Annotated in this window: 54 protein-coding genes (2 of these 54 cut by a window edge); 33 read left to right on the plus strand and 21 right to left on the minus strand. The window is 48.8% G+C overall.

Annotation, left to right across the window (positions count from 1 at the left end; all coding sequences use genetic code 11):
* A protein-coding gene (gene ispG, locus MKQ68_RS23145; protein WP_264281137.1) for a (E)-4-hydroxy-3-methylbut-2-enyl-diphosphate synthase crosses the window boundary here: on the minus strand, window positions 1–1,053 show its 5' portion. 903 nt of this gene lie to the left of the window's left edge; only the first 1,053 of its 1,956 coding nucleotides appear in the window; its start codon is at window positions 1,051–1,053; its stop codon lies beyond the left edge, outside the window.
* 126 nt (window positions 1,054–1,179) lie between these two features.
* Here ispG and MKQ68_RS23150 point away from each other — a divergent pair, with 126 nt between their 5' ends.
* A complete protein-coding gene (locus MKQ68_RS23150) occupies window positions 1,180–2,055 on the plus strand; it encodes an AraC family transcriptional regulator (protein WP_264281138.1) in 876 nt (291 codons plus the stop codon).
* 287 nt (window positions 2,056–2,342) lie between these two features.
* Here the strand turns inward: MKQ68_RS23150 and MKQ68_RS23155 are convergent, their stop codons facing one another.
* The 4 genes from MKQ68_RS23155 to kbl all read right to left on the minus strand — a co-directional run bounded on the left by MKQ68_RS23155 (window position 2,343) and on the right by kbl (window position 6,835).
* Window positions 2,343–3,110, minus strand: a complete 768-nt coding sequence (locus MKQ68_RS23155; protein WP_264281139.1) for a tetratricopeptide repeat protein — start codon at window positions 3,108–3,110, stop codon at window positions 2,343–2,345.
* Window positions 3,111–3,122: 12 nt separating this feature from the next.
* On the minus strand, window positions 3,123–4,127 hold the full coding sequence (locus MKQ68_RS23160; protein WP_264281140.1) for a VWA domain-containing protein: 1,005 nt from the start codon (window positions 4,125–4,127) through the stop codon (window positions 3,123–3,125).
* A 191-nt stretch (window positions 4,128–4,318) separates the two neighbouring features.
* The gene (gene blaOXA, locus MKQ68_RS23165; RefSeq protein WP_264281141.1) at window positions 4,319–5,116 is read right to left on the minus strand and encodes a class D beta-lactamase; all 798 of its coding nucleotides are present in this window, start codon (window positions 5,114–5,116) and stop codon (window positions 4,319–4,321) included.
* A gap of 516 nt (window positions 5,117–5,632) precedes the next feature.
* Window positions 5,633–6,835 (minus strand): glycine C-acetyltransferase, encoded by a 1,203-nt coding sequence (gene kbl / locus MKQ68_RS23170; RefSeq protein ID WP_264281142.1) that lies wholly within the window; start codon window positions 6,833–6,835, stop codon window positions 5,633–5,635.
* Between the two features lie 284 nt (window positions 6,836–7,119).
* On the opposite strand from kbl, the gene MKQ68_RS23175 reads away from it, so the two are divergent.
* The 8 genes from MKQ68_RS23175 to MKQ68_RS23210 all read left to right on the plus strand — a co-directional run bounded on the left by MKQ68_RS23175 (window position 7,120) and on the right by MKQ68_RS23210 (window position 13,973).
* On the plus strand, window positions 7,120–7,605 hold the full coding sequence (locus tag MKQ68_RS23175) for an RNA polymerase sigma factor (protein ID WP_264281143.1): 486 nt from the start codon (window positions 7,120–7,122) through the stop codon (window positions 7,603–7,605).
* 24 nt (window positions 7,606–7,629) lie between these two features.
* Complete coding sequence (locus MKQ68_RS23180; protein ID WP_244836651.1) at window positions 7,630–8,430, plus strand: anti-sigma factor family protein; 801 nt, start codon at window positions 7,630–7,632, stop codon at window positions 8,428–8,430.
* 29 nt (window positions 8,431–8,459) lie between these two features.
* Window positions 8,460–8,639, plus strand: coding sequence for a hypothetical protein (locus tag MKQ68_RS23185; protein WP_244836652.1), 180 nt, complete (start codon window positions 8,460–8,462; stop codon window positions 8,637–8,639).
* 22 nt (window positions 8,640–8,661) lie between these two features.
* Window positions 8,662–9,588, plus strand: a complete 927-nt coding sequence (locus tag MKQ68_RS23190) for a PorT family protein (RefSeq protein ID WP_264281144.1) — start codon at window positions 8,662–8,664, stop codon at window positions 9,586–9,588.
* Window positions 9,589–9,748: 160 nt separating this feature from the next.
* On the plus strand, window positions 9,749–10,219 hold the full coding sequence (locus MKQ68_RS23195) for an insulinase family protein (RefSeq protein ID WP_264281145.1): 471 nt from the start codon (window positions 9,749–9,751) through the stop codon (window positions 10,217–10,219).
* Window positions 10,168–12,681 (plus strand): M16 family metallopeptidase, encoded by a 2,514-nt coding sequence (locus MKQ68_RS23200; protein ID WP_264281146.1) that lies wholly within the window; start codon window positions 10,168–10,170, stop codon window positions 12,679–12,681. Before MKQ68_RS23195 ends, MKQ68_RS23200 begins: the two co-directional genes overlap by 52 nt.
* Window positions 12,682–12,794: 113 nt before the next feature.
* Window positions 12,795–13,343, plus strand: a complete 549-nt coding sequence (locus tag MKQ68_RS23205) for a L,D-transpeptidase family protein (RefSeq protein WP_244836660.1) — start codon at window positions 12,795–12,797, stop codon at window positions 13,341–13,343.
* A gap of 129 nt (window positions 13,344–13,472) precedes the next feature.
* Window positions 13,473–13,973 carry a hypothetical protein gene (locus tag MKQ68_RS23210; protein WP_264281147.1) on the plus strand — a complete coding sequence of 167 codons (501 nt, stop codon included), beginning with the start codon at window positions 13,473–13,475 and terminating at the stop codon, window positions 13,971–13,973.
* Window positions 13,974–14,209: 236 nt separating this feature from the next.
* Here MKQ68_RS23210 and acs read toward each other — a convergent pair whose 3' ends face one another.
* Window positions 14,210–16,123: an acetate--CoA ligase gene (gene acs / locus MKQ68_RS23215; protein WP_264281148.1), complete on the minus strand. Its 1,914-nt coding sequence runs from the start codon at window positions 16,121–16,123 to the stop codon at window positions 14,210–14,212.
* 84 nt (window positions 16,124–16,207) lie between these two features.
* The gene (locus MKQ68_RS23220; RefSeq protein ID WP_264281149.1) at window positions 16,208–17,359 is read right to left on the minus strand and encodes a tetratricopeptide repeat protein; all 1,152 of its coding nucleotides are present in this window, start codon (window positions 17,357–17,359) and stop codon (window positions 16,208–16,210) included.
* A gap of 84 nt (window positions 17,360–17,443) precedes the next feature.
* Here MKQ68_RS23220 and MKQ68_RS23225 point away from each other — a divergent pair, with 84 nt between their 5' ends.
* Window positions 17,444–17,794: a DnaJ domain-containing protein gene (locus tag MKQ68_RS23225; RefSeq protein WP_264281150.1), complete on the plus strand. Its 351-nt coding sequence runs from the start codon at window positions 17,444–17,446 to the stop codon at window positions 17,792–17,794.
* A 114-nt stretch (window positions 17,795–17,908) separates the two neighbouring features.
* Here MKQ68_RS23225 and MKQ68_RS23230 read toward each other — a convergent pair whose 3' ends face one another.
* A complete protein-coding gene (locus MKQ68_RS23230) occupies window positions 17,909–18,535 on the minus strand; it encodes a helix-turn-helix domain-containing protein (protein WP_264281151.1) in 627 nt (208 codons plus the stop codon).
* Window positions 18,536–18,660: 125 nt separating this feature from the next.
* Here MKQ68_RS23230 and MKQ68_RS23235 point away from each other — a divergent pair, with 125 nt between their 5' ends.
* The 8 genes from MKQ68_RS23235 (at window position 18,661) to MKQ68_RS23270 (ending at window position 29,181) form a co-directional block, all read left to right on the plus strand.
* Complete coding sequence (locus MKQ68_RS23235) at window positions 18,661–18,903, plus strand: hypothetical protein (protein WP_264281152.1); 243 nt, start codon at window positions 18,661–18,663, stop codon at window positions 18,901–18,903.
* A 103-nt stretch (window positions 18,904–19,006) separates the two neighbouring features.
* Entirely contained in the window at window positions 19,007–19,288 is a 282-nt protein-coding gene (locus MKQ68_RS23240; RefSeq protein WP_244836667.1) for a hypothetical protein, read from the plus strand.
* Window positions 19,289–19,606: 318 nt separating this feature from the next.
* Window positions 19,607–20,020, plus strand: coding sequence for a hypothetical protein (locus MKQ68_RS23245; protein WP_244836668.1), 414 nt, complete (start codon window positions 19,607–19,609; stop codon window positions 20,018–20,020).
* 188 nt (window positions 20,021–20,208) lie between these two features.
* The gene (carB, locus tag MKQ68_RS23250; RefSeq protein ID WP_264281153.1) at window positions 20,209–23,025 is read left to right on the plus strand and encodes a carbamoyl-phosphate synthase large subunit; all 2,817 of its coding nucleotides are present in this window, start codon (window positions 20,209–20,211) and stop codon (window positions 23,023–23,025) included.
* Window positions 23,026–23,189: 164 nt separating this feature from the next.
* On the plus strand, window positions 23,190–25,259 hold the full coding sequence (locus MKQ68_RS23255) for a ComEC/Rec2 family competence protein (protein WP_264281154.1): 2,070 nt from the start codon (window positions 23,190–23,192) through the stop codon (window positions 25,257–25,259).
* Between the two features lie 15 nt (window positions 25,260–25,274).
* A complete protein-coding gene (gene purH / locus MKQ68_RS23260; RefSeq protein WP_264281155.1) occupies window positions 25,275–26,789 on the plus strand; it encodes a bifunctional phosphoribosylaminoimidazolecarboxamide formyltransferase/IMP cyclohydrolase in 1,515 nt (504 codons plus the stop codon).
* Window positions 26,790–27,152: 363 nt separating this feature from the next.
* Window positions 27,153–27,737 (plus strand): RNA polymerase sigma factor, encoded by a 585-nt coding sequence (locus tag MKQ68_RS23265; protein ID WP_264281156.1) that lies wholly within the window; start codon window positions 27,153–27,155, stop codon window positions 27,735–27,737.
* 4 nt (window positions 27,738–27,741) lie between these two features.
* On the plus strand, window positions 27,742–29,181 hold the full coding sequence (locus MKQ68_RS23270; RefSeq protein ID WP_264281157.1) for a carboxypeptidase-like regulatory domain-containing protein: 1,440 nt from the start codon (window positions 27,742–27,744) through the stop codon (window positions 29,179–29,181).
* A gap of 3 nt (window positions 29,182–29,184) precedes the next feature.
* Here MKQ68_RS23270 and MKQ68_RS23275 read toward each other — a convergent pair whose 3' ends face one another.
* From MKQ68_RS23275 to mutY, 7 genes are all read right to left on the minus strand, one after another.
* On the minus strand, window positions 29,185–30,537 hold the full coding sequence (locus MKQ68_RS23275) for a LutB/LldF family L-lactate oxidation iron-sulfur protein (protein ID WP_264281158.1): 1,353 nt from the start codon (window positions 30,535–30,537) through the stop codon (window positions 29,185–29,187).
* Window positions 30,538–30,631: 94 nt separating this feature from the next.
* Window positions 30,632–31,210, minus strand: coding sequence for a DUF3109 family protein (locus MKQ68_RS23280; protein WP_264281159.1), 579 nt, complete (start codon window positions 31,208–31,210; stop codon window positions 30,632–30,634).
* A gap of 9 nt (window positions 31,211–31,219) precedes the next feature.
* On the minus strand, window positions 31,220–31,816 hold the full coding sequence (gldD, locus tag MKQ68_RS23285; protein WP_264281160.1) for a gliding motility lipoprotein GldD: 597 nt from the start codon (window positions 31,814–31,816) through the stop codon (window positions 31,220–31,222).
* Between the two features lie 6 nt (window positions 31,817–31,822).
* Window positions 31,823–32,764 carry a transporter associated domain-containing protein gene (locus tag MKQ68_RS23290; RefSeq protein WP_349773830.1) on the minus strand — a complete coding sequence of 314 codons (942 nt, stop codon included), beginning with the start codon at window positions 32,762–32,764 and terminating at the stop codon, window positions 31,823–31,825.
* Complete coding sequence (locus MKQ68_RS23295) at window positions 32,698–33,168, minus strand: DUF21 domain-containing protein (RefSeq protein ID WP_264281161.1); 471 nt, start codon at window positions 33,166–33,168, stop codon at window positions 32,698–32,700. The genes MKQ68_RS23290 and MKQ68_RS23295 overlap by 67 nt, the downstream gene beginning before the upstream one ends.
* 129 nt (window positions 33,169–33,297) lie before the next feature.
* The gene (locus tag MKQ68_RS23300; protein ID WP_244836681.1) at window positions 33,298–33,765 is read right to left on the minus strand and encodes a single-stranded DNA-binding protein; all 468 of its coding nucleotides are present in this window, start codon (window positions 33,763–33,765) and stop codon (window positions 33,298–33,300) included.
* A 370-nt stretch (window positions 33,766–34,135) separates the two neighbouring features.
* Window positions 34,136–35,137, minus strand: a complete 1,002-nt coding sequence (gene mutY / locus MKQ68_RS23305) for an A/G-specific adenine glycosylase (protein WP_264281162.1) — start codon at window positions 35,135–35,137, stop codon at window positions 34,136–34,138.
* Window positions 35,138–35,430: 293 nt separating this feature from the next.
* Between mutY and MKQ68_RS23310 the strand changes: the two genes are divergently transcribed.
* The 4 genes from MKQ68_RS23310 to MKQ68_RS23330 all read left to right on the plus strand — a co-directional run bounded on the left by MKQ68_RS23310 (window position 35,431) and on the right by MKQ68_RS23330 (window position 40,343).
* The gene (locus MKQ68_RS23310) at window positions 35,431–35,718 is read left to right on the plus strand and encodes an HU family DNA-binding protein (RefSeq protein ID WP_029464490.1); all 288 of its coding nucleotides are present in this window, start codon (window positions 35,431–35,433) and stop codon (window positions 35,716–35,718) included.
* 24 nt (window positions 35,719–35,742) lie between these two features.
* Entirely contained in the window at window positions 35,743–36,588 is an 846-nt protein-coding gene (locus MKQ68_RS23315; protein ID WP_264281163.1) for a tetratricopeptide repeat protein, read from the plus strand.
* A gap of 442 nt (window positions 36,589–37,030) precedes the next feature.
* Window positions 37,031–38,581, plus strand: coding sequence for an Rne/Rng family ribonuclease (locus MKQ68_RS23325; protein WP_264281164.1), 1,551 nt, complete (start codon window positions 37,031–37,033; stop codon window positions 38,579–38,581).
* Window positions 38,582–38,699: 118 nt separating this feature from the next.
* Entirely contained in the window at window positions 38,700–40,343 is a 1,644-nt protein-coding gene (locus MKQ68_RS23330; RefSeq protein ID WP_264281165.1) for a L,D-transpeptidase family protein, read from the plus strand.
* Between the two features lie 8 nt (window positions 40,344–40,351).
* Here MKQ68_RS23330 and MKQ68_RS23335 read toward each other — a convergent pair whose 3' ends face one another.
* Window positions 40,352–41,104 (minus strand): CPBP family intramembrane glutamic endopeptidase, encoded by a 753-nt coding sequence (locus tag MKQ68_RS23335; RefSeq protein WP_264281166.1) that lies wholly within the window; start codon window positions 41,102–41,104, stop codon window positions 40,352–40,354.
* Between the two features lie 189 nt (window positions 41,105–41,293).
* On the opposite strand from MKQ68_RS23335, the gene MKQ68_RS23340 reads away from it, so the two are divergent.
* The 7 genes from MKQ68_RS23340 (at window position 41,294) to MKQ68_RS23370 (ending at window position 46,370) form a co-directional block, all read left to right on the plus strand.
* Window positions 41,294–41,674 carry a RidA family protein gene (locus MKQ68_RS23340; RefSeq protein WP_264281167.1) on the plus strand — a complete coding sequence of 127 codons (381 nt, stop codon included), beginning with the start codon at window positions 41,294–41,296 and terminating at the stop codon, window positions 41,672–41,674.
* 28 nt (window positions 41,675–41,702) lie between these two features.
* Window positions 41,703–42,407 (plus strand): 3-hydroxyacyl-CoA dehydrogenase family protein, encoded by a 705-nt coding sequence (locus tag MKQ68_RS23345; protein ID WP_264281168.1) that lies wholly within the window; start codon window positions 41,703–41,705, stop codon window positions 42,405–42,407.
* On the plus strand, window positions 42,310–43,068 hold the full coding sequence (tsaB, locus tag MKQ68_RS23350) for a tRNA (adenosine(37)-N6)-threonylcarbamoyltransferase complex dimerization subunit type 1 TsaB (RefSeq protein ID WP_264281169.1): 759 nt from the start codon (window positions 42,310–42,312) through the stop codon (window positions 43,066–43,068). The genes MKQ68_RS23345 and tsaB overlap by 98 nt, the downstream gene beginning before the upstream one ends.
* A gap of 210 nt (window positions 43,069–43,278) precedes the next feature.
* Window positions 43,279–43,638 carry an ArsR/SmtB family transcription factor gene (locus tag MKQ68_RS23355; RefSeq protein ID WP_248077696.1) on the plus strand — a complete coding sequence of 120 codons (360 nt, stop codon included), beginning with the start codon at window positions 43,279–43,281 and terminating at the stop codon, window positions 43,636–43,638.
* A 201-nt stretch (window positions 43,639–43,839) separates the two neighbouring features.
* Window positions 43,840–45,243, plus strand: a complete 1,404-nt coding sequence (locus MKQ68_RS23360; RefSeq protein ID WP_264281170.1) for an MBL fold metallo-hydrolase — start codon at window positions 43,840–43,842, stop codon at window positions 45,241–45,243.
* Between the two features lie 224 nt (window positions 45,244–45,467).
* Entirely contained in the window at window positions 45,468–45,962 is a 495-nt protein-coding gene (locus tag MKQ68_RS23365; RefSeq protein ID WP_264281171.1) for a BON domain-containing protein, read from the plus strand.
* A gap of 27 nt (window positions 45,963–45,989) precedes the next feature.
* A complete protein-coding gene (locus MKQ68_RS23370) occupies window positions 45,990–46,370 on the plus strand; it encodes a LysM peptidoglycan-binding domain-containing protein (RefSeq protein ID WP_264281172.1) in 381 nt (126 codons plus the stop codon).
* 251 nt (window positions 46,371–46,621) lie between these two features.
* On the opposite strand, the gene MKQ68_RS23375 is transcribed toward MKQ68_RS23370, so the two are convergent.
* From MKQ68_RS23375 to MKQ68_RS23395, 5 genes are read right to left on the minus strand one after another with little or no spacing between them, the layout of a single operon-like run.
* Window positions 46,622–47,494: a lysophospholipid acyltransferase family protein gene (locus tag MKQ68_RS23375; protein WP_264281173.1), complete on the minus strand. Its 873-nt coding sequence runs from the start codon at window positions 47,492–47,494 to the stop codon at window positions 46,622–46,624.
* Between the two features lie 36 nt (window positions 47,495–47,530).
* Complete coding sequence (gene nadB, locus MKQ68_RS23380) at window positions 47,531–49,129, minus strand: L-aspartate oxidase (protein WP_264281174.1); 1,599 nt, start codon at window positions 49,127–49,129, stop codon at window positions 47,531–47,533.
* Window positions 49,130–49,184: 55 nt separating this feature from the next.
* A complete protein-coding gene (locus MKQ68_RS23385; protein WP_264281175.1) occupies window positions 49,185–49,859 on the minus strand; it encodes a lysoplasmalogenase in 675 nt (224 codons plus the stop codon).
* Between the two features lie 33 nt (window positions 49,860–49,892).
* Window positions 49,893–51,206, minus strand: coding sequence for a sensor histidine kinase (locus tag MKQ68_RS23390; protein WP_264281176.1), 1,314 nt, complete (start codon window positions 51,204–51,206; stop codon window positions 49,893–49,895).
* A gap of 26 nt (window positions 51,207–51,232) precedes the next feature.
* Window positions 51,233–52,585 carry a sigma-54-dependent transcriptional regulator gene (locus MKQ68_RS23395; protein ID WP_264281177.1) on the minus strand — a complete coding sequence of 451 codons (1,353 nt, stop codon included), beginning with the start codon at window positions 52,583–52,585 and terminating at the stop codon, window positions 51,233–51,235.
* Between the two features lie 283 nt (window positions 52,586–52,868).
* Here MKQ68_RS23395 and MKQ68_RS23400 point away from each other — a divergent pair, with 283 nt between their 5' ends.
* The 4 genes in view from MKQ68_RS23400 to MKQ68_RS23415 are tightly spaced (at most 46 nt apart) and all read left to right on the plus strand, a layout consistent with a single transcriptional unit that may run on beyond the window.
* Entirely contained in the window at window positions 52,869–54,116 is a 1,248-nt protein-coding gene (locus MKQ68_RS23400) for an efflux RND transporter periplasmic adaptor subunit (RefSeq protein ID WP_264281178.1), read from the plus strand.
* A 46-nt stretch (window positions 54,117–54,162) separates the two neighbouring features.
* Window positions 54,163–54,852, plus strand: coding sequence for an ABC transporter ATP-binding protein (locus MKQ68_RS23405; protein WP_244836712.1), 690 nt, complete (start codon window positions 54,163–54,165; stop codon window positions 54,850–54,852).
* A 9-nt stretch (window positions 54,853–54,861) separates the two neighbouring features.
* Window positions 54,862–57,282 (plus strand): ABC transporter permease, encoded by a 2,421-nt coding sequence (locus tag MKQ68_RS23410; protein WP_264281179.1) that lies wholly within the window; start codon window positions 54,862–54,864, stop codon window positions 57,280–57,282.
* 32 nt (window positions 57,283–57,314) lie between these two features.
* On the plus strand, window positions 57,315–57,671 hold the 5' portion of the coding sequence (locus tag MKQ68_RS23415) for an ABC transporter ATP-binding protein (RefSeq protein ID WP_264281180.1). Its footprint extends 306 nt past the window's final position; 357 of the gene's 663 nt are visible here — the first part of the coding sequence; its start codon is at window positions 57,315–57,317; the stop codon falls past the right edge of the window.

A 57,671-nucleotide genomic window follows, 5' to 3' on the forward strand; every position in this document is an offset into this window, starting at 1 on the left:
GCTTTGCAGATCAGCTGGTGTAATCTGTTGCAGGTGGCTGAAGTCAGCTACTACCACCGGAACCTGTTTGCCGCCGATATTACCGATGTTGATCGATTCGCGGCGTTTGTAGGCATACGGGGAGTAAGGCAGTTGTGCCAGCATAGGTGCTATGGGCGCATGGCTTTCACGCCGGGTATAACGTTTCACCAGGTCGCGGCATACAGGCAGTTCAAACTCCGGGTCCTCCGTAAGAGAAACACGGATTGTATCGCCCACGCCGTCTTCCAGCAGGGTGCCTATGCCAATGGCCGATTTGATACGACCATCTTCACCGTCACCGGCTTCCGTTACACCGAGGTGTAGCGGGTATGCGTGGCCGAGTTCCTGTTGCATGGTTTGCACCAGCAGGCGGTAGGCTTGCACCATCACCTGTGGATTACTTGCCTTCATGCTCAGCACGATGTTGCGATAGTTAAGATCCTCCGCAATCCGCAGGAACTCCATGGCACTTTCCACCATACCCATGGGCGTATCGCCATAGCGGCTCATGATACGGTCGCTCAGCGAGCCGTGGTTGGTGCCGATGCGCATGGCGGTGCCATATTGCTTACAGATGTTAACGAGCGGGGTAAAACGATCGCGGATGCGGTCAATTTCCTCCAGGTACTCGGCATCGGTATATTCCAGCAGTTCGAATTTCTTTTTATCGATGTAGTTACCGGGATTGATACGCACTTTTTCCACGATGCGGGCGGCAACTTCCGCGGCATTGGGCGTAAAGTGGATATCGGCCACCAGCGGGGTTTTGTACCCGCGGGCACGCAGTCCTTCCTTGATAGGCAGCAGGTTTTCTGCTTCCTTTTTGCTGGGGGCGGTAATGCGCACTAATTCGGCGCCGGCTTCTATACAACGGATGGCCTGTTCGATGGTGCCCTTGGTGTCCATCGTGTCGGTAGTGGTCATGGTCTGAATGCGGATAGGGTTAAAATTCCCGATCAACAAGTCGCCCACCCGGGCTTCCAGCGTAGCCAGCCGCTTATACTGTGTTAATGAATTGCAATACAATTGCATACTGTTCCTCCTTTACGTGGGTCAAAATTAGCTAAAAGCAGGGAAGGTATGAAGCATTAAAAATGCGGAGGCTCCGTTAGTGTAAAACCTGCCGGGCATTTCCCGATTTTTTGTTTCCTTTATACTATGCCGAACCCTAAAGCCATATCTGAAATTCCCTATCAACAGCTCCCGCTTAAGGGACAGTTCTCCGTATTTGATCTCGGGGCCTTCGCCAATGAGCTAAGCCGATTCCCGCATACGCACGAAACTTTTGAAATTATCTGGTTTACAAAAGCCAAAGGCCAGCATGTGGTCGATTTTGTGAGTTATGAGCTGGAGGACGATATGTTATTCTTCCTGCGGCCGGGGCAAGTACACCAGGTGCTGGACAGCCGCCGCGAAGGCCATGTGATCGTGTTCACCGAGAAGTTTTTCTTTTCTAACAAACATGAGCGCGATACCCAGTTCGATCTTACTTCCCTGTTCGACTATTCGCAGGCCTATGCGCCCGTGCGTATCCGGCCGCAGGCAGCCAATGCCGCGCTGGGACTTATAGAGCTGATGTACGCGGAAGCGGCGATCACCGATCCGAAATACAGTCGCAGTATCCTCAAAAATCACCTGAATGCCTTTTTATTGTTGGCAGAACGTGAAAAGCGGAGCAACCTCGCCAACACGATCAGTGAAAAAACGCAGTTCGATAACCGGGTACTGCAACTGCGGCACATCCTGGAACAACATTTCAGAAAAGAGCACCAGGCTGCTTTTTACGCGGATGCCGTGGCGCTGACCCCTAAACGGCTGAGTGAGATTACTAAAGATGCGGTGGGCAAAACCGTTACCGAAATGCTGCACGACCGCCTGGTGCTGGAGGCCAAACGCCAGCTCGCCTATAGCCAGCGTTCGGTCAAAGAAATCTGCTATGAGCTTGGTTTTGAAGACCCTGCGTACTTCAGCCGCTTCTTTCGGAACCATACCGGTTACTCGCCCCACGACTTCAGGGATGCGATGTTCAAATAGTACCAGTTAATTGCTGTTTTGTCCAATAATGTGGGGGCGGCAGCCCCTAACTTTGCATGCGATCCGCGAACGGGAACCATGCTTAGCTTCATTCATCGTGCGATTGGAAATGAGATTGAATGAATGGAGTCGCTGTCAACATAAATAAGTCAAGGTTACCACAGAATCAATAGAGAGGTTTTTATTATCAAGCTAAATCCGGTACCTGTTACCGGATTTTTGTTTATGAGAGAAAAAGAAAAGTCCCCGCTGTTTCCAGCGGGGACTCGTATTTTGAAGGCGGTGAGCTACCAGTCTTTGTCGGTTGTAACCGGCCGGCCTTTGATCTTTTTCGCTTTATCCTGCAGTTTCTTTTCCTCCTGCGCCAGGGCTTTTAACAGGTTCTCGGCTTCCTGCTGGCTCAACTTGCTGGGCATTGGCTGCGGCTTTTTGTCCTGCTCGTCTTCTTTATCACCATCTTTCTCATCCTGCTTGTCTTTATCTTTCTTATCCTTGTCCTCATCTTTTTTGTCTTTATCCTGGTCTTTCTTGTCTTTGTTCTTATCGTCTTTTTTATCCTTGTTGTCTTTCTTGTCTTTATTATCCTTGTTGTCTTTGTTCTGCTGTTGTTGCTGCTGCTGTTTTTTCAGCATTTGTTGAGCATAAGCAAGATTGTAGCGGGCGGCTTCATCCTGTGGATTGGCTTTCAGCGCTGCTTTGTACGACTGGATACTTTCTTCCCACTTCTTTTCTTCCATAAAAGTGTTGCCGGAATTATAGTTCGCATCTGCCTTCACCGCTTTACTGGTGGCTATTTTGGCACTGCTGGCGTATTGTTTACGGGCATCGTCGAAACGTTTTTGTTCGTACATCGAGTTGCCGAGGTTGTAATTACCCTCTACCGAAGCCTGGTCTCGTTCGATCGCTTTTTTATAAGAAGTTTCCGCTTCTTTATACTGCTTTTTCTGGTACTGGTCGTTGCCCTGGCGGATCAGCTTATTGCTGCTCTGTGCAGAGGCGCCTGCCGCCATCAGCAGCAGAAAAGCCAGTACATATATCGGCGTAAGTTTCTTCATCATCATTCATTTTTAAGCTGCCTGTTTACTTGGGCGCACTTCGGGAACAAACATTTCCAGCACCAGTAACACCAGGCAAATACCCAGGAAGTATTGAAAGTAGCTGTTATAGTCGGTAAAAATATTTTCACCAAAGGCCTTCTGCTCCATACCGTCTATTTTGGCGGCGAGCGTACTTACCACATCCTCGGCATCGTCCAGGTGTTGGTATACACCGCGGCCGGCGGCGGCCAGGGAGCGAAGTTCTTCTTCATTTAGTTTGGATATCACAGTCTTGCCTTCACGGTCCTTTTTAAAGCCGCCCGTTTCCGCGTCGGGGAGTGGGGAGCCGGAAGTGGAACCTACACCTACGGTGCTGATCACCACGCCATCTTCAAAAGCCTTCTTGGCTGCGCTGATGGCGCCCTCGTCATGGTCTTCACCGTCGGAGATAATGATGAGTGCTTTATGTTTACGTTCCTTCTTATTGAACGCGTCGTTGCTGATCTTAATTGCCTCGGCGATTTCCGTACCCTGCGTTGGGATCATGTCGGGCGTAACGGTGGACAGGAACATACGGGCGGCGGAATAATCGACCGTAAGTGGCATTTGCAGGTAGGCGTTGCCGGCGAATACTACCAGGCCAATGCGATCATTGTCCAGCTTTTCCATCAGGCGGTTGATCATCTGTTTGGCACGCGTAAGCCTGTCGGGCTTTACATCGGAAGCGAGCATACTTTTACTTACGTCCAGCGCGACGATTACGTCTACCCCTTTACGCGTAATCTTTTCCATACGGCTGCCTTTTTGCAGGTTTGCCAGCCCTACGGCGCCGAAAAAGAAGGCGATAAACACCAGTATGAACTTCAGGGTGAAGAGTTTGCGGGAGTAACCGGTAAATAGCTTTTCCACCAGTTCGAGATCGCCGATACGGCGAATGGAACGGCGTTTCCACCAGGTGATGGAGATAAAAGCGGCCAGCAGCACCAGTAACAGCGCGAGGGCCCAAAGGTATTCTGTATGTTGAAAACGTAGCATGTTGTAAGTTGTGCGCTATCGACGAGCGATATGGCTGCCTTCAAAAATAATTTTTTTATCCTTGTTTGCAAGAGGCCCTGAAAGTTATTTATGAGTTTTTTAACGAATAACTTCGGGCAGATGTGATGCCGGCCAGCAAAAAGGGCTGCCCTTTCACAGGCAGCCCTTGATTTATAAGTTAAGAGAGAACCTTACATCAGCTCTTCTTCTGTCAGAATCTTTTTCAAAATATCCATCCGGATTTTCGGAATGTCCAGGCTTTCATCTTCGGTTTCGAAGTTAAGCACGAAGAAAGACGGGCGGCCATCGTTCTCGATCCAACCTGTGATCCAGGCGATGTGTTTTGCGCCGGCGCGGCCCCAGCCTGTTTTGTAGCTGAGTTTATATTTAGGCGTCGTTTCCATGAGCATCATGTTACGCACGAACTCCATATTCGTTTTGGCAAAAGGTAACTGGTCGAAATAAAGCTTTTTCGCAAAGCCAAGCTCTTCGTCCGGTGTGATCTTCAGCGAATTATCGAGCCAGAAAGTATCGATGCGGCTGATTTTCATATTGCCGTATTTTACCGTATCGAGCCAGTGTTGCATGTTGTCGCGGCCAATGCGGCGGGCAACCTCCTGGTAATAGGGTACTGATGAGGCCTTAAACGCCTGCTGCATGCTCAGGTCCTGGTTCCAGGCGGGTACTTCGCGCGGAATGCTGTCCCACTTGATCACGTAGCCGGTATCGCTGATAGCACCTGTTTGCAGTGCGATCAGGGAGTTGAGGATCTTAAAGGTGCTGGCAGGTGTAAATGCCTGTTGGGCACGCTCCATGTTGTATACTTTAAAGTTGCCCCGGCCATTGTCGAACAGCATGAAAGTGCCCTCGATTTTGTACTCGGCAAAGTATTTTTCCCAGCTTTTTTCGGTGTGCACGTTGTTTGGTGCGCAGGCATTCAGCATTAATCCAGCCGCCAGTAATATCCAGCCAAAAAGTTTCATCAGCATAATTGTTTAACGGTGCAAAAGTAAGGTAACATAGGGGATTTACTTGCAATCGCCTTCAGATGTATCGTTCATTGCTGTCTTGTTGGATTCATTCAGGAGTAATATCGGAGTATCATCGGGATAACAGCGGAATATAATACCAATATTAGTGGAGAAAAGGTGGAGATATAGTGGATTTGAGGCGGATTTAATGTGGACTTGATCATGTTATCTTATTGATCGTCAATCAGTTATGATCCAGACGAATAAGCTATTGTCTTGATAGTCAATTAGTTGTGTTGATAATACATCTTTTTTATGCCAGCCGACTGGTAGTATTTTAGCTGATAGGTCTTTGCAGGATCCTCCGATGATCCTTGTTCTCCATGACCGGGAAAGGAGGAGTTGTTTCGCTGAATAGGGAACCTGCGGTACAAGTGAGTGACACAGCGGCGGCTGAAAAGTGCTACCATGGCTGGTAAACAAAAAGGGTCGTCTTATAAAAGACAACCCCTTACTCCATTTATCAATTTAAAATCAAACAGCTGCGTTCTCTTTAATTACGCCCAGTTCGCGACCCACTTTGGTAAAGGCGGCAATGGCCTGATCCAGATGGTGTTGCTCGTGCCCGGCACTCAGCTGCACACGAATGCGCGCCTGGCCTTTTGGCACAACGGGGTAAAAAAAGCCGATAACGTAAATGCCTTCCTGTAACAATTTGTCAGCAAACTGCTGGCTCAGTACGGCGTCATACAGCATTACGGGTACGATCGGGTGGTCGCCGGGCTTAATGTCAAAGCCGGCTTCCGTCATTTTAGAACGGAAATATTTTGTGTTGTTTTCAAGCTTATCGCGCAGTTCGGTGGTTTCGCTCAGCATGTCCAGCACCGCGATGGATGCGCCTACAATGCTGGGAGCCAGCGAGTTAGAGAACAGGTACGGACGGCTGCGCTGACGCAACATGTCGATCACTTCTTTTTTACCGCTGGTAAAACCGCCGGATGCGCCACCCAACGCTTTACCGAGGGTGCCGGTAATGATGTCGATACGGCCCATTACGCCACAGTATTCGTGGGTGCCGCGACCGGTTTTGCCCATAAAGCCGGAGCAGTGGCTTTCGTCGATCATGACGATCGCATCATATTTATCGGCCAGGTCGCAGATTTTGTCGAGCTGGGCCACGGTGCCGTCCATGCTGAAAGCGCCGTCGGTAACGATAATGCGGCTGCGCAAGTGTTGCGACTCCTGAAGTTTGGCTTCCAGGTCGGCCATGTTGTTATGTTCATAGCGGTAGCGCTGTGCTTTACACAGGCGAACACCGTCGATGATAGAAGCGTGGTTAAGCGCGTCGGAGATGATCGCGTCCTGCTCGTTGAACAGGGGCTCGAAAACACCGCCGTTGGCGTCGAATGCCGCCGCGTAGAGGATCGTATCTTCGGTTCCGAGGAACTGGGCAATTTTCAACTCAAGTTCGCGGTGGATGTCTTGCGTGCCGCAAATGAAGCGTACACTGCTCATACCGTAACCGCGGCTGTCGAGTGCTTTGTGGGCAGCTTCCAGTACTTTGGGGTGGCTGGAGAGGCCGAGGTAGTTATTGGCGCAAAAGTTAATTACGGTTTTACCGTTCACCTCAATCTCGGCGCCCTGGTCGGAATTAATAATGCGTTCCCTTTTAAATAAACCCGCGGTTTCGATCTCACTCAGCTCCTGGGTAATCCTTTTGGAAAAGTTCTGGTTCATGATAGCTTGCTTTATGGCCTGGTACAAAGTTAGAGGATAAATGTATCATCATATTCCCGGGGCCGGTCTCCCTTTCTCCGGATTGTAAAAAAGTTTGACGAGTATGTAACATTTAGTTGCCGCTCTGCGTCATATAATTATCATTACTGCTTGAAGTAGCCTGTCGAACATACCGGATCCTGTATCCAACGTATTGATAACCGGTGACTTAGAAGTTTGGTATAAGCAGGATGCAGGATATAATCGTATTTGTCGGACCTTTGCAATATTAGTCAACATCCGGAATGACCGAAAAGGAGTACAACAAATGCGTTGATCTGTATGCCGACAACCTTTTTCGCTTTATTGTGAAGAACCTGGAGCACGGGGAGGATGCGAGGGATGTGGTACAGAACGCGTTTGAAATTTTATGGAAGCATTGTAGTGATGTGCCTTTAGAAAAGGCCAAGAGCTACCTGTTTACCGTAGCGTACCATAATATGATCGACCACGTGCGCAAAGTGAAGCGCATTACGTTGGTAGACCAGTTTAAGGAAGAGGACCGTGTATCCGAACAAAAAATGCACAATGCACGTAGTGTATTGGAAGGCGCCCTGAACCGGCTGAGTGAGGTGCAACGATCTTTAATCATGCTTAAAGATTACGAGGGATACAGTTATGAGGAGATTGGAGAGATTATGAACCTGAACCCTTCGCAGGTGAAGGTTTACCTGCACCGGGCACGTACTCATTTAAAGGAATACCTGGTGCGCATTGATAATGTTATATAAATTTGCCATTTAACTGAGATGTCTGTGGACATTAACATATCGAACTACGAAGAATACCTGCTGAGCTACATCGATGGTGAGCTGGCTGGTAACGAACTGGCCGCACTGAAAGCGTTCCTGGAGCGTCATCCTGCCATTAAGCAGGAGCTGACATTGCTGGAAAGTACTAGGCTGAAGCCGGAGGAGAGTGGGTTTAGTTTCGGCAACAAGGCCATGCTGTATCGCGGTGGGCCTGTTAATATGGGGAATTACGAAACTTACCTCCTGAGTTATATCGATAACGAATTGTCGCCGGAAGACCGGCAGCTGTTTGAGCAGTTTGTTCGCCAACACCCGCAGGTGAAACAGGAAATGCTGCTCTGGAATGCCACTCGTCAGCACCCGGATACATCAATCGTTTTCGAGAACAAGGCGCTCCTTTACCGTCAAACCACCCGCACCAGGACGTTGCGCCCTGTTTATTGGTGGTCGGCGGCGGCAGCGATCGTAGCAGGTTTGCTGGTATGGCAACTGCCACGTGAGGCCAGCCCGGTAGTTGCACCGCAGGTGGCGGCCGTTCAGCAGGAAGATCATACGCCTGCAGCGACCCCGGAAGTAGCGGTAACGCAGCCCCGGCCTGAAGAACAGGAAGTGACGGCGCCTAAAACAACACTAAAAACAAAACCTGCCACTAATGTGGTGGTGGCGAAAGCCGATAAAAGCGAAGATAAAACCAGTGTAACACCTACGGCGCCGCTCACCGCGAGTGTAAGCGCCCCGGAACCGAAGCTGGTAACAACGGAAATTGTGGCTACAAAGCCCCCGAAAACAGGCAAACTGCTTTAGCGCAGGACCTGGAACGCCCGGTAACCGGGGTGAAGGAACCGGTGATAGCGGCAGCGCCTCAGCAAGATAAGTCGCAGGAGGCTACCGTGGCAGCGGCGGCCGCGCCCATACAGGGCGAACTGTTTATGTCGGTAAGCAGTAGCGGCGACTCTAAACTGATGAACGGCGTCACAAATGTCGCGCGCTTCTTTTCTAAAAAGCGGAAATAACACATGATGATCAATTAAGGATATGAAGTATAAAATTTTACTCGTGCTGGCTATCTTAGGTATGGCTTTGGAAGGGATGGCACAGGTGCAGACGTCCGATACCGTGCAGATAAAACAGCTTATTATTGTTAAAACCAAAGACGTTAAAGGCCGTAGCAACTACAAGTTATACCAGGACACGGCCTATCTGCGTAACCGGCTGAAGAAGAACGTACATACCAAATGGCTGGTGTTCGATCTCGGCTTCAATAACTACGTGGATAAAAGTAAATACTACGAAGCCCTGGCGCTCAGTTATTATCCCGCGAATAACTTCCAGAACAGTGTAGGATTTTACGACAATCATGTGTCCAAATCATACGACTACTCGGCCTCGGGATTAAACACCTTTGCGCCTCGTACGACCAGCGCGCCGCTTACGCCTACAGAATTTCGGGTGTTAACGGGCAAATCGGTAAACTTTAATGTGTGGCTGTTTATGCAGCGTTTGAATATCTACAAGCACAAATTCAACCTGCAATACGCGCTGGGCCTTGAAATGAATAACTATCATTTCGCACGGGGCATCACTTATCAACCGGGTTATCCCACTACGATCGTGCGCGATTCGGTAACCTTTAGTAAGAACAAATTATTCGCACAATACCTGACGGTGCCATTGATGTTGAACTATACTTCCAATCCTGCCCGGCCGGGCCGTGCTTTTAAAGCCAGCTTTGGCCTGACTGGCGGCTACCTGCTGAAAGCGCGTACAAAACAGATCAGCGAGGAGCGTGGTAAGATCAAACGTACCGACGACTTTAACCTGAACAAATGGCGTGCAGGGTTTACGGGAGAACTGGGTTACGGTCCGGTGAAATTTTACGGCAACCTCGCCTTTACGCCTTTGCATGACTACGGGTTAGAACAGTTCCCGTTTGCCATTGGGGTGCGATTAAACGGATTTTAATTTTGATTCATAGTATGTTCAAAGGCTCGCTCAGGCGGGCCTTTTGATTTTCAGGGAAGCCACATTGCCACTTATCCTGCCTAAAGGGTGAAAATCCCGCTTGTTGTGGTTGATATGCGCGAAGGAACCTATATTTGGTCATCTAAAATCAACCACCATTATGAAAATGTTTAAACTCCTCTTCATCACCCTGTTTGCCGGCGCAGTCAATGTGTCTGCCCAATCGGCGTGGAAAGAGGCAACCTCGGGAGGATATACCTACAAGTATATTCCCTCCGACCCCATGAAGGCACGGTTTTATACCCTGAAAAACGGGCTCACCGTGATCCTGAGCGTGAACAATAAGGAACCACGTATCCAAACGCTGATTGGCACCCGCGCCGGCAGCAACAGCGATCCGGCCGACCACACCGGCCTGGCGCACTACCTGGAGCACCTGCTGTTCAAGGGTACAAGTATGGTTCGCTGGACTGGGCAAAGGAAAAACCTTACCTGGACAAGATCGAATCGCTGTACGACACGTACAATCGTACTACCGACAATGCGAAGCGTGCAGACATTTACCGGCAGATCGACAGCGTGTCGGGACTGGCGGCGAAATATGCGATCGCGAACGAGTACGACAAAATGATGGCGGGCATGGGCGCACAGGGCACCAACGCGCACACTTGGGTAGAAGAAACGATTTACGAAGAAGACATTCCATCCAACGCCGTAGGCAAGTTCTTGGCCGTACAGGCAGAGCGTTTCCGCAATCCAATCTTCCGCATCTTCCATACCGAGCTGGAGGCTGTGTATGAAGAGAAGAACCGCGGACTGGACGACGACGGTCGTAAAATGTACGAGCTGATGCTGTCCACCGTATTTCCTACACACAACTACGGGCAGCAAAGCACGATCGGTACCGTAGATCACCTCAAAAACCCTTCGTTGAAAGCGATTCGCGCGTTTTACAACAAGTATTACGTGCCGAACAATATGGCAGTGGTCATGGCGGGCGACTTCAATCCCGATTATGTGATTAAACAGGTGGATAAAAGCTTTGGATACATGAAGCCGAAGCCGGTAACGGAATACAAAGCCCCGCCGGAAAAGCCTATCACCGCCCCCATCGTGAAAGAGATTTACGGTCCGGACGCCGAAAACGTTAACCTGGCGTTTCGTTTGCCAGGTGCGCTGGACACCCGCGCTGCCGTAGTGGCTACTGCCGTTTCGCAGGTATTGTCCAACGGCAAAGCAGGCCTTTTTGACCTGAACCTGAACCAGCAGCAAAAACTGTTGCGCTCAAGTGTAAGCCAGTTAAACTGGAAAGACTATTCCGTGTTTATGCTCGCAGGTAACGCCAAGCAGGGTCAAACCCTCGACGAGGTACGTGATCTGTTGCTGTCGCAGATAGATATATTGCGTAAAGGCGATTTTGACGAGTCGCTTCTAAAAGCTATCGTAAACAACTTTAAGCTGTACGAAATCCAGGGACTCGAAAGCAATAATAACCGCGCCAACAGCCTGATGGACGCGTTCATTAAACACCGCGGCAACAACTGGAATTACGATGTAGCGTTCATTGACGATATGAGCAAAGTGACCAAAAAAGATATCGTGGACTTTGCCAACAAATATCTCGCGAACAACTACGTAATCCTTTACAAACGCCAGGGAGAAGATAAAAGCATTGTGAAGGTGGATAAGCCGTCGATCACCCCGGTTGAAGTAAACCGCGACGCGCAATCGGAATTCCTGCGTAAGATCGGCGAAATGCCCGGTACCCCGGTACAGCCGCAGTGGCTGGACTTTGACAAGGATATCCAGAAAGGTAATATTGGTGCCGCCAGTTTCCTTTCTGTGCAGAATAAAGATAACGGCTTGTTCCGCCTCAACTACCTTTTCGACCAGGGTTCCTGGCACAATAAGAAGCTGCCTTTAGCCATGCAGTACCTGCGTTTCCTGGCGACCGATAAATATTCTGCGCAGGAAATCAGCCGTGAGTTCTACAACCTGGCCTGCTCTTACAAGATTGGCAACGAGCTGGGGCAGGAGTATACGCAGATCGAGATTTCCGGTTTGCAGGAAAACTTCGACCAGGCAGTTACTTTGTTCGAGCATATGCTGCGCAACTGTAAGCCCGACGAGGCAGCACTCGTAGCGATGAAAAACCGCACAAAAAAGGGCCGTGCAGACGCTAAACTGAATAAGACGTATGTAATGCGCGGACTGGTGAATTATGCCATGTACGGGCCTCAGAATCCGTTCAATCACAACCTTTCCGATGCGGAGCTGGATGCGATAACGGCGGATGAGTTGGTGGCGATCTTACATGACCTGCCAAACCAGAAACATTCGGTTGTGTATTATGGTCCGGAAGCAGCTGGTGTAGCGAGTGCGCATATTGCGAAACTGCATAGCATCCCAGCCTCTTTTAAAGCCGGTCTGCCAGCAGCTAAGTTCCAGAAAACGACCCAAACGGCTAACCAGGTTTTGTTTGCAGAATACGACATGGTGCAGGCTGAGGTTAACTGGGTGCGTACCGGGGCGACTTATGAGCCGGCGACCGTACCTGTTGTAGAGTTATTTAATGCTTACTTCGGTGGCGGTATGGGATCGATCGTATTCCAAACCATCCGCGAATCGAAAGCGTTGGCGTACTCTACCTACGCGGTATATTCAGCGCCGGACAAGAAAGACGATAAATATGCCGTAGTGGCGTATGTGGGTAGCCAGGCCGATAAAATGAGCGAGGCGATCGGCGGCATGAACGAGCTGCTGAACGTATTGCCCGAATCTGATAAAGCATTGGCTACTGCGCGTGAAAGCATCAGGCAGGGCATTGAAACAGAAAGGGTCGTTCAGGATGCGATCATTTTCAGCTACCTGAAGTCGCAGCGCCTGGGGGTGGATCATGATTTGCGTAAAGATACCTATGCGGCGATTAATAAGCTGGGTTTCAAGGACGTAAAGCAGTTCCACGACGCCAATCTCGCCAACAAGGCTTACACCTACTGTATTGTAGCATCTGAAAAGAATGTAAAGCAGGACGAACTCAAAAAGATCGGTGAGGTGAAAAAGCTGAGCCTGGAAACGTTGTTCGGCTACTAAATAATTGATATCAAATTAAGTAAGCGGGAGAAGAGGGGGAGCCTTTTCTCCCGCCTCGTTTATACCACAATAAATTTTTATCATGTTACGTTATTGGAGTGATTTTAACTCCTATGAAGAAATTGATCCGTTACTGCCTGTTGGTGTTATTATTTCCCCTGTGCAGTTTTAACAACGAAAGTGACTTGTATACCGTTCGTCTGAAACCATCCCTCATCGATGGCAGTAAAGTGTTTCTGCTGGTAGATAAAAGCGAATATCGCATGTACCTTTACGAAGATGTTACGTTGCTGAAGATCTACAAAGTAGTGTTTGGCAATAAAGATCAGTCGGACAAACAAGTTCAGGGTGACCGCCGCACGCCGGAGGGTACCTTCCGCATTCTTTCTAAACGTATGGACAATCGCTGGAATCGCTTCATGCTGCTGGATTATCCCAACGCAGAATCGTACCAGAAGTCGCGCAGCCGTGGGGTAAGTGCCAATACCGACCTGGGTGGCGGAATCGGCATTCATGGGGTAGAATCCGCCTCGGGTATCAACGATGTGTATGTGGAAAGACGTGTAAACTGGACGCTGGGCTGCGTAAGTATGAAAGACAGCGATGTGGCGGAACTCTATAACGTGGTAAAAGTGGGTACACCAGTAGTGATCAGGCGATAATTACATATTGCAACTTATTGAAACGCGCAGTGGACTTATGTCTGCTGCGTTTTTTTATGTCATAGTGATAAAACCATAGTCCTTATTTGTTCCGTAAATGGGAAGATAGCAGTACAAAACCACCAGTTTATGAAAACGAACGCAACCCTGAAGCTGTACCTGTTGTTAACCACCCTATTCATCAGTTTTTCAGCCTGTAAAGATAAAGATGAGGCGCCCATGGGCTCCAAGGCTTACCAGTATATGGTCAACACCGGCAAATACGGCGCTGCCTATGTTGGCTCGCATGCTATGACGATTGCCACAGAAATTACGGTGGAAGAGCTGCCTGCCGGAAAGTCGCGGATCGTGGTACTGTTAACGAACACCACGATGGGTAAAACCTACCAGGTGAATTTCTACACGGCAATGGAGGGTAGCGCTGCGTTGTTTGAGCAGATACCTAAATACACAGTGGCGGTGACGGGCAACGGGCCTTTGGCGACAGCCAGTACGATCGTTTCCGATTCATTCGATAAAATTACCACTGAATGGAAGGGATATGCGGTAGTGCATGATCCCGGGCAAACGTATAGTGCGACTAACTTTGCAACGTTTCTTATTATCGGGAAGATGAATATGCCGGAATAAAGGTTGGGTCTATAAGAAAAGAGGCTGTCTCATGATGATGAGCAGCCTCTTTTTATTTCGGAGCCTGGTAGGCAGTTTATTTATGATGATGCATCTTTTTATTCGCAGCCTGATGGAGGCTGGCGATTCTTGTCTTTATCGTGCTTGATGGAGACAGGCCGTTGATTTATGATGATGCTTTTTTTGCGGCCAGAGAGCAACAGACAAGCCTTGATCAATGATGCATCTTTCGTTATTTACAGTCTCCCTTCTTTTATTTCATCCACCACACCCGGGTCCAGCAGGGTGCTCGTATCGCCAAGTTTGTCTGCTTCGCCTTCGGCTATTTTCCGGAGGATGCGACGCATGATTTTACCAGAGCGTGTTTTGGGCAGGCCACTCACGAACTGGATCTTATCCGGTTTCGCAATAGGACCGATAATGCGTGAAACGGTTTGCAGTATATCCTTTCGCGTTAGTTCGGGATCATGTACCATCTTTTCGGATATCACGAAGGCATAAATACCCTGCCCCTTGATATCGTGCGGGTAGCCTACTACTGCACTTTCCACCACGCCGTGATGCATGTTGATCGCATTCTCTACTTCGGCGGTGCCAATACGGTGGCCGCTTACGTTCAATACATCATCCACGCGGCCCGTAATGCGATACATGCCGTCTTCATCGCGCAGACAGCCGTCACCTGTAAAGTACAGGTTGTCGTACGTAGAGAAGTACGTTTTGCGGCAGCGTTCGTGGTCGCCATAAGTGGTGCGCAGCATACCTGGCCATGGGAACTTTATACACAGGTTGCCGCTAACGCCGTTACCTTCTATCTCCTTGCCGTTTTCATCTACCAGTATGGGTTGTATGCCGGGTAGCGGGAGTGTTGCGTAGCCCGGCTTTTCTGGCGTTACACCGGCAATCGGCGTGATCATAATACCGCCTGTTTCGGTCTGCCACCAGGTATCTACGATAGGCGCTTTGCCCTTGCCGATATGGTCTTTAAACCAATGCCAGGCCTCTTCGTTGATTGGCTCGCCAACAGATCCGAGTTTGGTGATGGAGGTGAGGCTTTTGTGATTCACCGGTCCCAGGCCAAAGCTCATGAGGCTGCGTATGGCTGTAGGCGCGGTGTACAGTATGTTTACACGGTATTTGTCGACAATGTCCCAGAAGCGTCCTGCATCGGGATAAGTGGGTACGCCTTCGAACATCAATGTGGTAGCACCGGCGCTGAGCGGGCCGTACACAATGTAGCTATGCCCGGTGATCCAGCCGATATCCGCCGTGCAAAAATAAACCTCGCGGGGTTGATATTGGAAAGTATTTACGAAAGTATAGTTGGCGTACACCATGTAACCACCGCAGGTATGCACAACGCCTTTCGGTTTGCCGGTGGAGCCGGAGGTGTAGAGGATGAAGAGCATATCTTCCGCATCCATTTCTTCAGCGGGACAAGCCGGGTTGCCCATGGTTTCTACTTTTTTGATCTCATCTTCCCACCATACATCGCGGCCTTTGAGCATGCTCACAGGCGTGCGGGTGCGTGTGCAAACGATCACACGTTTTACGGACGGGCAGGCCATGAGAGCGTCGTCGATCACCGCTTTAAGTGGAATATCTTTTGCTCCACGGAAAGCGCCGTCGCAGGTAATTACAACGTTACATTGCGCGTCCAGTATACGATCGGCAATAGATTGTGCGCTGAAGCCGCCGAAAACAACAGAGTGAATAGCGCCTATGCGAGCACATGCCAGTACAGCGATGGCCAGTTCGGGGATCATACCCATGTATATACAAACACGGTCGCCTTTCTTTACGCCGTTGTTCTTAAGTACGTTGGCGAACTGGCAAACCTTGTTGTAAAGGTCACGATAAGTAATAACGCGGTGGTGTTCTTCCGGATCGTTGGGTTCCCAGATAATTGCTGGTTGGTTGCCCAGTGTGCCCAGGTGGCGGTCAAGACAGTTCTCCGTGATGTTGAGCTTTGCGCCCTGGAACCATTTAACGTCCGGTTCGCGGAAGTTCCACTCGAGTACTTTGTCCCACTTTTTTCTCCAGTAAAAATGATCTGCTACATTGGCCCAAAAGCCCTCAGGGTCGGTTACGCTTTCGCGCCAGGCCTGCTGATATTCTTCTAACGATCTGATCTGATACGGATATGACATAGATGCTTCCTAAATGTTTGTAAAGAGTTTCAATAACGAGACGATAAATTTAGGAAACATCTGTGAGTAATACTAGTGCCGCTGCTAATTCGTTAGCTGCTTCATGCGGTCGCGCACAAAGCGGTGGATGGCCGAATCCTGCGCATCTTCGGGTTTGGCGCGAACGAAGTATTGGTGATAATACTTTCGGGCCGCAGTGGTGTTGCCAAGATAGGCGTCGTAAATCCGCCCGATCGCATATTGTCTTTGTGGGTTCCTGAACAGGTAGTAAGCGCTATCCTGGTAGGCAATGGCGGTTTTATATTGCTTCACCTTTTCGTAGTTGTCGGCCATGGCGCCATAGTAATCCTCCAGGTTTTTTGACTTAGCCAGGTTCACACACACATTAAGCAGGTCGTTGCTTTTGTCATACTGCTTAAGCGCGCTATGGGCAAGCGCTCCGTAATAAAGCACCATTTCCGGCGCCTGGTTCATGAGCTGCAGGTATTCGTATGTTCTGATGCAAAGTTCATATTGGCGATCGTAGTATGCCGCGGCGGATACATAAGTGAACGTGAGCGGCGACATTACATGCGATTGCATCAGGTAATTGCCGATGGTCGTCACCCGTTTATATTGCCGCTGGAAATAGGCAGAGCGCACGGCGGCAGCCGTTACCTGGAACTGCGTGGAATCCATGGCCAGGAAGGTGTTTAAAACGCTGTCTGCCTGTACATACATTTTACGGTCTACATACTCGTTGCCCAGACTGCCGATGGTTTTGGCGTCTTTCGGATTCAGCCGTGCGGCTTCTTTCAAAAAAGTGAAGGCGGAATCCGGCTTCTTCGCTTCGGCACAGGCGTGGCTGAGTAGTTTATGGTAATTGGCACTGCCGGGTTGCAGTGCTATCAGTTTAAAGTAATGATGAACTGCTGCCTCCGGCTGGCTGCGCTGCATTTGTATGCCTCCCAGGTAAAAGTGTGCCTGCGTGCTATTGGAGTCGAGGGATAAAACCTGGTGAAATGTTGTTTCGGCCTCTGAGAACTGCGCCGACATATAATAGCAATAACCGAGCGTGCTGAGTTGTTTTGCGTTATCGGGCTCCACGCGCTCCTTTAGGTAAATAGCCGCCTGGTCGTACAATTGTGATTGCATGTATTCCATCACGATAGCAGGATTCACTGGGTCCTGCATCTGGGCGTTGGCAAAAACGGGTAGCAGCGCCAATAGGAGGGAGGTAGTAACAATACATTTCATGCTCAAATGTTTTATTGTATCAATATTAAACTAAATAATTAGTTTTTAAAAGAAGAATTTAGTTTAGTTTGATTTTGATGCGTCTTGCTTAGTTTTATAGCGATGAAGGATTATTACCAGGTACTTGGAATACCGCGCTCAGCGAACATGGCGGACGTAAAAGCCGCCTACCGACGTCTGAGTAAGCAATACCATCCTGATGCACACGGAGGTGAAGAGGCCTGGCTGCCGGAATTTCGGGAAGTGCAGGAGGCATACGATGTGCTGTCCGACGCACAGCGCCGGCCGGTGTATGACCGTTTGCTGGCGGACGGAGTGCTTCATTCGCCGGTGGTGACACGGGTATACGTTCAACGGCGTTCGGTGAACATCCGGTACATTGCGGTGGCAGTAGTGTTGTTAGTGATTCTTGTGCTGATGCTGTTGGAGCTTTGATCGTTCTGGTCGTCGTACAATTGCGCGAAGCCTTTGACAGCTGTGCGCTGGCTTAACGCAGGGGCCGACACTTCCGGCAGCCCATATCCGTTCGGGTTAGTATCATGCGGCTGGCTATTTACCGGGTTGACCACTTTGTGCGCGCAATTGTTCCACCTCTTTTCGCAGTGCTTCCATTTCTTCCTCTGCCCGGCGCATGGAGTTTTGGTGGGACTGCGTGAGTTTTTTGTAATCTTCCAGGCAACCGTAATATTTATCGCGCCAGGCGTTCGCGTCATTATAACCGATACCGGCATCAAACACACCTTTGGGGCTCAGAAATTCTGCCAGCGACATATCCAGTCCCGGTAAAATCTTGCGCAGCTGGTCCGTTGTAAGCGTATCCTTTTCCAACAGGTTGTAAAGCGCGCGGCGGCTAAGTCCGATACGTTCTGCCAGCTTCGTTTTGTTCATTCCTTTTTGTTCGATGATGAGCAACAGCTTCTTTCCGTGATGCGTTTCTTCAGACGCCTCCGCCACCGGTTGATTCCAATTGTAAAATGTATCCAACGTGATGTTGATAACTTCACAAAAGTTGGCAAGTGTTGATCTTTTTATCGATTCTTTTCGCAGGTAATAATGCGCGATCTGATTGCTGAAATCCAGGCGGCGCGCGAATTCTATCACTTTGATACCCTTGTCTTTAAGTATCTGTTTTAACCTCGCGCCTTCGTTTACAATATTTTTGTGAGCAACATTCAATGTAAATAAATTTTGGTATAATTGTGTATTCGATAAAATTTACTTTTGACAATAATATTATCAATATAAGGTTTTTATTTACACCAGGATTGCCATAATACCGGTTTAATCAAAACATTTACATTATGCAAGCAAAGAAAATTTCATCCAGCAACCTCCTACAGGATACGCATACACGCTTACTGAACCTCGCAAGATCGTTCAGGGAAGCCATCTGCGAGGAGTGCGGTTGGAGCGAAGCAACTTTTTATCGAAAAGCGAAGGGGAAAAACACATTTAGTAATGCCGAAAAAGAAAAAATTGTATCCGTGCTCGAAATACTTCTTAAAGCAGCTGCCGAGCAACAGGAAAAGTACCGCGCCCGCTGAGTGTACAATATCGTAAACATCCCAATGCCGTAACCCGCCTCTACCCACTTTACTCCAATAGCCGACCAGGGACATTTCATTCACAAATTATTATTGTTAAGCCATGCACACTATCCAGGGGACAGCCATACCCGAAGAAAAACTACGCTCCATTGTTTCCCAGTTTATTAAAACCATACATGAAGCAGGAGGAAAGGGTATATCGCACATTACTATTACATTGCACGGATGTGTAAACCAATTTACCTCGGGTAAAAAAACACATACCGTTGCCATTTCAAACACCGGCATTGCCAAAACGCTCTATTACCAGGAGTTAGTTGTTGAAGCGCCAATCCGGAACATGATTACCATCATTGCTTCTCAAAATGATGAAAGCCAGTAAACCATTACAACAACCGAACGCGCCGTGACTGTATCACGGCGCGTTTGATTATATGCATAACAAAAAATGCTGTCGCCTTTCGCAACAGCATCGTGGGTCTCATAGGTTATAGGGATTGAGGGAATAGGCTTAGTATCGTTGACGAATAAACGGAATTCGTTGTTGACGGATGCAAAATATTAATCATATTTGGATTTTTACTATTAGATCGGGAAATTTATTTTCGGAATCGGGAAAAACTTTTCTTTGCGCTGATTTTTAGGATATTCCGGAAAACTTACATATATTGCTCTATCGATATATCTAACGTCCTATCCTATGAAAAAGAGCATCCTCGCCTTATGTGCCTTCCTGCTGCTATTTGCAGGATTTGCCAAGTCTGGAGACACAGCGCCTAAAGACTTTGAAAGTTTCTGGAAGAAGTTGCACACGGCCATCATTAAAAAAGACTATACGACGATCAGTCAGTTCGTGGAATTTCCGTTGGTAGTGGAGATCAGGAAGAACGACAGCAACGTGCAAACCGTGAAAGCGGACGGTTTTCGCGAGTTCTTCAATGATTATTTATCCCGGCCATCAGACGACATGACGCGGTATGAGGCGCTTCGGGCAAAGAAGCAACTGTCCGAGGAAGACCTCACCCTCATTAACGACGGCTCTGCCACGATCGATGATATGGAGTTTCAGAAGATTGGCGGCCACTGGAAGCTGGTATATATTTACGCTGAGTAAAACCCTTGCTATTAGCTCATATAATATTATATAGGTATAAGAAAAAATCTACTTCTATCTTTATTCTGGCATTTTCTTAAAATTTATGTGGTGAAAAACTTTTTTATCCCGTAATTTTGCACGATTTTTTTGTTCGCTGGGGCAGAAGGATCGAGGTTAGTTTTTCATTTTTCAATCGCAATAAGAAGATGCCCAAAGACAACTCTATCAAGTCTGTTTTAATTATCGGTTCGGGTCCTATTATTATTGGTCAGGCCTGCGAATTTGACTATTCCGGCTCTCAGGCGGCACGCTCGCTCAGAGAGGAAGGGATTAAAGTGATATTGATCAATTCTAATCCTGCCACGATCATGACCGATCCTATGATGGCGGATAAAGTTTACCTGCTTCCATTAACGGTGGAGAGTATCGAGCAGATCCTCGAAGAAAACCAGATTGATGCAGTACTGCCTACCATGGGTGGCCAAACGGCACTGAACCTCTGTATGGAGGTAGATGAGCTGGGCATCTGGGAGAAAAACAACGTTAGGCTGATCGGTGTAGACGTAAAAGCGATCAAAAAAGCGGAAGACCGTGAGCTGTTCCGTCAGTGGATGATCGAAATCGGTATCCCGGTTGCGCCTGCCAAAACCGCTAACTCTTTCCTGGAAGGTAAAGAGTTTGCCCAGGAGATCGGTTTCCCGCTGGTAATTCGTCCATCCTTTACCCTTGGTGGTACCGGTGGTGGTTTCGTCCACTCCCGCGACGAACTGGACGAAGCGCTGGACCGTGGCCTGAAAGCTTCTCCGATTCACGAAGTACTCGTAGAAAAAGCAGTGCTCGGCTGGAAAGAGTTTGAGCTCGAGTTGCTCCGCGATAAAAACGATAACGTGGTGATCATCTGTACCGTGGAAAACTTCGACCCGATGGGTATCCACACCGGTGACTCCATTACAGTGGCGCCTGCCATGACCCTGAGCGATACCGCTTTCCAGGACATGCGTAATAAAGCCATCATGATGATGCGCGACCTCGGCAACTTCGCCGGTGGCTGTAACGTTCAGTTCTCCCTCAATCCCGAGAATGAAGAGCTGATCGCCATCGAGATCAACCCCCGCGTAAGCCGCTCTTCTGCACTGGCTTCCAAGGCGACAGGTTATCCAATTGCGAAAATCGCTGCCAAACTGGCCATCGGTTACACGCTGGATGAACTGCAAAACCAGATTACAAAAACAACTTCCGCATATTTCGAACCTGCACTCGATTACGTGATCGTTAAAATGCCCCGCTGGAACTTCGATAAGTTCAAAGGTGCCGACGATACACTCGGTTTGCAGATGAAATCCGTAGGCGAGGTAATGGCCATCGGCCGTACGTTCCCCGAAGCGCTGCAGAAAGCCTGTCAGAGCCTTGAGAACGATGCGATCGGTTTAGGTTATTACGGCAAGTCACTGATGAAGAACGAGCAGCTCATCGAAAAGCTGAAGCGCCCCACCTGGGATCGCGTGTTCCGTATCAAAGACGCACTTATGGAAGGTAACTCCGTGAAAAAGATCCATGAAATGACGTATATCGACCGCTGGTTCCTGAACCAGATCAACGATATCGTGACCATGGAGAAAAAACTTATGGAATACGAGCTGAACGACGTTCCTGAGTTATTGCTGAAAGATGCAAAAACGATGGGCTTCTCCGATAAACAGCTGGCTATTTTCTTCGGCAACTGTGAAGAGGAAGAAGTGTACGAAAAACGTAAAGCGCTCGGCATCGTGCGTACCTATAAAATGGTAGACACCTGCTCAGCAGAGTTCGAAGCGAAGACACCTTACTTCTACTCGACCTTCGATTCTCAAAACGAAAGCGTCGTAACAGATAAGAAAAAGATCATTGTACTGGGCTCTGGTCCGAACAGGATCGGTCAGGGTATCGAGTTTGATTATTGCTGTACGCACGGTCTGCAGGCGATCCAGGAGAGTGGTTATGAGGCGATCATGGTAAACTGTAACCCCGAAACCGTATCTACCGACTTCGATATGGCGAACAAGCTGTACTTCGAACCGGTGTTCTGGGAACATCTGTGGGAAATCATCGAGCTGGAAAAACCAGAAGGTGTGATCGTGCAGCTGGGTGGTCAGACCGCACTGAAACTGGCGAAAACGTTGACAGAAAGAGGCATCAAGATCATTGGTACATCCTTCGACAACATGGATATCGCCGAAGATCGCGGTCGTTTCTCCGACATGCTGAAAGAACTGGGCATTCCTTATCCGAAATATGGTACTGCTTACAATACCGATGAGGCGATCGAAGTAGCTAAAGAAGTAGGTTATCCTGTGCTGGTGCGTCCTTCTTACGTACTCGGCGGTCAGCGTATGCGTATCGTAATTAACGAAGAGGAGCTGGAAGATTCAGTAGTAAGCCTGCTGAAACACCTGCCAGGCAACAAAATCCTGATCGACCATTTCCTGGATCGTTGCCAGGAGGCGGAAGTAGATGCCATCTTCGACGGCGAAGAGTTTCACGTGATGGGCGTGATGGAACACATCGAGCCTGCAGGTATCCACAGTGGTGACAGTAACGCGGTATTGCCTGCGTTCAACCTCACGCCGATGGAAGTAACGACGATGGAGTACTATTCTGAAAAGATCGCACGTGCGCTGAATATTAAAGGTTTGATCAACATCCAGTTTGCTGTTAAAAACGGCCAGGTGTTTGTGATCGAGGCTAACCCGCGCGCTTCCCGTACTACGCCGTTCATCGCGAAAGCATACCAGGTACCTTACCTGAACATTGCTACCAAGGTGATGATCGGCGCCAAAAAGCTTTCCGACTTCACGATCGAGAAAAAGCTGGAAGGTTTTGCGATCAAAGAACCGGTGTTCTCCTTCAACAAGTTCCCAGGTGTGAACAAAGAGCTCGGCCCGGAAATGAAGTCTACAGGCGAAGCGATCCGCTTTATCAAAGACCTGCGCGACCCTTACTTCAGGACGCTCTACAAAGAAAAAAGCATGTACCTGAGCAAGTAACTTGTACAGGTGAATATATTGGAGAGACTGGCCATCCTTTTGGCCAGTCTTTTTATTTTGACATCACTTTTCCTATGAGAGAAGTGAAGCGTTTCGCACTATTTCTCAGCGCATAATATGCGCGCATTCCCGTAATTTCATATCGAGTTAAAAGATTGATATGAATGTTTGTTCCCCTCTTCAAAAGCGCGCCGTTCGTGCGTTTGCTGCCGCCGTTCATTGCTGGTATCATGGTGCAGCAGTACTGCCTGTATACATTGCTGCCGATGCTTTTATCGTCATTGAGTATTCTCGTTCTGTTAGTCGTTTCATCCTTGCTGCCGATGCGTATCCGCTTCCAGGTGAAGAAGTGCCAGGATGTTCTGACGGTGTTACTCGCCGGGCATATGGGGATGCTCTCGGCTTATGCCTATGACATACGTCATGCGCCACATTGGGTGGGTCCATTGGAAAAGGATAGCTGTGTGCTACAGGTAACATTGCTGGAGCCATTGGTGGAGAAACGCGCGTCATGGAAAGCATTGGCGGCCGTGAAAGGCCGTGTTGTCGATGGCGTAGTTCGGCCGTGCCAGGGTTATACCATATTGTATTTCGCGAAAGATAGTGTGAAGCCACTGTTAGACTATGGGTCAATATTGCTCGTGCGCAACAAACTGCAAAGAATAAAAGGAGCGGGTAACCCGGGTGCATTTGACTATGGAGTTTACTGTGCGAGGAGTAATATCTATCACCAGGCATACTTGCATGAGAGCGACTGGAGGCGGCTGCCCGGTAGGGACGAGCGGCGGGTGATGCGTTGGCTCCTGGAGGTGAAGCAGTATTGCCTGACACTGGTCCGCAAGCACGTTGGTGGGCCGGAAGCGGGCCTTGCACAGGCGTTGCTAATCGGTTATCGTGATGAAATGGATGAGGAGGTGGTGCAGGCGTACACGAATACAGGCGTCGTTCACATAATCGCTATTTCGGGTTTACACCTTGGATTAATATATGTGAGTCTTGTTTGGCTGCTGAGTTGGATGCCTGGCGGGCGGGCTTCATCGCTTTTGAAGGTGGTCGTGATCTTAATCGTATTGTGGGGCTTTTCCATAGTGACTGGCGCGTCGGCTTCTGTGCTTCGTTCAGCCGTTATGTTTACGATGATCGCGATCGGGCAGTTCGTGCTGGTCCGGCATACGAACATCTTTAATACCCTGGCGGCATCGGCATTCCTGTTACTGTGCTACAATCCGTGCTTTATAATGGATGTGGGTTTTCAGTTGTCGTACCTTGCCGTTTTGAGCATCCTGATCTTTTATAAACCATTGTATGGACTTTGGGAAATAAGGGCGACGTGGCTGGATAAACTATGGCAAATGGTGGCCGTCACGTTATCGGCGCAGTTGCTGACTATTCCGATATGCTTGTATTACTTCCACCAGTTCCCTAATTTTTTCCTGCTGGCTAACCTGGTCGCCGTGCCGTTGTCCACCATCATCCTGTATGCGGAAATTTTCCTCGTGGTATTTGGAAGTGTCAGCGTTTTGGGGCATTGGCTAGGGTGGGCCGTCAGTTGGGGCATTAAAATAATGAATGGTGTCGTGGTCTGGGTCAATGGATTGCCCCATGCGGTCAGCGACAACTTGTGGTTAGGCGGTACGGAGGCTTTGCTGCTGTATATGTTGACCGGCTGCTTTGCCATTTGGTGGCTCTTGAAGAAGCGCTATGCGTTTTTCGCGGTGTTGGTGTGTTGGGTGGGACAGGCGGCCATACGGACCTGGCATCAGCTGTATGCGCAGCAGCAACGGATGATGATCGTGTACAATATTCCGGGCAGCAGTGTGCTTGGATTTATAGAGGGGCAACGTCAAATGCTGCTGGGAGATACAATTTCACCAAAGCAAACAGCCTTCCATCTTCGTCCTGCGCACATGAAATATCGTATGTTAAATGACAGCGTGGCTGGCTTTCTCCGCGAGCGAAATGTGCTTCAATTTTACCATATAAGATGTGTGTTGATAGATGGGCGCGTAAATTATCAACCATCTTCCCACAAGCTCAAAACAGATTATGTTTTGATGTTACATAATCCGTCGGTAAGTATCAGCCAATTATCAGAACAATTTGAATTTTCGGCGGTTATATTTGATGCATCGAACCAGGCGAAACGCATTCGGAACTGGAAAAATGAATGCAAGGCGCTAACTTTGCGCAGCTTTTCGGTCCCGGAGCAAGGGGCTTTCGTTTTAAATCTCTAATAACTAATACCATTCATGCAAAAGCAAATCAAATCTGCGTTGATCTCCGTTTTCTATAAAGATAACCTGGAGAATATTGTTAAGAAGCTCGGAGAGCAGGGTGTAACTATTTATTCCACAGGCGGAACTCAGCAATTTATTGAAGCTCAGGGCGTGAAGTGTGTTGCAGTAGAGGACCTTACAGCATATCCATCTATTTTGGGCGGCAGGGTAAAAACCCTTCACCCGAAAGTATTCGGTGGCATTCTTGCCCGTCGCGAAAACGGCCAGGACCTCGAACAACTGAAACAATACGAGATCCCCGAAATTGACCTGGTGATCGTAGATTTATATCCGTTTGAAGAAACCGTAAAGAGCACTACAGAAGAACAGGCGATCATCGAGAAGATAGATATCGGCGGCGTTTCGCTGATTCGTGCGGCCGGTAAAAACTTCAAAGATGTAGTGATCGTGGCTTCAAAAGATCAGTATGCTGAACTGGAGCAGGTACTGAATGATGGTAAAGGAGCGACAACCCTGGAGCAACGCCGTAGCTTTGCAGCAAAAGCGTTTGAGGTGTGTGCACATTATGATGTAGCTATTTCAGGCTACTTCCTGAACAACGAGTCTTCTGCTTACTTCCAGGTATCTGCGCCGCAGGGACAGGTATTACGTTATGGAGAAAATCCTCACCAACAGGGCGTTTTCTATGGCGATCTGAACGAGATCTTCGACAAACTGCATGGTAAAGAGCTTTCTTACAATAACCTGGTGGATGTTGACGCTGCTTGTCAGCTGATCGCTGAATTTAACGACACTACTTTCGCGGTGATCAAACATACTAACGTTTGCGGTATCGCATCTCGCGCCACACTGGAAGAGGCCTGGACTGCCGCCCTCGCCGGCGATAAGGAAAGTGCTTTCGGCGGCGTGCTGGCTTGTAACAAAGTTGTAGATGCAGCCACTGCGAAGGCCGTGAACGAAATATTCTTTGAAATCCTGATCGCTCCTGGTTTTGAACCGGCTGCGCTGGAAATACTGCAGACTAAAAAGAACCGCATCCTGCTGCTGCAGAAGCAACCTGTAAAGTCTAAGTACATGTATAAAAATGTGCTGAACGGCGTACTGGTTCAACAAAACGACGAAGGCAGCTACGTAGAATGGAAAGACGCAGGCGCTGCTCCTGCAACCGCTGCGCAGAAGTCAGACCTGGAGTTTGCTAATATTGTTTGCAAACACCTGAAATCTAACGCCATCGCATTGGTGAAAGATCGCCAGCTTGTAGGCAAAGGTTGTGGCCAGACTTCCAGGATCGACGCGCTCAGGCACGCCATCGAAAAAGCGAAACAGTTCGAATTTGAGCTGAAAGGTGCAGTAATGGCATCTGACGCTTTCTTCCCGTTTGATGATTGTGTTCGCATCGCTTACGAAGCTGGTATCACCGCTGTAATACAGCCAGGTGGCTCTATTCGCGATAACGATTCGATCGAATATTGTAAGCAACATGGCATGGCGATGGTGATCACCGGTATGCGTCACTTCCGTCACTAGTAATGGTGTCCGGGTTGTGTGCCGGATAATATATTTAAGGGCTGAAACAGTTCACCGCACGACTAAGTTAGCGTGGGGTGAGTGTTTCAGCTTTTTTGTTGTGGCTGCCTAAGGGTAGTCTGCGTAGCTTAGGGACGCGAGGTCTTCCCTGGCGTTAGTGCTGTCGCGGGCCGGAGCATTGACGAAGGCTGCGATCCAATGGGGCAACGATTCCGCCGTTAAACATTCCGTAATGCCGCGTCATGGTAGCCACAGGTCGAACGTCCGCTCTTCCCTGATCGGAGATCCTGTCCGGTGCCACACAGCCAATCATCCCCATTTTCACAAATATTACCGGAAATTTTATAGTATTGTAACTAACAGATGAATTTTTTGCGCCAACATACAAGGCCGGAGGCAGATGATGCTGCACTCATCAGGGAGTACAAGACGGAAGGCCGGCTCGACACCCTCGCAGTGCTGTATCAACGTTATATGGAGCTGGTGTATGGGGTATGCCTCAAATACCTGGATGCCGAAACCGCCCGCGATGAGGTAATGCTTATTTTCGAGGAGTTAATCATCAAACTGAAACAGCACGAAGTGCAAAACTTCAAGAGCTGGCTGCACGTCCTCACGAGAAATCACTGTCTCATGAAGTTGAGAGCCGCCAAAGGCCGCGAAGGACTAGAAGTTTCATTCGACGATCGCCCTGTTATGGAAAACGGCGAAAATTTTCATCATGAAGCAGAAACTGGCCCCAGTCTTGAAAATAACCTGCAGGCCATGGAAAAATGCCTCGAAACGCTGCCCGACGAGCAAAAGCGGAGTGTAGACTTATTTTATCTCCAGGAGAAAAGCTACCGTGAGGTGGAGGCAATAACAGGATATGATTTGAAAAAAGTTAAAAGTTATATACAAAACGGTAAAAGAAACCTGAAACTCTGCATGGAGAAACAAGCAGTGTAACAGCATGACGGAACGCGGAAAACATATAACACCCACAGCGGAACTCATCCGGCAGTACCTCGAAGGCACACTGGACGACCGTACCATGCACGCACTTGAAAAGCAGGCGCTCGACGATCCGTTTTTGGCAGATGCGCTCGACGGTTTTGCCACCGAGCCGGCCGCGTTGGCTCCCGGGCACGTTGAAGACCTGCATGCACGCTTAGAACACCGCGTAATTCGCCCCGCAGCCGCCAAAGTACGTCGTATTAATTACTATTGGGCCGCTGCTGCCGTATTCCTGGTGCTTTTTTCCGGTGGGCTGTACTGGATGATGCAGCCAACACAAAAGGCTGCGCTGGTCGCTACACAACGCCACGTGCAGGATTCTGTAAACCCGGTAAGTAACACCGTAGCGCCGCCGGCCGCCGAATCCGAAGCGCTACCGCCAGTAGCGGCTACCCAGGACAAGGTGAAAGTGGAGGAGTGGGCAGCGTACGATAAGTCTTCGCCCGGCAATGAAGACCAGGTTGTCGCGAAGTCGGAGGCCGGTACTCCGTCGTCGAACGCGGCCCCGGCCCCGGTTACTCCGCCCGCGAAACTTGAAAATATAGAAGAGCCGAAAGCCGCTTCCGCCCGCAAAAAGGAGGCAGCAGCGGAAATAGTCCTGGCACAACGAAACGCACTCGCGTCTATGCAGGCAAAGCAGGAAGTGGATAGTCTCCGGATAGCTTCCGCAGCCCTATCCGCGCGGCAGCTCCGTGATTCGCAGGCTACCGTCGCCGTCATGCTGGAAGGAAAGATGGCAGGTGTGACGCTCAGCGAAACCGCCGTCAATAAAAATAAACGCGTGATTAAAGGTCGTGTTTCAGACCTGGGCGATAACCCGCTGCCTGGCGTCACTATCTTCCAGAAAGATACCCGAAACGCCGTATCCACCGACAATAAAGGGCAGTTTGAAATCGAGCTGGACAGCACACATGCTGCCGATCTGGCCTTTAACTATATCGGATACGAACAGAGAGGCTTACGTCTGCGACCCAACGAAAATGAGGTGAGTGTAACGATGTTCGAAAACAAAGCCGCTTTAAACGATGTCGTAATCGTCGGTTACGGCACACAAAAGAAAAAAGCGAGTGTGCCAATCAATCCACCCCGCCCGAAAGACGGGTATATGCAATATGACGACTATCTGTCATCCAACACCAAGTATACACAGCATATGAGCCTGGCTGGCGTAAACGACAGTGTAGAAGTGTCGTTCGACGTATTCCGCGACGGTAGCCTGGGTAACTTCAAAATAGAAAAAGGATTAGACCTTGCCCGGGAAGTAGACAAAGCCGCGCGCGAGGAAGCCATCCGCGTGATCAAAGAAGGTCCCAAATGGGCACCGGCCTCCAATAACAAGAAAACGAGGGTAAAAGTATTTGTGAAGTTCAAGCCAGGAAGTAAGGGTCGGAAATAAAAACTATTTGCGACGCTCTTTCCATTGTTGGTTGAAGGATTTACCGGCGAATACAGGCATCTCACGATCACTGCCCCAGGCTTTTCCGAACAACTTGCCGATCACCAGGTTTTTAATCCTGCCGCTGGCCATATTCATCATCTTACGGCTTAAGCAAGCCTGTTTCCATCCATACCAGCCTAATTTTTCGCCACCAGACGTATGATTTTCATCTACCGCGCGATGGCGGTTATGCAATAACAGTTCGTGCAGGTTGATACGCACGGGACAAACTTCTGTACAATTACCGCAGAGAGACGAGGCAAAACTCAGGTGCATGTAATCATCCATTCCCTGCAGGTGTGGCGTAATCACCGATCCGATTGGCCCGCTATAAGTCGTGCCATAAGTATGTCCGCCTACGTTTTTGTAAACGGGACAGGCGTTCAGGCAGGAGCCGCAACGAATGCAGTACAGGGCTTCGCGCGCCTCTACATCCTGCAGCAGGTTGGTACGGCCATTGTCCAGGAGGATCACATACATTTCGTCCGGACCATCAGTTTCACCTTCCTGGCGCGGACCAGTAAAGATCGTATTGTAAGATGTTACCTTTTGGCCAGTGCCATACGTGGCCAGTAGCGGCCATAGAAGTGCAAGGTCCGTCATTGCCGGCAGTACTTTTTCTATACCAACGATAACTATATGCGTTCTGGGGAAAGCGGTGCTCAGCCTGGCGTTGCCCTCATTTTCGGTAACAGCGATGCCGCCTATTTCCGGAATAATGAAGTTGGCACCAGTAACACCAATTTCTGCTTGTATGTATTTTAACCGGAGTTTTTCGCGGGCCACCAGTGTAAGCTGCTCGGGCGTAAGATTCGGTTCCGTGCCGAGTTTCTCTTCGAACAGGCGGGCAACGTCTTCCTTACTTTTATGCATGGCAGGCGTTACAATGTGGTACGGCGGTTCGCCATCCAGCTGCTGAATATATTCGCCAAGATCTGTTTCTACGCTTTCGATACCGTTTTGCTCGAGGAAGTGGTTGAGGTGGATTTCCTCTGTCACCATGGATTTGCTTTTCACCACAGTTTTACATTGCTTCTCGCGACAGATGTTCAGGATTTCCTGTTGCGCCTGTTCAACCGTTTCGGCCCACAACACTTTGCCCCCACGTTTAATGAGGTTCATCTCAAAGTCTTCGAGATACTTATCGAGATTCTCGATGGCTCTCCACTTAATATTTTTCGCACGTTCACGAGCCATGGGCAGTTCTGCAAACTGGTGTTTGCCGTTCTTTACTGCCGCATTGTACTTTCCGATGTTGAAGTTGATAGTGCCGCGATGTTTGAGGTCAGCAGCTTTCTCCTCACTCTTCTCCAAAAAGTGGTTGCCGTCTTGTTCATAATGTTTGGGTAGTATCGATCCGTAAAGATAGAGAACTTATAGATAGCAACAGTCTTGATTTACAAGGTCGTTATATCTCGTTCTCATATTGCTTGGTAGCAATTCTGTCCAGCACTTCATAAAATTCCGTGCCATACTTACGGGTAATCGCTTCTTTCAAGAAACGGTAAACGGGAACTTTGAGCTTATTTCCGTTTTTACAGGCAGCTTTGCAGATGTCCCAGCGGTCGTAATTCACTGCCTCAAAACTTTCATATTTCGTAACGCGAATGGGGTAAAGGTGGCAGGAAATGGGTTTCTTGTAATCAATCACGCCGTCGTAGTAAGCCTTTTCTATTGCGCAGCCTACAACGCCTTGCTCATCGATGTGAGCATATGCGCAGATCGCGCCATTCACAATCGGCGTTACATATCCATGTTCCGGGTCAATGGTGTGGAGTCCTGTCTTTTCAATTTCGCGAATGCCTTCTTCGCGCAGGTATGATTTAATTTTCGGATAAATTGCCTTCAGGATTTTCAGTTCTGCTTCCTCTAACGGCGCGCCACAATCTCCGGCAACGCAGCAAGCGCCTTTGCAGGCGTTCAGGTTGCACACGAAGTTTTTTTCCACCACCTCGTCACTGATATATTTATCGTCAATCACTATCATAATGCAAAGTTACCGCCATTTCAGCGTTCCGACAAGGTGTTCCATGTCGGCTTGCAGGAATTGTATGACCGGAGCGAGCGAGTCCGCATTGGGCGCCGCATAGAAGTATAGCGCGCCGCGCAGGAAATGCCGGGTAGAGTCTGTTACGAAAAACTGTTTGGCCGACGCTGCGTTACCGCCCACGTCGTAATATAGTCCGAAGGCATTATTGGGCGTGGCAATGTCCCGCTCGTTAATAAACTCGGCCTTGTAAGTGTGTTTGTAAGTAAGCCGGAAGGCGTCGTTCACCAACTGTTCGATGGAGTTTTTGCCCCCGATCGTTTTATAGCTCAGGTAGATCTTACTGTTCAATTCCGGGAATTCCAGGTTAATCCAATACGGATTTTCAGGTGCAGCGTCGAAGAAAACAGTGTCTTTGACGATTTTGCTGTAAGCCGGGTACTCGAAAGTGTAAGGATACCCCGGCTCGTCAAATACCTTATATTCCTTCTGTGGCAGGGGAATTTCGAAGTAACCCTTGGGTTTTGGGGTAAACGTCTGTTGGCAGGCACTTGCGGCAAATAGCAGTGCCAGAACCCCTAAAATCGGATAGTATCGTTTCTTCACGGAAAATTATTCTGTTTCTATGCCATGTTTGATGCTCACCTGTATCTTCTGGATACGCATTTTATTTACTTCCAGCACGGTAAAGTCATAGGCGCCATAACTGATCACGCTGTTCTCTTCGGGAAACTTGCCCGAAATTTCCAGCAGCAGGCCACCCAGGGAATCGCTTTCTCCCTTTACCTGCTCGAATGTGTCCGGCGCAATGTTCATAATGCGGCAAACGTCATTCAGCATGGTCTTACCTTCAAAAACATAGGTGCGGTCGTCCACTTTATTAAAATTGAACTCGTCTTCGTCAAATTCGTCCTTAATATCGCCGATTACTTCCTCAATAATGTCCTCCAGGGTTACAATGCCGGAAGTGCCGCCAAATTCGTCTACCACCACTGCAAAGTGCATATGGCGGGTCTGGAATTCGTTCAGCAAGTCTTCGATAAGCTTATGTTCGTGTACGAAAAACGGTTGGCGCATCACTTCGTGCCAATCGAAATTACCGGACTTGCCCAGGTGAGGCAGCAGGTCTTTCGTATGGATGACGCCAACGATGGTGTCGAGGTTGTTTTTGTATACTGGCAGGCGGGAATAATGCAGGTCGGCCACCTGTTTTACTACCACATCAAAGTCAGAATTATATTCGATGCCGCTCACGTCCAGGCGGGTGCGCATGATCTGTTTAACGGCGATGTTGCCGAACTTCAGGATGCCACGAACAATGTTTTTTTCTTCCTGCGAGGCATCCGGGTCCACGCTCATGGCGATTACTTCGTCAATTTCCTGGTAGTTTACCGGTTTGGTGCTCCGGTGGAACAGGCGGCTCTCAATACCATCGCTCAGGCTCACAAAGAAGTCGCTGATCGGCTCCAGGGTAGCGTGAATGATGTTTACGAACCAGGCGAAGTAAGTCGCAAAACGGATATTGTTCTGAGCCGCCCATACGCGCGGAAGTATCTGTCCAAAAAAAGTAAAACGATCGTAATGAGCGCAATACGCACTACAGCCGACAGTACCTGGAGGCTTTGCAGGGCCTCCATCTGGTTAATCAGGTAGTTGGTAATAAAGATGAACGCGATATTGAGCAGGATATTCGATATCTGTAACGACGCCAGCAGCGATTTGGGCTTCTCCAGCAACTTGGTAATGAGTTTACCGCTTTGGTTCTGACGGGTTTTGAGTACGTTCAGGTCCTTATAATTGAGGGAAAAGAAAGCTACTTCCGCGCCGGATACGATGAAGGATAGGAGCAGAAGCACGAAAATAACAAGCAGGAACACCACCAGGTTGGGTGTAGGAGTTGCGAGCTCCTGTAGTAGGATAGTCTCCGTAAAAGTAATGCTAGCCGGATGGTAAGCCAAGTGATAACGCTTTGGTAAACAATCAAAAATAATGGGAAAGTAATTCAGGTCGTTAGATCGAATCGCTTTCCCGTATGCAAATATATGGAATGTATTAATGCGAAATACCCAGGCATTCCCTCGATAAGGTTAAAAAGGAAGGTCGTCTGCCGGTTCGTTGATCGGCGGTATTTCCAGGCCCGGATAGCCTTCGCCGCCGGATTGTGTACCCCCTGAAGAGCCGCCCTGGTGGTGGTGAATGGCATGTTCGCCATTGTTCACATCCATGCGTTTGTCGAGCATAACAAGATTATCGCCCACCACTTCGGTGGCAAATTTCTTATTGCCTTCCTTGTCTTCCCAGCTACGGGTGCGCAGGCGGCCTTCTATATAAACGAGACTTCCTTTATGGAGGTACTTCTGGGCCAGTTCGGCCAGGCCTCTCCATAAAACAACCGTATGCCATTCAGTTTGGGATATCAGTTTTCCAGCCCTGTCCTTAAATGTTTCTGTAGTAGCGAGAGAGAACTTGGCTACGGCAATGTTGCCTTCGAGGAATTGCACGTCGGGGTCTCTGCCTAGATTGCCAATCAGAATCACTTTATTAACACCTCTCATGATTGTAGGTTTTAATCTGTTGTTAAAAATTCTTCCTGTAATCAATCAACCTTTCTAAAGTTAATGCTTTTTTCAGATCATAACATAAAATTTTCGTGCCAAACAGACTGTGGTTCTTTATTCCCGCGAATTTTAAGTGCAGGTTATCAGCAGCAGTTTCACTAATCATCCCCCGTTGTGTCACTCACTTGTGCGGCAACGCCCTACTCCTCATAGCGAGGGAGGAGCAGTCACCCTCTTAAACGGTCTGCATTCCTGCCTTATGCTTCCACCGCCAAGCCAGTAACGGAGGTCCGGCTCATTGCATTCGCAATGCCGCGGACCCGCCGTTGCAGCCGCTAACTATTTCACTTCTGCTATAAATTGTTGCCTACAGCCACTTCAGGCTTTCGAGGTAACTCACTATCGTCTTTGGAAACGCATATTGATACAGTTCACTGATCGGTACCGCCATAAATCCGTCTAAGGGCGGCAGCTCCTTCTCGAACTGCAGGTGTATAAACCTCGCAAAGATCGTCTGGTGTGTAAGTTGTTGTTTCAGCAGGGGAGAGGTTTGGGTGATCTGATAAGCATATTTTCCGGTCAGTTTTTTAAATTCCTGCGACAAGGCCAGCTGGCCGGGCGATAACTCGTCAGTTGTTTCTAAAAGCACCAGTTCGTGTAAATTTTGCCATATATCTTTCTCTACCCGTTTGCGGATGTATACATAGCCATCATGCACCATTACGAGGTAATTGAAGTGTCTCTTCTTAATTTTTAGCTTCTTTGTTTTAACAGGCAGTTCTCCCACAGTGCCTGTGGCATACGCTTCGCAGTGACTGTTCAACGGACAGTTCGGACAGTCTGGCGATTGCGGTTTGCAAACTACGGCGCCGAAGTCCATGATGGACTGGTTAAATTCAGCGGCGTTGTTTTTGGGAAGCATGTCATCGGCCAGTGCGGTAAAAAGTTTTTTCCCGGCAGTGCTGTCGATGGGCGTGTCGATATTGAAGTAGCGTGCTAATACCCTGTAAACATTGCCGTCGAGCACGGCATGTGGCAGGTTAAAGGCGAAGGAGGCAATGGCGGCGGCGGTGTACGCACCTACTCCTTTAAGTGACACAATACCTTCATATGTATCTGGAAACTTACCCTGGTATGCCGCGGCCACTTCGCGGGCGGCCGCCAGCATATTTTTGCAACGGGCGTAATAACCCAGTCCCTGCCAAAGCCTGAATACCTCTTCATCGGCCGCAGCAGCGAGTTTCAACACAGTGGGGTATTGAGTGGTAAAGCGTTCGTAGTACGGCCAGCCTTGCTCAACGCGGGTTTGCTGGAGAATAATTTCAGAAAGCCATATCCGGTAAGGGTCTTTTTCGCCTTTCCACGGCATCTGGCGGCGGTTTTCGAGTTTGTTCCAGCGTAAAAGAGCGGTCGAAAAAAAATCTTTTTGGCTAATCACGAGAATAAATCTTTATACATTCCAATTTTTTTATATATTCGTGTTCCCGAAACGTCGTTAAATAATGATTTTAAGGGAAGAACTGAAGGGACGGGAGGCTAAAATAACCGATTTTTGGTGGTGTTTATCCATAAGAAAAATTAGTAAATTTTATTCGCTTGAAAATTCAGCATTTAATTTTTTTGAATAACTTTGAAACTAAAGTACTAATCCTCCGCTCTATTATGAGAAAAGCTGACTTAATAAACAACATTGCTGAGAAAACCGGCATACCCAAAGTAGACGTGTTAGTTACTCTTGAGGCCATGTTCAAGGAGGTGAAAGAAGCGTTAGCTAATGGCGAGCATATCTACATCAGAGGTTTTGGCAGTTTTATCACCAAGAAACGGGCCGCGAAGATCGGCCGTAACATCAAAAAGAATGTGGCAGTGGAGATCCCTGAGCACTACATTCCTGCGTTCAAGCCATCAAAAGAGTTTGTTGCCGAAGTAAAGAAACTTAAAAGTTCTTAATTTTGCATCCTAACATTTATTAGGGTGCAGAAATCTCAACTGATTCTTATTGGCGGAGCCATCGCACTGGTGGCTGCCTTGTTCATCTTTGGACGTACGTCTCCTGTGGCCGATAAAAAGGCCGCAGGCGAAGCTATGCCCGGCCAACCGCATTCGGTGGCCGCGGCGAAATTTGAGGATATCCTTCAAAAGGCGAAGGAAAAAGCCCCGGCCGCACAGCTGGCCGAGATCAACAGCCTCGAACATGCTGTTGTAAGGGGCGATGTAAAGACACAGCAGATCGCTGTTAACCGCAAGCTTTACCAAATCTGGGAAAGCCTTAACGAAGAGCCCGTTGCCGCTTATTATGCCGGCGAAGCAGCCAAGTTGGAAAATTCCGAAAAAAGCCTCACCTTTGCAGCCAATTTATTTTTTAAGCATTATGGTCATGCCAAAGATGCTTCTGTGATGAAATGGCAGGCTGAGCAGGCCGTGGAATTGTTCGACAAGGCAATTGCGCTTTCTACTCCTCCCACAATCGACTCACTCAGGTACTATCAGGCCCAGATTCTTTTAGAAACTGGAGAACCCATGACTGCTGTTGCTAAATTGCGCGATATCGTTGCTAACAACCCGGACAACGCCGATGCTCAGATTATGCTGGGTAATATGGCCATCACTTCCGGTCAGTTTGATAAAGCGATCGAGCGCATGGACGGTTTCCTGAAAAGGAATCCTACCAATGCAAAAGCAATGTTTATTCTCGCCGAAGCTTACAGAAGTAAAGGTGATAAAGACAAAGCTATTGAACTATTTAAGCAGTGCCGCGAGTTAATTGCGGACCCAACGCTGGGAGCCGAGATAGACAATTACATAAAAAGTATTAAGTAATACATTATTAAACATTTAAATTTCATTAAGCATGCCTTGCGGAAAGAAAAGAAAAAGACATAAAATTGCTACCCATAAAAGGAAAAAAAGGCTGAGAAAGAACCGCCATAAGAAAGGTAAAAAATAATCCTCCTGTTTCCCGCCATTTATACTAACAGGTATGTTTTTGCGGCGCGACAAGAATTTTTTATACAATACTGCATGATTTTAGCGATTATTCTTAAATTGCTGAAGTCATGCAGGCTGTTTAACTGAAACCTGCCGGCAAAATTTCCGAACACAACCTGTATATATCACTAAACCCTTAAGCGATCTATCATCACACGTTATGTGAGAATGCCAGACAATTACGTCCAACTACTGCGTAATTGGCTACATCCTGCTTTTGAGCTAGGGCATTTACATAAAAGGTGAAGTATTAAATGGTTAAAATTTTGGACCCTTGAATAAGGAACTTATTATTAATGCAGCACCGTCAGGTGTTGAAATTGCATTGCTGGAAGATAAGAAACTAGTGGAGCTGCATCATGAGAGCGGTAACCCAAACTTCGCGGTAGGAGACCTTTACCTTGGAAAAGTAAAGAAACTGATACCCGGACTAAACGCCGCATTTGTTGATGTCGGTTTTGAAAAAGATGCGTTCCTTCATTATACCGACCTTAGCCCTTATGTTCGCTCCATTCTAAAGTTCACGCAGCTCGCCATCAGTGACAAATCGCCGGAAGGATTCGATTTCTCGAAATTCAAAAATGAAGCCGAGATTATCAAAACCGGTAAGATAACCGAAGTATTAGGCGGTAAACCTAATATCCTCGTCCAAATCCTGAAAGAGCCCATTTCTTCCAAAGGCCCCCGTCTCAGTTGCGAAATTTCTCTCCCCGGCAGATTCATCGTACTAACCCCGTTTAACGATATTGTTGCCGTTTCAAAAAAGATTCATTCTTCCGAGGAAAGAAAACGCCTGCAGAAAATAGTGGAAGCGATCAAACCTCCGAATTTCGGGGTGATCGTGCGTACCGCCGCCGAAGGAAAGAAAACAGCCGAACTGCACGAAGACTTAGTTACACTGGTAGAAACCTGGAAAAATATCCAGACGAACCTGCACAATGCACAGCCGCCACAGAAGATCCTGAGCGAGCAAACGAAAACGACCAGCATCCTCCGCGACCTGTTGAACGAAAGTTTCAACCGCATCGTGATCAACGATAAAAACATCTATACCGATACTAAAACGTATATCCAGAAGATCGCACCGGAAAAGCAGGACATCGTATCCTACTACCATAACGGCGCACCCATCTTCGATAGCTTTGGCGTAACCCGGCAGGTGAAGGCATCGTTTGGTAAAACGGTAAACCTGGATAGCGGTGTATACCTTATCATCGAAGCCACGGAAGCGCTGCACGTAATCGATGTGAACAGCGGCTACAAAAGCTCCAGCAACAACCAGGAGCAAAACGCCCTGGCCAGCAACCTCGAGGCAGCAGCCGAAATTGCCCGTCAACTCCGCCTGCGCGATCTCGGTGGCATTATCATCATCGATTTTATCGATATGAAGTTGCCAGAGAACAAGAAAGCGGTGTACGAGGCGATGGAACGTTTCATGGCGCAGGACCGGGCTAAGCATACCATTCTGCCCATTTCTAAATTCGGGTTGATGCAGATCACCCGCCAGCGCGTAAAACCAGAGGTAACGATCTCGGTTGCGGAAGATTGTCCGGCCTGTAAAGGCACTGGTAAAATCGGCGCTTCCATGCTCATCGTGGAAGACATCGAGAAAAACCTGCAGTACCTGCTTAACCACCAGCATAAAGGCCTTAGCATCCGCATCCACCCGATATTGCACGCCTATCTTACAAAAGGATGGCTCAGTTCCCGCCAGTGGAAATGGTATTTCCGCTTTAAGAAATGGATCAAACTCGCGGCCGATTCTAACTATCACCTTACCGAGTACAAGTTTTTCGACGCCAACGACGAAGAAATCAAACTATAGAATAGTAAAACTGCTTTTAACGCGTCCCATCTGTTAAAGATGGGACGCGTTGTTTTATTATATTTATCGAACTAATGCACCCGGTGCCCTGTTATAGGCTTTAACTATTTTATCTTTCATGATTACACGTTCTGTATTGCTCCTTATGTTTGCCGCCATGGCAACGGTATCCTGCCAACGAAATGCTCCTAAAAAGCAGCCAGTGGTAAGGGATACAACACACTATACCCAAGAAGAATACATTTCACTCACGCTTGACAGTAACCTGCTGAATAGTTATCTCGCACGGGATACGCAGTACGCCGAATATATCCGCGACTTTTATCGCCGCAGGGACTTTCACTTTGCATGGATCAACGAATCTGGTGTAACGGAGCAGGCAGGTAGCTTTATCAATATGATGGGTACGGATGCGTCGTACGGTATTGCCGCCGCAGACTCAGTTCTACAGGCAACTTTCGATACGCTGAGCGCTCGTGGCGACAGACTGAGACCTTCCGATACGACTATTCCACGTGCCGAATTGCAGATGACGGCACGCTTTTTCCATTACGCCAGCAAAACCTGGGGCGGATTAACTTCCGATAAAGCACGTGACCTGGAGTGGTACATCCCCCGGAAGAAAATAGACATGGGCAGCCTGCTCGACTCGGTTGTAGCCACTAAGTCGGGCAACATGGCGGGCAAAGAGCCGGTGAACCGCCAATACAACCTGCTGCGCGAACGCCTGGCAAAACTTTCTGCGCAGGAAGGTAAGGGATGGGATTCTATCAAAGCAGATAAGAAAACCTATAAAAAGGGCGACTCGGCAAGGGTGGTTTCCGATGTAAAAGCCCGACTGCTCGTCCTCGGCGACCTACAGCAACAAGACGCGTCGCCGTTATTCGATGTGGCGCTCGATTCGGCCATCCGTACTTTCCAGGCGCGTCATGGGTTAACCGTAAATGGCCAGCTTAACCAAAGCACGCTGAACGCATTGAACGTATCACCCGCCAGGCGCATCCGCCAGATACTGGTGAATATGGAGCGCATCCGCTGGGTACCTGTAGATCCGGGTGGCAATTACATCCTGGTGAACATACCGGAGTTCCGCATGCACATCTATGAAAATGATAAACTGGCGTGGAGCAGCAATGTAGTGGTAGGTACGCCCGCCAACAGCACCGTTATTTTCAGCCGGGAAATGAAGTACGTCGTTTTTGCACCTTACTGGAACGTGCCGCCCGGCATATTGGGCAGCGAAGTATTGCCCGGCATCAAGCGCAGCACGGGCTACCTGGCCCGCCATAATATGGAAGTGGCCGGAGCAAGTGGCAATGTGATCAGCCCGGGTTCGATTAACTGGAGTAAATACACGGCGCGAAATTTCCCCTACATCATCCGCCAGAAACCAGGCGGCGCCAATTCGCTGGGTAAGGTGAAATTCCTGTTCCCGAACGAGTACAATATATACCTGCACGATACGCCGTCCAAAGGGCTGTTTAACGAAACCAAACGCTCGTTCAGCCACGGTTGCATCCGCGTGTCGGAACCAAAACGACTGGCCATGTACCTGTTGCGTAACGACAGTGCCTGGACCGAAAAACGGATCGATGCGGCTATGAATGCGACGAAAGAGCAGTATGTAACGTTGAAGTATAAACTACCCGTGTTCATCGGTTACTTTACCGCGTGGGTAGGCAGCGACGGACAACTCAACTTCCGCGATGACGTGTATGGCCACGATGCGAAACTGGCAGTAATGTTGTTTGGTAAATCGTAACGAGGCATCTAGTTTTTCGCCCGTTGCAGCAGGTAGTAGGCGGGTGGCAGTAGCATACAGGCAGCCAGTATCAGCAGGAAATAAAGCATTTCACTGTTAAGCGCCTCGGCCAAACCGTCGTTGCCGGAGGCCAGCATCGCTACGACGGCCATGTTATATATCACATGTGCGACGATCGGGTAGCATAGCTCTCGTGTACGCAGGTAAAAAAAGCCACATAAAAGGCCCAGCAAAAATTTAGGAATAATAAATGCGGGGTTAAGTGTGGCGATGGCGTATATAATCGTCGTTTGTAACAGCGCCCGCGAAGAGGGATTGGTTTTGAGCAGTGCTTCCAGGATGATTCCCCGGAAAAGTATTTCTTCCAGTATGGGTAATAATAGCGACGATCCGATGATGGCCGCCACAGAATCTGCCTGTACTGTCGCAAAGCTAATGGGCGCGAAGGAGGGCAACGGTATCAGTTTTAATAAAATATCACGCACGACGAAAAGCGCTAAAGGCATCACGATCGCCAACATTAACAGTAAAGGTTGTACCTGCGTACGTGTCTTTATCTGGAAGTTTTCGGACTGGGCAGTCAGCATATAGGTGATGATGACTACGCAGCTAAGGGCGTAGCTCCAAAGACCGGGTTGCAACACGGGTGTAATAAATAAGAGAAACAGTGTGCTGCTGAATATGAACAGCGCAATATAAAGTTTGGCCAGGATGAGCCATGCCGTTTTTAACGGTATTCCGTTTAGGCTGCTAACTCGCATAGTTTAATCAAGGTGTACGGTTCGGGTTACGACAATTATTGTCCTGATTCGCTAAACAGGGGAAATGAGTGTAAAACACGCAAATTAGTATAATTTACCAAGTTGTGCGCCTGTGGCTTTCCACAGTTCCGGAAAGCCAGCAGATCAAAAGGCATGGAAAGCCGCGCCGAACATGTTATTTTTGCCATTATGGAAAAGCAGATCATAAAAACAAGCAACGCACCGGCTCCTATAGGCCCCTACAACCAGGCGATCAAAGCGGGTAATACCCTTTACATTTCCGGCCAGGTGGCTATAGATCCGGTAACCAACGAAGTAAAGAAAGGCGATGTAGTAGCGGAAACGCACCTGGTAATGAAAAACCTTCAGGCTATTCTTACCGAAGCAGGTTATACGTTTGCAGACGTGGTAAAGAGCACCATTTTTATCATGGACATGAACGATTTCGGCAAGATCAACGAAGTGTATGGTCAGTACCTCGATGGAAGCTATCCTGCCCGCGAAACGGTGCAGGTGGCAGGTTTGCCCAAAGGCGTGAGTGTAGAAATATCTATGATCGCCGTAAAATAGCCGGCACTAACACCAAACAATTTTGCGCATGAACGTCCTCGTAATAGGCGATGAGCAGCGCTGGGAAGCGTGGAAGCAGGTTGCCGGAACGGAAAGTACGGAGTGGAAAGCGTTGGTTTCGGAGGTAGGAGATTGGATGCAATACCAGCTGGTAATCGACCTTTCTTTCGACGAATTTCCAAACCGTGTTTTCGTATACCGCGATCTTCCCCACCTGACGGTGTTGGCCAATATGGTTAAAACCTCGTGGAAGATAGTGCAGCAGACAGAAGGAATAAAAATCCCAACTAACGTGTCTGGTATGAATCTTTTGCCAGGATTTATGGACATGAAGGTAAAGGAAGTAACGCTCCCCACACCCGATCATCTGCCTCGTTTACAGGACGCCATGCAGCGTTTGGGATGGGCGTTCGAGGTAGTAGCCGACCAGGCAGGAATGGTGACACCGCGCGTGGTAAGTATGATCATCAACGAAGCCTATTATGCGTTGGAGCAAGAGGTGGCCTCCCGGGAAGATATCGACACTTCCATGAAACTGGGCACTAACTATCCGTACGGGCCATTCGAATGGTGTGAAAAAATAGGCATCCGTGAAGTATTTGGCGTGCTGCACGCCGTACATACCGAAACGGGCAATGAACGATACCGCATTTGTGAACTGCTACGGGCAGAATACTTTCAGCAAATGGAAGCGCTCGTGGCCAACAGTGAAAATAGTGGCGCTGATACTTAATATCGATACTGCAACCAGCATAGGTTCCGTTTGCCTTGCGAACGATGGAGAGGTGTTGCAACTTATTCGTAACGCCGAACAAAAGGACCACGCAGCCAAGCTGCCATCCTTCATTCAGCAGGTGCTGGATGCCGCGCGCATCACTGCACGTGACCTGGATGCGGTGTGTGTAAGTGCCGGCCCAGGATCATATACCGGACTACGTGTAGGCGCCGCCACGGCTAAAGGCTTGTGTTATGCCTGGCGCAAACCTCTCATTGCAATTAGCACACTTAAGATGATGGCAAGTGGAATGATCAATACCGCAAAAGAACGGGAAACCTTGTATTGCCCCATGATCGACGCCCGCCGAATGGAGGTTTTCACCGCAGTATACGATGCAGGCCTTCAGCCCTTGTTAGCCCCGCAGGCACTCATCCTCGATGATAGCTCCTACAGCGAATGGCTTAAAACAAAACAAGTATTGTTTTTTGGAGATGGTGCCGCTAAGTGGCAACCAGCGCTGGCGCACGAGCCCAATGCACTTTTCCCCCCATATGAGATTTCCGCCGCACATATGGCCCCCCTCGCCGATAAGGCATTCGGTCAAAATGATTTCGAAGACCTGGCTTATTTTGCCCCGCATTATCTGAAAGCCTTTTTCCACCCGGGAAGCAAATAAGTACTATATACATATGTCATCAAAATGTCAAATATCGCTATTTTGGCGGTTTACGGGGCTTATATATTAAAAAAGAAGGTATAGAAATTTTTTTTATTGTGAGTAATATTATAATTTTGTGTAATCAATATCCGAGATTGTTTTCTAACAGTCGCGTTTTTACTGTCCGTTGATCCCTGTCATTTCATTATTTTTTAAAATTATTTTGCGATGGAAAAAACATTATTAACTACCTCTTCTAATACTCTTATTATTTCTAGGGGTAACAATGAAAAAGATCAGATCAAATTGGATTACATTGCCGTTAAAAAGGCAGCAATGGTCTTGAGAGCCATCAACCATAAGCTGCGCCAGCAGATGATCAAACTGTTGGAAGATCACAAACGCATGACCGTGACTGAGATTTACGTTAAATTACGCCTCGAGCAGTCGGTTGCTTCTCAGCACCTGGCAATCCTCAGAAGGGCTGGTATCGTGATTACAGAGCGCGATGGCAAGTTTATCCATTATACTATCAACAAACAACGCATAGCTGAAGTAGCTAAGTTCGTAGAAGAGTTGGTAGGTTAATATCTTTTTCAAGTCCGCTTGCGGCGCCAAACATATTGAAGGCTTTCTCACTTCGGTGAGGGAGCCTTTTTTGGTCTTATCCCACCGGCTATACGGTCATCGATTTTACTCATATTCCCGCATGGTTATTAATCGTAACTTCATGCTCCCGGCGAAGCAGCCTTCCCGGCAGATTTATTAACTTTGCGAAAATCAAAAACCATGTTCATTAAGCAGTTATATACGAACTGCCTGTCAGAAGCAGCCTATTTCATTGAATCTGACGGTGTAGCTGCCGTAATTGACCCGTTGCGCGATATCGAAGTTTATCTCGAACTGGCGAAGGAGCGTAATGCAACCATTAAATACATATTTGAAACACACTTCCACGCCGATTTCGTTTCCGGGCACCTTGATCTGGCCGCTGCCACTAAAGCACCGATCGTTTATGGCCCCGATACCGTAGCTGGGTTCGAGTTCCACAAAGCCAGCGACGGAGAAGTTTTTAAAATCGGTAAGATCAGCATCACCGCTTTGCACACGCCCGGCCACACGCTGGAATCCACCTGCTACCTGCTGAAGGACGAAAGCGGGGCAGACCATGCCGTGTTTACCGGTGACACACTGTTCGTAGGCGATGTTGGCCGCCCGGACCTGTTTAGCGGTAACCTGCAAAAGGAAGATCTCGCGGCAATGCTGTTCGACTCCCTGCAAACAAAGATCAAAACCCTGGCAGATAACGTACTCGTATACCCGGCACACGGTCCTGGTTCGGCTTGCGGTAAAAACCTGGGCCCGAATACTTCCAGCACCATAGGTGAGGAAAAGAGTACGAACTATGCGCTGAAAGCGGAAGACAAAGAAGCGTTCGTACAGGAACTCACTGCCGGACTTGCCGCGCCTCCGCAGTACTTTCCTATCAATGCAAAAATTAATAAAGAGGGATACGACGCGCTGAATAATGTGATGGAGAAAGCCAATGTGGCACTGTCTATCGCAGACTTCAAACAAAAAGTAAAAGATGGCGCGGTGGTCCTCGATACCCGTCACGCGAACGTTTTTACCGAAGGTTTTGTGCCCGGCTCCATCAGCATTGGCCTGGAAGGTCGCTTTGCCGAATGGGCCGGCAGCCTGTTACCGTTCGACCAGCCAATGGTATTGGTTACCGAAGCCGGTAAGGAAGAAGAAACCATCGTACGCCTGGCCCGTGTAGGTCTGGACAAAGTAGAAGGTTACCTGGCCGGTGGATACGAAGCCTGGCAGGCCGCCGGCGAACGAATCGACCTGATCATCACGGTAGATCCGGATGAACTGGCCATGGATATTCCACACGATAACCAATTGGTGGTGGTAGATGTGCGTAAGCCAGGTGAATTTGCAGATGGTCACCTGAAGGCAGCCATCAACCTCACGCTCAGCGATATGACCGACCCCGGCAACCTGGCCGATTTTGAGGACACGCATAACCTGTATGTGCATTGCGCAGGCGGTTACCGTAGCGTCATTGCATGCTCGCTCATGAAAAGAGAAGGCATACACAACCTGCGTAACGTAGCGGGCGGTTATGGCAAATTGAAAGAAACAAAAGGCATCGAAACCGTACAGGAAAAGAATGTGCTGAACTAAGTCGCCAATCTTTCTAAAAAATAAAATGAAGCAGGACAAACTAATTGTCCTGCTTTTTTTATTGCATGCTCATGAATCAGATACGTATGTAATAATCTGTTATATAGCAAATATATTAATTATTCTATATTTCATATACATCTGCGAAACAATTATTTAAAAGCATCGGTTGAACCGTCTTGGCGCGCGATTTGTTTTTCTAAGGGACAAAAAATTTTACCATCATGAAGAACAAATCCATCTTATTCGCCTGCCTTCTTTCCCTCGGCCTGGCAGCCTGCGGACCAAATGACACCAAAATTAAACAGGAAGTGAGCGACAAGCTGACCACCACTGCGCCTACCACCACTGTAGATGTACAGAAAGGTGTAGTAACCCTCGGCGGTGAAGTGGCCGACGACGCCACTAAAGTAGCGGCGGAAGAAGCAGCTAAATCTGTAAAAGGTGTGAAATCTGTAACCAACAACATTATGGTTACTCCCGCCCAGGTGATGGCTCCCCCGCCGCCGCCAGTGGACATTAACCCCGACGAAAAAATCAGGATGAGCGTTGACTCCGCCATTACGGCCAGCGGCGTAACTGGTGTTACAGTAGCTGTAGCCAATGGTGAAGTTACCTTAACCGGCGAAGTGTCTAAAGACGACCTGAAGAAAGCACGTCAGGCTGCAGACCAATCAAAACCCAAAAAGGTGATCAACAACCTGACGGTTAAAAAATAATTCTGGTAACCATTTAAATGTAATCCCATGGCTTTAAAAGACAAGTACGCAGATGTGATACTGGCCGCTAACAGCGCTGGTGTTGCTAACCTGCAGGCTACGGAGCAGGAAGGGGTACTGTATGTTACAGGCACCGCTCCATCCGCCACTGCAAAGGACCAGGTATGGACCGCCTTCGAAAAGCTGGACCCCGAGTATAGCGCCTCGGACATTGTGTTGAACATCAGCCTCGCCGAAGGTGCCGCTGGTCAAACATCAGAGTACGTGGTGAAATCCGGCGATAGCCTGAGCAAGATCGCGAAGAACTACCCGGGCGTTACCTGGAAAGAGATTTTTGAAGCGAACAAAGACCAGATCAAGGACCCGAACCTGATCCATCCTGGTCAGAAGCTGAAAATACCTTCCTAATAGCCGGCTGCTGAATAGCGACTGCATAAATTAAAATGGGGCTGTTTCAAAAGTAGTTCGATGGTCGTGAGAAACGCGTAAACGACGAATCCCTCCATCAGGTACCCAATAAAACGGGTATAAATTACTTTTAAGACAGCCCCGTTTTATTAGGGTACGTTCTATCGTTCTTTCGGATTTTAGGCAATTCCCGGCTTGTAGTCAGCCGCATGCACCGGTTATCATTTGAAGCGATTCAGGCAGCCATTCTATTATACCTCCGTTTCCCCGGCAATATATTTATGCTTCCAGCGCCGGTGACTCCACACCCACACTTCCGGTTGTTCAAGAATGTTTTTCTCAAGGTAGCTGACAAAGCTGCCCGTAATCTCTCGCTCCTCCGTTTGTGCCGGGTGCTCATACGCCAGTTTTAACACCGCTTCGTAATAGCCTCTCTTTTTCTTACGGATATCCGCAAACACCACCGGTATATCATGCCGCCTGGCCGACATTTCGGGGCCTTTATAGAACAATGTCATCTGGTTTAAGAAGGGGAACCAGAAGGCACGGCGGCGTTTACCCGGGTTTTGATCCGCTACCAGCGCGATCAGGTATTGTTTGTCCATCCACGGGGCCATGCTATTACGCATGTCTTTAGCGGATATCAATACGGTACCGAATTTTTCGCGGAAGTGGCGGAACATGCGGTCGGCGGATTTGTTGGCGAGTGGCATGTACACCACGAGAAAGGGGTATTTGACGCCCTGCATACAAAACAGGTTCGCCCATTCCCAGTTGAAGTTATGACCAAGATGCAGCTGGCAGCTTTTGCCTTGTTCGTAAAGTTGTTGAAGTACGGTGAGGTCACATTTAAATCGCTTCTGAAGCGACTTCTTGCTCATGGTGAGCAGTTTGATGGTCTCGACCATCATATCAGTAAGGTTGCGAAAGTAAGTGCGCGCGAGTAGCGTTATTTCCTTTTCGGTTTTATTTGGAAAGGCCTTGCGTAGGTTTTCGAAGACTGTCTTTTTCCGGTAGCCGACTACATAATACATCAGTATATATAGAAAGTCGCTTAACAGGTACAGTACCGGGAAAGGCAGCAGCGAAACACCGTACAGCACAAACATCATCAGGTAATACATACACACAAAGTTACGGGGAGTAGCATGCTCCGGCGTTTATAAAATTATATTCTGCACAAGTTCACACTTGAACGGATAATCGGTATTAAAGTGCAGGCCACGGCTTTCCTTGCGGAACGCAGCGCTTTTTACGATCAGGTAGCCTGCTGTAATCAGGTTGCGAAGTTCGCATAATTGAGGTGAAACGGCCGTTTTTTCATACAGCTCCTCTGTTTCTTCATGCAGTATGTCCAGCCGGCGCAGGGCACGTTGAATACGGGTGTTCGTACGAACGATGCCCACATAATCACTCATGATCTGCTTAAGTTCTTTCAAACTTTGGGTAATGAGGATCATCTCCTTTGGCGCCGTGGTGCCGCTGGCATCCCAGTCGGGCACGTCATCTTTGAAGCTGGTACCATCAATCTCCACCACTGCTTTCAGGAAGCTGCGGTGTGCAAACACCATGGCTTCCAGCAGGCTGTTGGAGGCTAACCGGTTGGCACCGTGTAAACCAGTGCTGGCACATTCACCACAGGCAAACAGGTTGCGGATGGAAGTGTGGCCCCATTCGTCTGTTTTAATACCGCCGCAGCTATAGTGAGCCGCCGGTGCTACCGGGATCATATCTTTCGTCACATCTATCCCGATCGATTTACATTTCTCGTAAATGTTAGGGAAGTGATGAATGAACTTATCGATGTCCATGTGACGACAATCGAGGTACACATGTTCGGTACCGGTGATCTTCATCTCACTGTCTATCGCCCTGGCTACGATGTCACGCGGTGCCAGCGACAGGCGTTTATCGTACTTGTGCATGAAGTCTTCACCGTTCTTGTTACGTAAAATGCCGCCATCGCCACGAACAGCTTCGGTAATGAGAAACGACGGGTTTACGTCAGACTCGTACAGTGCCGTAGGATGAAACTGGATAAATTCCATGTTCTCGATGCGGCCTTTCGCGCGGTACACCATGGCCACGCCGTCCCCGGTAGCAATTACCGGGTTAGTTGTGGTGCGATACACCTGCCCGTTGCCACCGGTGGCGAGCAATGTAATACGACTCAGAATTTTCTCAATGCGATTGGTCTGGAGGTTCAGCACATACACCCCGAAGCATTCTATATCCAGGGTGGACTTGGTGACCAGGTAACCGAGGTGGTGTTGCGTGATGAGGTCTACCACGAAGCAGTGGGTAATCACTTCGATGTTGGGTCTTTTGCGGATGGCCTCCAGCAAAGCCCGTTCTATTTCTTTACCGGTAATGTCTTTGTGGTGGATCACGCGGAACTCGGAGTGGCCACCTTCCTTGCCCAGGGCAAAGTCCCCATCGGGATTGCGGTCGAAGTTGGCGCCCCATTCGATGATCTCGTTCACGCGTTCGGGGCCTTCCTTTACGACGATCTCCACGATCTTTTCATTACAAAGACCGTCGCCGGCGATGAGTGTATCATCGATATGCTTTTCGAAACTATCGTTCTCGAGATCGTTCACCACGGCTACGCCACCCTGGGCGTATTTGGTGTTCGTTTCGTCTTCCCGGGTTTTGGTGATCACGGTCACTTTTTTATCCGGGCAACGTTCTGCAACCTTCAGGGCATAGGTTAAACCTGCTATGCCTGAGCCTACTACGAGAAAGTCTGTTTTTTGCATATGCCATCAAAATTACGGCAGAGAAGGCAAAAAACAGACCCACCCATAAAAAAGCTTAGCTTTTCATATGTTTCAGGCTGCCTTCTACCAAACACCACTGGGCAATGCCATATGTAATCATCACAGCTACGCTGGCAATAGAGTTGGGAGAGTAAAATTTACGTACGGCCAACAACGTGTCTGACAGTACGAATAACACTGCGCCAAGTATACAAAGAAAGGAGGCCAGCGTGTTCTTAAACGCGAACGCATAGATCGCGGAAAGCAGCATGGCCGTTATTACAGCGGCGTATAAAAAAACAGGAAGCCGTAATCCTTCCATATTTGGATACAAGAGGTATAATAACCCCATCGCGTACACGATGGAGAAACATGTCCACGCGATGTGGCGCGGTCGCACGAAGCGCTCGGCATGTTCTACCCGGGCAAAGAAAATGATGTAGGCAACATGCGCCATCAGGAAGCTGGTTAATCCCCCCAGAAAAAACATATTGCTGTTTTGCTCGAAAAGCAGCAGGGTATCGCCCCACCAGGAGAAGATAAGTGCGGCAAAAATGAGATTACGCACGGGTTGCTCGATGTACAACGCCTCCGACCAATAGTGGAGGGCGAGCATAATCATGAGCAACGGTTTTGTAAAGTAACGTGGAAAGGGAAGGTCTATCGCAATGGCTAACACGTCCAGCGCCAGCACAGAGAAATATAACAACCCCCAAATCTTTTTCTTCATGGGATTAGTCGAATACTGCAACTTACTCACTATTTAGCTATTAAGCAACACATAAAAAGTCGTGCCACTTGCAGGCGGACTCACCACTTTCAATTGACCGCCGTGCAGCTGAATAATTTGTTGCGATAGACTGAGTCCAATGCCAGAACCTTTCTTTTTGGTAGTGAAGAAGGGAATGAAGATGCGCTCCAACGCCTCAGGTTCAATGCCCGGACCATTATCGGCAATTTCGATACAAACCTGTTGCGTATTACTGATGTAACCTTTGACCTGGATGAGCGGCTTGTCGGTATGTTCCAATGCATCCATGGCATTTTTCACCAGGTTGATGAGTACCATCTGCAGTTGTGTGGCATCGGCGTGTATCTCTATATTTTCGGGGGATACGCTGGCCTGGTAAGTGATGCCGGCCGCTTTTATATCGGACATCAGCAGGTTACTTACCGATGCGAGCAACGTTTTCAGGCTTACCTGGGTGAACTGTGGTTCGGGCAGCGTGGTGTAATCGCGATAAGCGTTCACGAAGTTCATGATGCCTTTGCTGCGGCTTTCCACCGTTTGCAGCGCTTCTTTTAAATCCTCTACCGCTTCGTGACCAGGTTCCGTAGCAGCGGTGATGTCGTAGTCCACAATATCTTTCATCGTGCCGATCAGCGATACGATGGGTGTAATGGAGTTCATGATCTCATGCCGCAGGATCTTCGTAAGATTTTGCCAGGCCTCCAGTTCTTTCCGTTGCAGTTCCGCATGAATGTTCTGGATGGATATCAGCTTTACCAATCGCCCCTGCAGCCGTACGCTGGCGGCGTTAATAGACAGCTGCTGCCCGTTTTGCGTGGCGAACAGGCTTTTATGACCCGCCTCCAGGTACATCATCAGCTCCGGCAATTCGGGGTGCGTATGTTTCAATTCGTCGATGTAGCGCAGGCGGTAAATACCCAGCAGCCGGAACGCCGCCGGATTAATCAGTTCTATCTTTCCATCACTGTCAAAAGATAAAATGCCGACGCTGATGTGTTGAATGATCGTATCGATGTATTTGAGGCTCGCCTCTCTTTCGGCGCGCGTTTGGCGAAAGGCTTCCAGCACTTCATTAAACTGGTGGTTCAGTGCGCTGAAGCTTTTGCCCAGTTTATTATCAGCGCTAAAGCGGATGCTGAAATCCTCGTACCGGATAGACTCCAGGAACAAGGTCAGTTTCCTGTTCACCCGGTTCAGGTAATAGTACAACCCATAGATTTGTATGGCCAGCAATGGCACCATGCAACCGGCGAGAAAGTACATGTGCTGTAACGCGAACCACACGCCCAGCGCAACGTTGAGCGATAGCCCCGTAATACGAAGCATGATGTTTATGCTGAACCTGTTCACTATCAGATGTTATATTTTTCCATGCGCCGGTATAATGCGGCTCTGCTCAAACCCAGCTCCCTTGCAGCTTCGGTAATGTTACCATTACATTTCTTCAGGGCCTGGTTAATCATGTTCTGCTCCATTTCCTCCAGGTTGTAACCGGTGTTTAGTTTCTCGTTACCGCTGGCGGCATTGTTCTTCATAAACACATCTTTCGGCATGAGTGTTTTGCCCTGCGAAAGAATAACGGCCCGTTCCACCGCGTGTTGCAGCTCGCGGATGTTGCCCGGCCAGTCGTACTGCTCCATTTGCTGTATCAGCGAGTCGTGCAGGAAGGCCACTGGCCTGTTATATTTCTTGCGGTACATGCCGAGGAAGTGTTCTGCCAGCGGTATAATATCTTCCGTACGCTCGCGCAGCGCCGGCAACTGTATTTCGATGGTGTTGATGCGGTACAGCAAATCCTGGCGGAACAGGTACTGCGACGCCATGTGCGAAATGTTCCGGTTGGTGGCACAAATAAGCCTTACGTTGATGGGTATCGATTTATTACTGCCAACGCGGGTAACGGAGCGGTGCTGCAATACCGTAAGCAGTTTCGCCTGAAAGGGGAGGGTGATGTTGCCTATCTCGTCCAGGAAAATAGTGCCGCCGTTGGCTTCTTCAAAACGCCCCATGCGGTCGTCGCGGGCGTCGGTGAATGCGCCTTTGGCGTGACCGAACAACTCACTTTCGAACAGCGTTTCGCTGAGGGCGCCCAGGTCTACGCTAACGAACGATTTATCTTTCCGGAGTGATAACTGGTGAATGTGCCGGGCCAGTAAGTCTTTACCGGTGCCGTTTTCGCCCAGGATCAATACATTGGCATCGGTTTCGGCTACACGCGCGGCGGTTTCCAGTATGTCCTGCATCGCCTTGCTCACGCTGATCAGGTTGTTGCTGGCAGCGACTGGTACGGTGGCTTTTTCTGCACTTTGTTGCTGCCGGGAGTCAAAGGCCTTTTGTATGGTGGCTAATAATTTCTCGTTCTCCCAGGGCTTCAGCACAAAATCTACAGCACCGGCTTTAATCGCCCGTACGGCCATTTCCACGTCGCCGTAGGCAGTAAATAGTACTACGGCGGCTTTCGGGTTGATGTCGAGTATGCGGTCCAACCATTCGAATCCTTCTTTACCACTGCTTAAGTCGCGGGTAAAGTTCATGTCCAGCAGAATTACATCGTAGTCGAAGTTGGTCACGAGGTAAGGGATCTTCTGAGGGTTCTTCTCAAAATCTACCTGCGAAAAGTGCCGTTTCAATAAAAGTCTTGCTGCACGTAATACATCGGTGTCATCGTCTACGATCAGTATTTTTCCTTGCTGAATAGTTGTCATATAAATCAGGTTAATGTCGGAACCGCAAACAATGTTCCTTATTGTTGGATGTTATGCATATGGGCCGGTGCGTCGGCCTGTAAAGCAATATAAATAAAGATTTGCTGCTTCTGAACATTTTATTATTCCCGCTCCGCCCGCCATGGGCAAGTGTCCGGAAACGAACACCGCGCGTCCGGCAAAGGACGTTTTAAAACCGTTCTTTTTCCTGAAACCAGCCATGGTAAAGGAAATGGCTGTTTGGCATATGGATTGAAAATTGGTGGGTGCAAACAATACTGCAATGGACAGAAAAATAGAAAAGAAGTTCTGGAACAAAAAACGCATCCTGATGATCGGGGGCGGTACGCTGGTGGTATTCCTGCTGGCTTACCAGCTCATTTTCGCCGATCACCGTTCCAGGCTCAATGTTGAGAAGGAGAAAATTACGGTATCTACCGTGTCGAAAGGCACGTTCGATGTATATATTGTAGTTACCGCGGTGGTGCAACCGCTAAAAACCATCCGCCTGGATGCGATCGAAGGCGGTTATGTAATGCAGAAGTACCTCGAAGGAGGCAGTATGGTTAAAAAGGGGGATTCGATCCTGCGCCTCGATAACCAGCGTCTTATGATGGACTTCGTAAACCGCGAAACAGAAATGTATCGCCTGATCAACGAACTGCAAAACACCCGTTTGAGCCTCAAGCAAGATCGCTTTACGCTGGATAAAACGCTGAGTGAACTGGATTACACGCTCGACCAGGCGAAAGACTTGTTCGATCGCAACGACAAGCTGTTTAAGGACAAAGTGATTTCCGAATCGGACTATCTTAAATCGAAACGCGATTACGAGCGCCTGAAACGTGCCAGGGAGATAGAAGTACAGTCGCAGAAGTACCAGGAAGATAACAGCCGTCTGCAAATCGCGCAGCTCGAAGCGACCATCGAACGTACACAGCGTAACCTGCAACTGATGAAGAGCAATCTTGCCAACCTGGTGGTGCGTGCCCCAGTTGCCGGACAGCTTTCCTCTATCGACGTGGAAGTTGGTTCCAGCATCGTGGCCGGACAAAACATTGGTCAGATTGATGATATGGACGGGTTTAAACTGCGGGCGGAGATTGACGAGCATTACATCTCCCGCGTATATGTCGGGTTAAAAGCCAACTTCGAATTTAACGGTAAAGAAAACACGCTGGTGATCGCGAAAGTGTATCCGGAGGTGAAGAATGGCCGCTTCGAAGTGGACATGGTGTTTGATGGTAAAACGCCGGAAGGCATCCGTCGCGGTCAAAGTACGCCTATTCACCTGGAGCTGGGTAAATCTTCGCAAGCCGTATTGCTGCCAACCGGAGGCTTCTTCTCCGATACCGGCGGCAACTGGGTGTATGTGCTGGAAAAGGGCGGTAAGAAAGCCGTGAAGCGCCAGATCAGTTTAGGCCGCAAAAACCCGCTGTACTTCGAAGTGCTGGATGGCCTGCAGCCGGGCGAACAGGTAATAACGTCCTCGTATGAGAATTTCGGTGACAAAGAAGTTTTATCATTTTAATACATTTAGATCAGCATCTACCCCTATCAACAATAAACAAACTACCATGATCAGAACAGTCAATTTACAAAAGATGTTTGCGACCGAAGAAGTGGAAACCACGGCCCTCAACGGTATAAATATGGAAATACAGGACGGTGAGTTTGTGGCCATCATGGGCCCATCCGGTTGCGGCAAATCTACACTGCTCAATATCCTGGGTCTGCTCGATAACCCTACCGATGGCGAATATCACTTCTGGGGTAAAGAGGTGGCACGTATGAGCGAGCGCCAACGTGCGCAGTTGCGTAAAGGTGCGATCGGCTTCGTGTTCCAGAGCTTTAACCTCATTGACGAACTGACGGTTTTTGAGAACGTGGAGCTGCCATTGTTATACCTGAAAGTACCAGGCCCCGAGCGTAAAAAGAAAGTGGAAGAAGTGCTGGAGCGCATGAGCATCATGCATCGCCGTAATCACTTCCCGCAACAACTCTCGGGTGGTCAGCAACAGCGTGTCGCGATTGCCCGCGCCGTAGTAGCCCGCCCCAACCTGATTCTGGCGGATGAGCCCACCGGTAACCTCGACTCCACCAACGGGGAAGAAGTAATGAAGCTGCTGCAGGAGCTTAATAACGCCGGTACCAGCATGATCATGGTAACCCACTCGCCATATGACGCCGGCTTTGCCCATCGCATTGTGAACCTGTTCGATGGCAGGGTGGTGACGGAGAATATCAAGGAACAATTTCACGTTTAATCTTACACCATGTTTGCCAACTACCTGAAACTCGCCTGGCGAAATATCTGGAAGTCGAAAGGAACTTTCGCCATTAACGTGATCGGTTTAGCCGTAGCAGTCTGCGTCGCTTTACTATTGTCGGTTACCGCTTACTTCCAGTTTTCCTTCAATAACTTTCATAAGGAATTAGGCTCCCTGTACCAGATATACCACGAGGAAAACGAGGTGAACGGACCCAATGCAAAATCCAACCTGCCTGTTCCTTTACAGGATGAGATGAAGCGCGAGTTCCCGGAAGTGTTGATGTCTACCCGGTACATCGGTGGCGGTGCAAGCTACCGCTACGGGACCACTACCGGCTCCATGGGCATTCGCTTTGTAGATCCTGACTTCCTGGATATGTTTACGTTCCCGATCATCAGCGGCAGTAAACGGCCGCTCGACCAGCCGGGCAACATTGTCTTTTCCGACAAGGCTGCCCTGAAATGGTTGGGTTCTGCCGATGTGGTAGGCAAACAGGTGTCGATCAAGTTCGGCGATAAATGGGATAACTTTACGATTGCCGCCGTTGTACAGGCCGCGCCCGCCAATTCCGACCTCGATTTTGGAGCGCTCATGCGTTTCGAACATTTGCCGGCTTACGAGCAGCATAAATCCATCTGGGACCACTACAACACAGAAATGTTCGTAAAGCTGTCTGACAAGGCTACCATAGCTGGTTTTGAAAAACACAGCCAGTCGATCGTAAACAAGTACTACCAGGACAATGTGGCCAGGATTAAACGTGACGGCGGCAAGCCCAATGCGGATGGTTACCTGAAGAAGTTCAGCCTCATCCCGGTGCGTGATATGCATTTCATCAGCATCAGTGCCAGTGGCGGCGATGTTAAAAAAGCGTTGCCATACATGCTGATCGTGATTGCCGCTTTTGTACTGTTCATCGCCTGTATCAACTTCATCAACCTGTCTGTTGCACGTGCCTTTGGCCGCGCCAAAGAAGTAGGCATGCGCAAAATGATGGGTGCCGTGCGTTTTCAGCTGGTGTTGCAATTGTGGGGAGAGGCGTTAATGATTTGCCTTGTAGCGCTGATTGTCGGTGGTATTATCACTTACCTGGTCATACCCTCCTATAGCGCCTGGCTGCATACAAGTGTAAACATGGCCATGATCTTCCGGCCGGAAATGCTGCTCGGCATCATAGCCGCCTTCCTGGTCATGACGATCGTAGCCGGTGTTTACCCGGCGCTGGTGATGACGCGCATCGATACGGTGCAGGCGTTGAAAGGCAGCGTGAAGCCCGGTCGTAAACAGCCCGTAAGGAACTCGCTGATCGTCGTACAATTTGCATTTTCGTCCCTGTTGATCTGTTGTACGCTGGTGGCCTTGCAGCAAATCAGTTACCTGCGTTCCAAACCGCTTGGCTATAATAAGCAACAGGTGATCAGCCTGCCACTGGCGGGCGGTGATATACACCGCGGGCAATTAATCAACCTGCTTCGCGATAGGCTGTCCGGTGAGCCGGGTATATTAAGCTTTAGTGCAGCGGATAATAATCTCGGCCTCGGTCTCGACCGGTCGAGCATGACGTCGTCCGTTACGTTCGATTATAAAGAACGGGAGATCAATACCAATTTATTAACCGTTGACTACGATTATACACAAACGATAGGCATTCAGCTCGTCGCCGGGCGCGATTTTGACAGGCGGTTGGCGTCCGATTCTACGGCAATCGTGATCAATGAAGAAATGGCCAAACGCCTGGGCGGTAACAATGTTCTCAACCAGTTTATCAAGTTTGATGATGAAGGTGACCAGCACCAGGTAATCGGTATCATGAAAAACTACCACTTTCAGTCGCTCGCTAAAAAGATTGACGCAATTACTTTAAGGCTCGATCCTACGAGAGTCGATTACGCATACGGCTATATAAAAGTATCGCCTAACGACCTGCCGGCCAGCCTGGGCAGGGTGGAGAAAGTGTGGAGCCAGATACAGCCGGGCGTAGAATTCAAAGGATCGTTCCTCGACGAGAACGTTGACCGTATGTATAATGAAGAGAAACGTACCTCGCAGTTGCTCGTAGCCGGCGCGATCGTAACCATCATCATTTCCTGCATGGGGCTCTTTGCGATGGCCATCTTGTCTATTGCGCAACGCACCAAGGAAATTGGTATCCGCAAAGTATTAGGTTCCAGCATCAGCGCTATTGTAGTACTGTTGTACCGCGACTTCCTAAAACTGGTGGTGATCGCGATATTCATAGCCGTGCCGCTGGCCTGGTATGGGATGGGGGCCTGGCTCAATTCCTTCGCTTATAACGTTGGCCTGCAATGGTGGGTGTTTGCCGTGGCGGGACTTTGTGCCGTTATCGTAGCACTGGTAACGGTTAGTGTGCAGTCCATCCGGGCGGCGCTGGCCAACCCCGTTAAATCATTAAGATCAGAATAACCTTTTTATATTTATCAGACAGATACATTGTTATGATCCATTTAAAGCATATCTCTAAGCATTACCCGGTTGGATTTGGTAAAAATGAAGTATTGAAAGATATTGATCTGCACATACACGAGGGGGAATTTGTTTCGATCATGGGGCCTAGCGGCTCGGGCAAATCGACCCTTTTACACATACTTGGTTTGCTGGAAGAGCCTTCCGGCGGCGAATATTACTTTGACAATGAGCTGGTGAGCAAAATGAATGAGAAGAAGCGCACCCAGTTACACCGGGGCAGCATCGGTTTTGTGTTCCAGGCGTATCACCTCATCGATGAATTGACCGTATATGAAAATATAGAAACGCCACTGCTGTATCGCAACATCTCGGCTTCGGAGCGTAAG

It is taken from the genome of Chitinophaga horti, from assembly GCF_022867795.2.
GTDB lineage: Bacteria > Bacteroidota > Bacteroidia > Chitinophagales > Chitinophagaceae > Chitinophaga > Chitinophaga horti.

Excerpts from the sequence above, each read along its gene's own strand:
- MKQ68_RS23150 (WP_264281138.1), top strand. The coding sequence starts at position 1,180 with ATGCCGAACCCTAAAGCCATATCTGAAATTCCCTATCAACAGCTCCCG.
- MKQ68_RS23155 (WP_264281139.1), bottom strand. The coding sequence starts at position 3,110 with ATGAAGAAACTTACGCCGATATATGTACTGGCTTTTCTGCTGCTGATG.
- MKQ68_RS23160 (WP_264281140.1), bottom strand. The coding sequence starts at position 4,127 with ATGCTACGTTTTCAACATACAGAATACCTTTGGGCCCTCGCGCTGTTA.
- blaOXA (WP_264281141.1), bottom strand. The coding sequence starts at position 5,116 with ATGCTGATGAAACTTTTTGGCTGGATATTACTGGCGGCTGGATTAATG.
- kbl (WP_264281142.1), bottom strand. The coding sequence starts at position 6,835 with ATGAACCAGAACTTTTCCAAAAGGATTACCCAGGAGCTGAGTGAGATC.
- MKQ68_RS23175 (WP_264281143.1), top strand. The coding sequence starts at position 7,120 with ATGACCGAAAAGGAGTACAACAAATGCGTTGATCTGTATGCCGACAAC.
- MKQ68_RS23190 (WP_264281144.1), top strand. The coding sequence starts at position 8,662 with ATGAAGTATAAAATTTTACTCGTGCTGGCTATCTTAGGTATGGCTTTG.
- MKQ68_RS23195 (WP_264281145.1), top strand. The coding sequence starts at position 9,749 with ATGAAAATGTTTAAACTCCTCTTCATCACCCTGTTTGCCGGCGCAGTC.
- MKQ68_RS23205 (WP_244836660.1), top strand. The coding sequence starts at position 12,795 with ATGAAGAAATTGATCCGTTACTGCCTGTTGGTGTTATTATTTCCCCTG.
- MKQ68_RS23210 (WP_264281147.1), top strand. The coding sequence starts at position 13,473 with ATGAAAACGAACGCAACCCTGAAGCTGTACCTGTTGTTAACCACCCTA.
- acs (WP_264281148.1), bottom strand. The coding sequence starts at position 16,123 with ATGTCATATCCGTATCAGATCAGATCGTTAGAAGAATATCAGCAGGCC.
- MKQ68_RS23220 (WP_264281149.1), bottom strand. The coding sequence starts at position 17,359 with ATGAAATGTATTGTTACTACCTCCCTCCTATTGGCGCTGCTACCCGTT.
- MKQ68_RS23235 (WP_264281152.1), top strand. The coding sequence starts at position 18,661 with ATGCAAGCAAAGAAAATTTCATCCAGCAACCTCCTACAGGATACGCAT.
- MKQ68_RS23240 (WP_244836667.1), top strand. The coding sequence starts at position 19,007 with ATGCACACTATCCAGGGGACAGCCATACCCGAAGAAAAACTACGCTCC.
- MKQ68_RS23245 (WP_244836668.1), top strand. The coding sequence starts at position 19,607 with ATGAAAAAGAGCATCCTCGCCTTATGTGCCTTCCTGCTGCTATTTGCA.
- carB (WP_264281153.1), top strand. The coding sequence starts at position 20,209 with ATGCCCAAAGACAACTCTATCAAGTCTGTTTTAATTATCGGTTCGGGT.
- MKQ68_RS23255 (WP_264281154.1), top strand. The coding sequence starts at position 23,190 with ATGTTTGTTCCCCTCTTCAAAAGCGCGCCGTTCGTGCGTTTGCTGCCG.
- purH (WP_264281155.1), top strand. The coding sequence starts at position 25,275 with ATGCAAAAGCAAATCAAATCTGCGTTGATCTCCGTTTTCTATAAAGAT.
- MKQ68_RS23265 (WP_264281156.1), top strand. The coding sequence starts at position 27,153 with ATGAATTTTTTGCGCCAACATACAAGGCCGGAGGCAGATGATGCTGCA.
- MKQ68_RS23270 (WP_264281157.1), top strand. The coding sequence starts at position 27,742 with ATGACGGAACGCGGAAAACATATAACACCCACAGCGGAACTCATCCGG.
- MKQ68_RS23280 (WP_264281159.1), bottom strand. The coding sequence starts at position 31,210 with ATGATAGTGATTGACGATAAATATATCAGTGACGAGGTGGTGGAAAAA.
- MKQ68_RS23300 (WP_244836681.1), bottom strand. The coding sequence starts at position 33,765 with ATGAGAGGTGTTAATAAAGTGATTCTGATTGGCAATCTAGGCAGAGAC.
- mutY (WP_264281162.1), bottom strand. The coding sequence starts at position 35,137 with ATGCCGTGGAAAGGCGAAAAAGACCCTTACCGGATATGGCTTTCTGAA.
- MKQ68_RS23310 (WP_029464490.1), top strand. The coding sequence starts at position 35,431 with ATGAGAAAAGCTGACTTAATAAACAACATTGCTGAGAAAACCGGCATA.
- MKQ68_RS23330 (WP_264281165.1), top strand. The coding sequence starts at position 38,700 with ATGATTACACGTTCTGTATTGCTCCTTATGTTTGCCGCCATGGCAACG.
- MKQ68_RS23335 (WP_264281166.1), bottom strand. The coding sequence starts at position 41,104 with ATGCGAGTTAGCAGCCTAAACGGAATACCGTTAAAAACGGCATGGCTC.
- MKQ68_RS23340 (WP_264281167.1), top strand. The coding sequence starts at position 41,294 with ATGGAAAAGCAGATCATAAAAACAAGCAACGCACCGGCTCCTATAGGC.
- MKQ68_RS23345 (WP_264281168.1), top strand. The coding sequence starts at position 41,703 with ATGAACGTCCTCGTAATAGGCGATGAGCAGCGCTGGGAAGCGTGGAAG.
- tsaB (WP_264281169.1), top strand. The coding sequence starts at position 42,310 with ATGAACGATACCGCATTTGTGAACTGCTACGGGCAGAATACTTTCAGC.
- MKQ68_RS23355 (WP_248077696.1), top strand. The coding sequence starts at position 43,279 with ATGGAAAAAACATTATTAACTACCTCTTCTAATACTCTTATTATTTCT.
- MKQ68_RS23360 (WP_264281170.1), top strand. The coding sequence starts at position 43,840 with ATGTTCATTAAGCAGTTATATACGAACTGCCTGTCAGAAGCAGCCTAT.
- MKQ68_RS23365 (WP_264281171.1), top strand. The coding sequence starts at position 45,468 with ATGAAGAACAAATCCATCTTATTCGCCTGCCTTCTTTCCCTCGGCCTG.
- MKQ68_RS23370 (WP_264281172.1), top strand. The coding sequence starts at position 45,990 with ATGGCTTTAAAAGACAAGTACGCAGATGTGATACTGGCCGCTAACAGC.
- MKQ68_RS23375 (WP_264281173.1), bottom strand. The coding sequence starts at position 47,494 with ATGTATTACCTGATGATGTTTGTGCTGTACGGTGTTTCGCTGCTGCCT.
- nadB (WP_264281174.1), bottom strand. The coding sequence starts at position 49,129 with ATGCAAAAAACAGACTTTCTCGTAGTAGGCTCAGGCATAGCAGGTTTA.
- MKQ68_RS23385 (WP_264281175.1), bottom strand. The coding sequence starts at position 49,859 with ATGAAGAAAAAGATTTGGGGGTTGTTATATTTCTCTGTGCTGGCGCTG.
- MKQ68_RS23390 (WP_264281176.1), bottom strand. The coding sequence starts at position 51,206 with ATGCTTCGTATTACGGGGCTATCGCTCAACGTTGCGCTGGGCGTGTGG.
- MKQ68_RS23395 (WP_264281177.1), bottom strand. The coding sequence starts at position 52,585 with ATGACAACTATTCAGCAAGGAAAAATACTGATCGTAGACGATGACACC.
- MKQ68_RS23400 (WP_264281178.1), top strand. The coding sequence starts at position 52,869 with ATGGACAGAAAAATAGAAAAGAAGTTCTGGAACAAAAAACGCATCCTG.
- MKQ68_RS23405 (WP_244836712.1), top strand. The coding sequence starts at position 54,163 with ATGATCAGAACAGTCAATTTACAAAAGATGTTTGCGACCGAAGAAGTG.
- MKQ68_RS23410 (WP_264281179.1), top strand. The coding sequence starts at position 54,862 with ATGTTTGCCAACTACCTGAAACTCGCCTGGCGAAATATCTGGAAGTCG.